A 57,671-nucleotide genomic window follows, 5' to 3' on the forward strand; every position below is an offset into this window, starting at 1 on the left:
CGCTGCGGCAGGCGTGTTGGCGAGGGCGGCCGACGGAACGGCAGCGACGAGGCTGCCGGCGACGATGGCAGCGGCGATGGCGACTTTTTTCAGCATGGTCTTCTCTGCAAGCGGGGACCCGGACTGTCGGGCAGGGTCGCCACTTTAATCGCCAGTCTTAGATTCAAGAAGTGGCATCCAATGATTTGCTTATGAATTGCAGTCATTTATCGCGAGCTGGCAGCCGCATGCCGCCGGCTCGCACCGATCATCGAGCTTTCGAGCGAGCCCTCACTTGAGGATGAAGCCGCGGTTGCGCAGTGCTTCCACCAGGCGGTCGCGGCCGGAGAGCGTTTCCGGCCCGGCGATGCGCTTGGCCGAATGCACCGCCCAGGTGCCATGCACGTTCATCTTCTGCGCCTCGTAGAACTGTGCCATTGCACGGTTATAGGCCTCGATGCCCACATCCTGTCGCTCCAGCGGCGTGTAACGCTCGTGGTGCAGCACCACGGACTGCGGCGGTCGTGGCTTGATCGAGGACGGGCGTGCCGGGTCGGGCGTGCCGACGCACATGCCGAACACTGCCACCACCTTCGGCGGCAGGTCGAGCAGGGCGGCGACGTCTTCCGGCCGGTTGCGCATGCCGCCGATGTACACCGTGCCCAGGCCGAGCGATTCGGCCGCGGCCACTGCGTTCTGCGCCGCGAGCGCCGCATCGATCACACCGACGATGAACATCTCGAGGTAGTCGAGCGCGGCCGAGGGCCGCTCGGCCTGGTGCGCGATGTGCTCCAGGCGCGCGAGGTCGGCGAGCCAGACGAGTTGCAGCGGGGCGTCGCGCACATGGGCCTGGTTGCCGGCGAGTTCGGCCAGCCTGGCGCGGGTGGCGGCGTCGCGCACTGCGATCACGCTCCAGGCCTGCAGGTTGGAGGAACTGGAGGCCGACTGCGCGGCGGCGATGATGGCGGTGAGCTGATCGTCGGTGACCGGGTCGGACAGGAAGGCGCGGTCCGAACTGTGCGCGAGCAGGTGCTCGATGATCGGCGACCAGGCGCCCGGCGCAGGCAGGCTGTCGTCGCCATAACGTTCGCGGAGGAGTTGCTGGGCGTGGGACATGGAAGCTCCATCGACATACAGGATTTGCAGGGGGTGAAGCATAACCGTCCCGGCCCCCGCGGCGCACACCGGGGCCGGGAATCCTCGCCTTCGAATTACTGGTGCATTGGGTTGGCATCGCGGCTACAATGCCGGCCGTGGCGGGTCTCCCCGCATTGCAGCGCGGTGAACCTGGTCAGGGCCGGAAGGCAGCAGCCACAGCCGTTCCCTGCAAGTGCCGGGGGTCGGGCTCGCCACCCCGATCACAGACGAAGGGCGCTCGAGGTGGGCGCCCTTCGTCTTTCCTGTTTCCGCGAGTGCGCTATTCCGGGCGCCGATAGCCGCCCGACACGCCGCTCGGCGACAGCACGATCTGCCACAACTGATTGCTGCGCGCGCGAAAGGTGCCCGCGCAGGCGAGCAGGTAATAGCGCCACATGCGGTAGAAGCGTTGGCCATGGCGTTCGGCGAATTGCGGCCAGGCGGCTTCGAAGCGTGCATGCCAGGCCATCAGCGTGCGGTCGTAGTCAGCGCCGAAGTTGTGTACGTCCTCGACGATGAAGCCGTCTTCCGCGGCGTCGGCGATCTGGCCGAGCGCGGGCAGGTCGCCGTTGGGGAAGATGTAGCGGTCTATCCACGGGTCGGTGGGCGTGCGGCGCACGTTCTTGCCGATGGTGTGCAGCAGGAACAGGCCCTCCTCCTTCAGGCTGCGCCTGGCCATCTCGAAGAAGGCGACGTGGTTCTTGGCGCCGACATGCTCGAACATGCCGACCGAGGCGATGCGGTCGAAGCGTTCGCTGCCGCCGCGATTGAACTGGCGGTAATCCTGCAGCCGGAAGCTCACCGGCAGGCCGCTGCAGCGCGCCTGGCCGAACTCGGCCTGCTCGCGCGAGATGGTGAGGCCGACGCATTCGACGCCGTAATGTTCCGCGGCGTATCGCATCAGGCTGCCCCAGCCGCAGCCGATGTCGAGCAGGCGCATGCCGGGCTCCAGGCCCAGCTTGCGGCAGACCAGGTCAAGTTTGGCGCGCTGGGCGTCGGCCAGGTTGTCAGCCCGGGCCCAGTAACCGCAGGTATAGGCCATGCTGGAGTCGAGCATGGCCTCGAAGAAGTCGTTGCCGAGGTCGTAATGCACCTCGCCGACCTGCCAGGTGCGGCGCAGGTTCTGCAGGTTGAACAGGCGCGCACGCAGTCCATGCACCATCAGCGCGGCGGTGCCGACTTTCTCATCGAGCCTGGCCATCAGCACGCGGGCGATGAATTGGTCGACCCGGTCGCAATCCCACCAGCCTTCCATGTAGCTCTCGCCCAGGCCCAGACTGCCGCGTGCGAGGATGCGCTCGGCCGCCTGCGGGTGATGCATGCGCATGTCCCACGGGCGGTCGCCGCCGACCTCGATGCCGGCCTCGGCCAGCAGGGCGGTGATCGCGTCGACGGCCGCGTCTCGAAGGCCCAGGCGCCGCCGCAACCGGCTGCGGGGAGCGCGATGAGGCTGCGGCGCGCGATCATCGGTGCGGTGGTGGATGGTGTTGCGCGCACTTTCCATATCGGATTCCTTGCGACTCGGGGCGCCTCAAGCGATGAAGCGGGTGCCCCGCCTCAAAGGCTCTGGGCGTAGTCGGCGCACACAGCGCAGAGCAAATCCACGACTTGCGCGAGGAACTGGTCGAAAGCGATGCCGTTCATGTCAAGTCCTCCTTCAACGGTGGCCGGCGTTCCGGCTTTTGTAGGATAGTCAGCGAACTCCGGGGTGCCCAATCGGTTGAGGGCATGGGGCGGATTGCGTGCCTGTATCGGAGGCATGGGCGCGCTGCGATCACCTCGAGGATGTGCGGAGCCCTCTGCTAGAATCGGCCGCCATGAGCTATCAGGTCCTTGCGCGCAAATGGCGTCCGAAGTCCTTCGGCACGCTGGTCGGTCAGGAGCACGTCGTGCGCGCGCTCACGCACGCGCTCGCCACCGGACGCTTGCACCACGCCTGGCTGTTCACCGGCACGCGCGGCGTCGGCAAGACCACCATCAGCCGCATTCTGGCCAAGGCGCTCAACTGCGAGACCGGGATCACACCGGAGCCGTGTGGCCAGTGCGAAGCGTGTCGCGCCATCGATGCCGACCGCTTCCCTGACTACGTCGAGATGGACGCTGCCTCCAACCGCGGCGTGGAAGACATGGCGGCGCTGCTCGACAAGGCCGTGTATGCGCCTGTGCAGGGGCGCTACAAGGTGTACATGATCGACGAAGTGCACATGCTCACCGGGCATGCCTTCAACGCCATGCTGAAGACGCTCGAGGAGCCGCCCGAGCATGTCAAGTTCATCCTCGCCACCACCGATCCGCAGAAGATTCCCGTCACGGTGCTGTCGCGCTGCCTGCAGTTCAACCTCAAGCAGATGCCGCAGGGGCATATCGTCGACCACCTGACCCGTATCCTGCAGGCGGAGGAGGTGCCCTTCGAGCCGGGTGCGCTGCGCCATCTGGCCAAGGCCGCGGCCGGCTCCATGCGCGATGCGCTGTCGCTCCTCGATCAGGCGATCGCGCACGGCGCGGGCAAGGTCGAGGAGGAGCAGGTCACGCACATGCTGGGCACGGTGGGCGACGATCATCTCCATGCGGTCCTTGACGCGCTTGCGACCGGCGACCTGCCGGCGATGCTGGCAGCGGCGGACGGCATGGAGGCGCGCAGCTTGTCCTTCGACGCAGCGCTGCAGACCCTGGCGACACTGCTGCATCGCATCGCCCTGGTGCAGTTTGCACCTGCCGCGATCGGCGATGAGGTCGAGCGGGCACGCCTCCAGCAACACGCCGGGCAGTTCGACGCTGAATACCTGCAACTGGCGTATCAGATCGCCATCCATGGCCGTGACGAACTGGCGCTTGCGCCGGACGACTACACCGGCTTCACCATGACCTTGCTGCGCCTGCATGCGTTCCGGCCGGAGCAGCCGCCGGCCCTGGGCAGTGCGGGCCTGGCGGATCACGGTGGCGGCGGCCGTGCGACGAGACTGCCCGCCGGCGCCGCGTCATCGGCTGGCGCGGCTGAAAACGCACCGTCGCGCCGCGATCCTGCCGCGCCGGCGGCGCAACGCGAGCCAGCGCCGGTGCGGCCAGCGCCAGTGGCTCCGCAGCCCGTCCGGGCGGCACCGCCTTCCGCGGTGGCGGACGCTGTGAAAATCCCGGAACCCGTTGTGCCCGCCGTTACTGCCGCTCCCCCTGCGGGCCCCGTAGCAGCGCCGGCGCGCGACATTCCGCCGTGGGAGGATCTGCCGCCCGAAGCCTTCGCCGCCAGTGCGCAAGACACCGGCACGCAGGGCCCGCCGCCGTGGCACGAGGACGACATGCCGGCGGCCCCTGCGGCGCAGCTTGCGACTGTGGCGCCATCGCCGGCCGCAGCAAGCACTGTCACGGCCGAGGCTGAAACGCCGGTGCCCTCGCGCGAAGATGCGGCCGTCTCGACCGCAGGCACCGAAGGGGGCCGGGATGCGTCGGCGTACGGCGACGTCGCCGCGCTGATGGCAGCGGCCGACTGGCGCGGCGTGATCCGTGCGCTCGGGCTGGGCGGCATGATCCGCGAACTGGCGCAGCATTGCGAATGGCTGGGCTTCGACGAAGGCGGCGTGAGGCTGCGCCTGTCGCACACTCATCGCCATCTGCTGGACATGAATCGCAACGCGGTCGAGCGCATTCAGGAACAACTCGGCGCCGCGCTCGGCCGCCCGCTGAAGATCGTCGTTGCGCTCGGCGAAATCGCCGGCGAGACGCCGGCCCAGCGCGATGAGGCAGAGCGCCGGGGGCGGCACGCCGAGGCCGTCGCCGCGCTCGAGAGCGATCCCTTCGTGCGCGAACTCATCGAGCGTTTCGACGCCACGCTGGTCGAAGCGTCGGTACGACCCATCTGACCGCCGCGCCGGTGCGCGGCGCCGACCCCTACCCATCCACCAATCCATCCAAACTCCGAGGAGCGTCACCATGATGAAAGGCGGCCTTGCCGGGCTGATGAAGCAGGCCCAGCAGATGCAGGAAAACATGAAGAAGATGCAGGACCAGCTCGCGACCGTCGAGGTCGAGGGCCAGTCCGGCGCGGGCATGGTCAAGGTGCTGATGACCTGCAAGTACGACGTGCGCCGGGTGTCCATCGACGAGTCGGTCATGGACGACAAGGAAATGCTCGAGGATCTGGTCGCTGCCGCGGTCAACGACGCAGTCCGCAAGGTCGAGTCGACGACCCAGGAGAAGATGTCCGGCTTCACCGCGGGCCTGAACCTGCCACCCGGCATGAAGCTGCCGTTCTGAGCCTGTCGCCAGCATGACGCCATCGAGCCTCGACGAACTCATCGAGGCGCTGCGCTGCCTGCCGGGCGTGGGGCCGAAGTCGGCGCAGCGCATGGCCTATCATCTGCTGCAGCGTGACCAGCGCGGCGCGGGCCGCCTCGCCCGCGCCCTGTCGCATGCGCTCGAGGTGCTGCGTCACTGCGAGCGCTGCAATACCTTCACCGAAAGCGAGATCTGTGAGCGCTGCGCCAATCCCCGGCGCGATGCCTCGCTGCTGTGCATCGTCGAGATGCCGGCCGATCTTGCGATGATCGAGCAGACCCAGTCCTACAACGGGCTCTACTACGTGCTGATGGGGCGACTGTCGCCGCTCGACGGTGTCGGCCCGCGCGAGTTGAAGCTCGACAAGCTCATCGCGCGGGCGAGCGATCCCGCTGTCGCCGAGGTCATCCTCGCCACCAACTTCACCAACGAAGGCGAGGCCACCGCGCACACCATCGCCACGCTGCTGTCGGCCCGAGGCGTCAAGGTCAGCCGCCTGTCTCGCGGCGTGCCGGTAGGGGGGGAACTGGAGCACACGGACACCGGCACGATCGCCCAGGCGCTGGTCGAGCGCAGATCCCTCTGATCGATGCTGTGCTGCAGCATACCTGATCCATCCCGGGGCTTGCGCAACTGCGAATAATTCGCGCAAAGCCTTGTCCCGTATGGAACTGCGGCTCGCGCGCTTTCTCTGCTGCAGCGAATCGGATATACTCTTCCAGTTTTTTGTATCCGGGTCTTTCGTTTTCCTTTTTGGGAAGAGGGTCATGAGCGTTGATCAAGAAGTGGACAGCGGCCGCCGCACTCTGTTGCTGGCGACGTCGGCTGCGGGCGGCGTTGCCGCCGTGGCGACGGCGGTTCCGTTCGTCGCCAGCCTGACGCCATCGGAGCGTGCCAAGGCAGCCGGCGCGCCGGTCGAGGCGGATATCGGGAAGCTCGCGCCGGGCGAGATGATGACTGTGGAATGGCGCGGCAAGCCGGTCTGGATCCTGCGTCGCACGCCCGAGATGCTGGCCTCGCTGGACAAGACCGAGGACAAGGTCAGCGATCCGGCTTCGAACAAGCCGATGCAGCCCGAGTACGCGAAGAACAAGTACCGCTCGATCAAACCCGAGTATCTGGTGGCGGTGGGCATCTGCACCCACCTCGGCTGTTCGCCTTCGGACAAGTTCAAGGTCGGTGCCGAAAGCGGCATGGGGGCGGACTGGCCTGGTGGCTTCCTGTGCCCGTGCCATGGCTCTCAGTTCGACCTCGCCGGCCGCGTCTACAAGAGCATGCCGGCGCCGGACAACCTTGAGATTCCCCCGCACAAATATCTCGCGGACTCCACCATCCTCGTCGGTGACGACGGAAAGGCATAAGCGATGACGACCAAATCTCAGGCTGTGCTGAACTGGATCGACGAGCGCTTCCCGCTCACGTCGTCCATCAAGGGTCACCTGACCGAGTACTACGCGCCGAAGAACTTCAATTTCTGGTATTTCTTCGGCTCGCTGGCGCTGATGGTGCTGGTGATCCAGATCGTGACCGGCATCTTCCTGGTCATGCACTACAAACCCGATGCCTCGCTGAACGCGGCCGGTGTGCCGGTGGCTTTCGCCAGCGTCGAGTACATCATGCGCGACGTGCCTGGCGGCTGGATCATCCGCTACCTGCACTCGACGGGCGCCTCGGCGTTCTTCATCGTCGTGTATCTGCACATGTTCCGTGGCCTGCTCTACGGCTCGTATCGCAAGCCGCGCGAGCTGATCTGGGTCTTCGGCACGCTGATCTTCCTCGCGCTGATGGCGGAAGCCTTCATGGGCTATCTGCTGCCGTGGGGGCAGATGTCTTACTGGGGCGCGCAGGTGATCGTTAACCTGTTCTCCGCGATCCCGGTCATCGGTCCGGACCTGTCGCTGGTGATCCGCGGCGACTACGTCGTGTCCGACGCCACGCTGAACCGCTTCTTCTCCTTCCACGTCATCGCCGTGCCGCTGGTGCTGATCGGCCTCGTCGCTGCGCACATCATTGCGCTGCACGAAGTCGGCTCCAACAACCCGGACGGCATCGAGATCAAGAAGAAGAAGGATTCGACCGGCAAGCCGCTCGACGGAATCCCCTTCCATCCGTACTACACGGTGAAGGACATCGTCGGTGTCGTGGTCTTCCTGTTCGTCTTCAGCGCGGTGGTGTTCTTCGCGCCGGAAGGCGGCGGCTACTTCCTCGAGTTCAACAACTTCATCCCGGCCGACCCGCTGAAGACGCCGCCGCACATTGCGCCGGTGTGGTACTTCACGCCCTTCTACTCGATCCTGCGCGCGGTGACCTATCCGCTGTTCGGGCTGGATGCGAAATTCTGGGGCGTGGTCGCGATGGGCGCATCGGTGGTGATCATCGCCTTCCTGCCGTGGCTGGACCGCAGTCCGGTGAAGTCGATCCGCTATAAGGGGCCGATCTTCAAGGTGGTGCTGACGATCTTCGTCATCTGCTTCTTCATCCTGGGTTACCTGGGTGTGCTGCCGCCGACCCCGGGCCGTACGCTGGTGTCGCAGATCTGCTCGGTGCTGTACTTCGCGTTCTTCCTGCTGATGCCCTGGTACAGCCAGCTCGACAAGTGCAAACCGGAACCGGAAAGGGTGAATTTCAAATGAAATCGCGTCTCATGAGTTTCATCAAGCGCGCAGCCGCGGTCGCCCTGTTCGCGCCCGTGCTGGCGATGGCCGCGGGGGCCGAGCTGCACCTCGACAAGGCGCCGGTCAGCAAGGATCCGGCGGTGCTGCAGCATGGCGCCAAGCTCTTCGTGAATTACTGTCTGAACTGCCATGGTGCGTCCTACGTGCGCTACAACCGGCTGCAGGACATCGGCCTCACCGAGCAGGCGATCCGCGACAACCTGCTGTTCACCGCTGAAAAGACGGGTGAGCTGATGAAGATCGCGATGCAGCGCGACGAGGCGAAGGTCTGGTTCGGCGCTGCGCCGCCCGACCTGAGCGTGATCGCCCGCTCCCGCGCGTCCGAGTTCGGCAGCGGCGCGGACTGGCTGTACACGTATCTGCGTCAGTTCTACCGTGACCCGGCCCGTCCGACCGGCTGGAACAACGTCGTGTTCGAGAACGTCGGCATGCCGCATGTCCTGTACGAACTGCAGGGCGAGCAGGTGGCGCATGTCACTCAGAACGCTGACGGCACCAAGCATGTCGAACTCAAGCTGGCCAAGCCCGGCAAGCTGTCGGCCGAGGAGTACGACAAGACTGTCGCCGATCTCGTGTCCTTCATCGTCTGGATGGGCGAGCCTGTCGCCGAGAAGCGCAAGTCGATCGGCACGATCGTCCTGATCTTCCTGGCAGGTCTGTTCGTGCTGTCGTATGCGCTGAAGAAGAACTACTGGAAGGACATTCATTGATTGAATGTGCGGTGACGCGTGCGGGCTTTCCGGCCTGCACCTGCCATTGACGCACTTCCATGACAGACGCACCACGCGGCACCGCGTGGTGCGCTTTTGCTTTTGTATCTCCGGAGTGGCAACACCATGATGAACCTCTATTCCGGCACGACCGACCCGTTCAGCCATCGCTGCCGGATCGTCCTGTTCGAAAAGGGTATGGATTTCGAAGTCATCGACGTCGATCTGTACAACAAGCCCGAAGACATCGCCGTCATCAACCCCTACAACCAGGTGCCGGTGCTCGTCGACCGAGATCTCGTCCTGTACGAGTCGAACATCATCAACGAGTACATCGACGAGCGCTTCCCGCATCCGCAACTGATGCCGCCCGACCCGATCATGCGTGCCCGTGCGCGGCAATTGCTGCACACCTTCGAGCAGGAGCTGTTCTCGCACATCCCCGCGCTCGAGGCGAACCAGAAAGGTGTCGACAAGACCCGTGCCCACGTGCGCGACCACCTCACCCAGCTCGCGCCCATCTTCAACAAGCAGAAGTTCATGCTGGGCGAGGAGTTCTCCATGCTCGATGTGGCGATTGCGCCGCTGCTCTGGCGCCTCGAGCACTACGGCATCGAACTCCCCAAGGCCGCTGCGCCGCTGATGAAGTACGCCGAGCGGATATTCAGCCGCCAAGGGTTCATCGACGCGCTGACGCCGTCCGAGAAGGTGATGCGTCGCTGACCCGAATCGCCTCCGGTCGGGCATGTCCTTGCCCGTCCGCGCACAAGGATCGCCATGAGCACAGTTTCAACCAAGCCCTACCTGATTCGCGCCATCTGGGAATGGTGTGTCGACCAGGGCTACACGCCCTACCTGGCGACGCTCGTCGATGCGCAGACCCGCGTTCCGCCGGGCTATGCGCGCGACGGCCAGGTCGTGCTGAACGTCGGCCCGGATGCCACTCATCAGTTGCAGATGGAAAACGACGTCATCAGCTTTCAGGCGCGTTTCAACGGCGTGCCACATTCGCTGCTGATCCCGGTCGCCAACGTCATCGCCATCTATGCCCGCGAGAACGGGCAGGGCATGGCTTTCGAGCCCGAGCAGGGTGAGGACGCCGGGCTGATGGAGGTGGCCGATGACGATCTGCCGGAGACCGCCGAGCCCCTCGACGACACCGCCGAGGGGCCCCGCGGTGAGCCCTCTGGGAAGCCGCGCGGTGGCCACCTGAAAGTCGTCAAATAAGCAAGGAGAGAGTCATGACGATCCTGCTGTGGACCAAGCAGCTCGAGAACGGGCTTGAGCGAATGGACGAGACGCACCGCGAGTTCGTCGAGCACTACAACGTCGTGGCGGAGGCGTTGAAGGGCGGAGACCGCGATGCCTTCCTCGCGGCCTATGACGCTTTCGTCGAGCACACCGAAGCCCATTTCGCCCAGGAGAACCGCTGGATGGAGGCGGTGGATTTTCCCGCCTGCCATCGCGGTGAGCATGAGCGCGTGCTTGCGGTGCTGCGCGACATCCGCAAGCGCGCGGCGAACGGCGACCTGTTCCTGGCGCGACGCCTGGTGGAAGAGCTTCCGACGTGGTTCGATGGTCACACCAACGGCATGGATGCGGCGCTCGCCTTTCACCTGCAGAGCGTCGGCTACGATGTCGAGACCGGCGAATTCAAACCCAAGGCCGATGGTGGTTCGTGCGCCGATTCGCCCGCCGGTTGCGCCTGCGCGACCCTGACGGCCAATCCCGAGCCCGCCGAGCAGAACTGAGTCCGCCGGGCCTGCTCGCCGCATGCGCGTGATCAGGCTGCGGCGCGAAATGGAAATTGCGGGGCGGGGCGCCGGCCCTGCATCAGTTCGGCCAGCGCGGCAGCGGAGCCGCAGGCGAGCGTCCAGCCCAGCGTGCCGTGACCGGTGTTGAACCACAGGTTGTCGCGGCCGCTCCTGCCGATGATGGGCAGGTTGCCGGGCGTGGCGGGTCGCAGACCCGCCCATGAACTGGCCTGCGACTCGTCGATGGCGCCGGGAAACCGCGTCTGGATCCAGTCGAGGATGGTGCGCACGCGTTCGGGGCGCACATCCGTTTCGAAACCGCCTACTTCGGCGGTGCCGGCGATGCGCAAGCGGTCGCCGAGGCGCGAGCAGACGATGCGTCGCGATTCGTCGGTCAGGCTGACTTCCGGTGCCCGCATCGGGTCCAGCACCGGAGCCGTCACCGAGTACCCCTTCACCGGATAGATCGGCAGGTGCTCACCAAGCGGCGCCACCATCCGTGGACTGAAGCTGCCCAGGCACACCACATAGGCATCGGCAGCGAACATTCCGATGCGGCCTTCGGCATCCTGGACTTCCACGCCATGGACACGACGGCCGCTCGCTGACAGGCCGGTGATCCGGGTACGGTAGTGGAACCGCACGCCGCGCTCGCGCAGGCGTTCGGCCAGCGCCTGGGTGAAGCGGAAGGCGTCGCCCGATTCGTCCCCGGGCGCGTATAGCCCGCCCGCCAGATGAGCGCATTGCGCAGCCAGCGCCGGCTCGATGGCAAGGCATTCGGCCGCATCGCAAACCTTCGCTTCGATGCCGAAGCGCGCCAGCAGCGCGGCACGTGCCGGCGCATGGCGGAATTCCTCAGCGGTGAAGAACAGGTGCAGGATGCCGCGCTCGCGGTGATCGTAGGCGATGCCGGTCTCGGCGCGCAGCGCGCGCAGCCGTTCTCCGCTGAAGGTGGCGAGTGCCGCGATCGCCTCGGTGTTGCGGCGCGAGCGCCAGGGCAGGCACTCGTGCAGGAACTGCAGCGCCCATTTCCATTGCTTGGAACTGGCACGCGGATGGAACTTCAGCGGGGCGTCCGCCTTGCCCAGCCAGCGTAGTGCGAGGAAAGGCGTCGCCGGGTTGGACCAGGGTTCCGGGTGGCTGATCGAGATCTGGCCGCCGTTGGCGAAGCTGGTCTCGCGCCCGGCCTCGGGCTGGCGGTCGACGACGCTCACTTCGAATCCGGCCTGGTGCAGATACCAGGCGGTAGTGACGCCGGCAAGGCCGGCGCCCAAAACCATGACGTGCATAAGGGAAGATGGAATCTCGAGGGGCGGCAGCGCCGGCCCATCGGGCAGCCGGTCTGGACGCAAGCCGTGATGATATACGCTGCAGACAGCCTCGCGAAGGCGGGGTTCAGGGCCATCGACGGATTGCGGCGCGTCCCGCCATCCCGCCGCGCCGCAATTCCGTGCGCGACAGGCGCGGAAGCGGGATAATCGCGGCCATCGGATTTTTCCTGCTTGTCACGGAGCGTATTCATGCGTCGAGTCACCCTCACCCAGTTCCTCATCGAGCAGCAGCGCGCAGGCCGCATGAATCCCGACCTGCGCCTGCTGCTCGAAGTCGTCGCCCGCGCGGTCAAGGCGATCGCGGTCAATGTGTCGAAAGGTGCGCTGGCCGGCGTGCTCGGCGAGGCTGGCACAGACAATGTGCAGGGCGAAGCGCAGAAGAAGCTCGACGTGATCGCCAACGAGATCCTGGTGCAGGCCAACGAATGGGGTGGCCATCTGGCGGCGATGGCCTCCGAAGAGGTCGAGACGGTGTGCCGCATTCCATTCGACTATCCGAAGGGTGGTTACCTGCTGCTGTTCGATCCGCTCGACGGCTCGTCCAACATCGACGTGAACGTCTCCGTCGGTACCATTTTCTCGGTGCTGCGCAATCCGCCGGACGAGGACGAGCCGCAGGAGCAGGATTTCCTGCAGCCGGGGAAGGAGCAGGTCGCAGCCGGCTACGCCGTTTACGGGCCGTCCACCCAACTCGTGCTGACCATCGGCAACGGCGTGCATGGCTTCACGCTGGATCGCGAGATGGGCAGCTTCATCTACACCCATCCTTTCATGACGATTCCCGCGGACACCAAGGAGTACGCGATCAACGCCTCCAATGCGCGGTTCTGGGAGGCGCCGGTCAAGCGTTACATCGATGAGCTGCTGCAGGGCAGGAGCGGCCCGCGCGGCACGGATTTCAACATGCGCTGGGTGGCTTCCATGGTGGCCGACGTGCATCGCGTGCTGACCCGCGGCGGCATCTTCATGTACCCGCTCGACGAGAAGATCCGCGACAAGGGCGGCAAGCTGCGCCTGATGTACGAGGCCAATCCCATGGCCATGCTGGTCGAGCAGGCCGGCGGCGCCGCGTCCACCGGCCGTCAGCGCATCCTCGACATCGTCCCCGCTGCCTTGCACCAGCGCGTGCCGGTGATCCTCGGCTCGAAGAACGAGGTCGAGCGCGTCGTGGCGTATCACGCCGAGCCCTGAGGCGGCGCGTCGCGCCTGCAGGCGAGGAGTGGCCAGGCATCATCGGGCGGGCATGAGCGGCCGCCGGGCGATGGTCGCGACGCTCGCGACTGCAGCCTGGCTGGCCTGCCTGCCCGCGGCAGCGCAGCAGCAGATCAGCGTCAGCCTGCAGGCACCGGAGGCCGTGCGGCCCTTGCTCGAGCGGTATGTGCGCCTCCTTGGCGCAGAGTCGGTGATGCTGCCCGAGGCCGATGGCGATCGCCTTGCCCTGGTGCGAAGGTCGCGGCGTGAGATCTCGGACCTGCTCGCCACCGAAGGCTATTTCAACCCGCAGATCCGTATCGACCGCGGCGCGGGCAAGGACTGGAAGGTCGTCATCGAGCCCGGCGCGCGCGCGACGATCAGCGAGGTCACGCTCGACTTCGAGGGCGAGATCGCGGGCGCCGGAGACGACGGTGTGCGTGCGCTGCGCGAGGGTTGGCGGCTGCCGGTGGGCGAGCCTTTCCGTCAGGCGGCCTGGGACGCGGCCAAGCAGCAACTGCTCGACACCGTCAGCGCGCACCGCTATGCGGCAGCGCACATCGTGCAGAGCCGTGCCGAAGTCGACCCCGATGCGGCCACGGCCCGGCTGTCGCTGACGCTCGACAGCGGCCCCGCCTTTTACCTTGGGGAACTGCAGGTCGAAGGCCTGGAGGCGCTGCCCGAGGACTTGGTGCGTCGCTACAGCACACTGAAGCCCGGCGCCCCTTACGATCGCGACGCCCTGCTCGCCTTCCAGAGCGGCCTGCAGAACACGCCGCACTTCGCCTCGGTGGTGGTCGACATCGATCGTGACCCGGCGCTCGCCGCTGCGGTACCGGTGCGCGTGCAGGTGGCCGAGGCCAAGCCGAAGACGCTGGGATTCGGCGGCGGTTTCTCCACCAACACCGGCTACCGTGTCGAGGCCAGCTACCGTGATGTGAATCTGCTGCGGCGCGGCTGGGAGCTCGGCACCGGCCTGCGCCTGGAGCAGCGGCGCCAGTCCTTGTATGCGGACGTCTTCCTGCCGCCCGAGGGCCAGCAGCGCGACAGCTTCGGTGCGCTGATCGACCGCAGCAATGTGGAGGGCCTGAAGATCGGATCCGAGGCCGTCGGCGTGGCGCGCAAGACCGTGCGCGGCGACATCGAGACCCAGCTCGCCCTGCGCCTGCAGCGTGAGCGGGTGCAGCCCGATGGCGCCAGGGCCAGCGAACACAACACGCTGACCGCCAACTGGACGTGGATCCGACGCGCGGTGGATGACCTGCTCGATCCGCGCAGCGGCAACGTGATGGAGTTCCAGGTCGGCGGTGGCAGCAGCATCGCGCTGTCGGACCAGAACTTCGTGCGCCTTTACGGCCGCCTCGTGCATTACCGCCCGGTCGGCGAGCGCGACGTGCTGATCCTGCGCGCCGAAGGCGGCGCCACGCTGGCGCCCAGCCGCGACGGCATTCCGCAGGACTTCCTGTTCCGCACCGGCGGCGCGCAGACGGTGCGCGGCTACGCCTACCAGAGCCTGGGGGTGCGCGAGGGCAGCGCCACGGTAGGCGGGCGCTATCTGGGGGTCATGAGCGCCGAGTATGTGCGCTGGTTCCGCCCGGATTGGGGTGCCGCAGTCTTCGTCGACGCCGGCGATGCCACCGACGACCGCCGCAACTTCGACCTGCGCACCGGCTACGGCGTCGGCGCTCGCTGGCGCAGTCCCGCCGGTCCGCTGGCCATGGACCTCGCGTGGGGGCAGCAGGAGCAGAAGCTGCGGCTGCATTTCAGCGTCGCGATCGCGTTTTGAGGGAGGCGGCCCGCGCCCCGGCCGTCACGGCGCGGCGAGGACTGGGTAGCGCAATCGGGCGCGATCCTCGACCGATCGCGGTCAAGCCCGCTCCTACGGCGCAGTTATACGGCTTTGTCATGTAGGAGCGGACCTGGCCGCGATTCGGGGCGGGAATCGCGGTCAAGCCCGCTCCCACGGAAACCTCTGGGCTCGCACGCGTCCGCGCGAGGGCGTCAGTGAGGCCGGGCGTCGATTTCGCGCGCCAGCGCCTGCAGAGAGGCCGAGATGGCCACCGGGTAAGGGCGTTCGGCTGCTGCGGGGCCGAGGTCGCGCAGCGCGGCCGGCAGGCGCGCGAGCTCGCTGGCGGCATGCGTGCGCAGCGCGGCGAGCGGTTCCGGCGGCACGAGTCGTCTCCCCCTGCGCATGACGGGGTGCAGCAGCGGCTCCCAATTGCCGTCGGGTGAGGGCTCGTCGGCAAGGGAAACGACGTCGCCCGCCAGCCGCCCCTCGCCATCCACGCTGCGCCACACCTGTTTCGCGCCCGGCCAGGTCGCCTTGCCTTCCGAGCGCTTGCGCCGCGCCTGTCCGGCATAGGCCTGCAGCTTGTAGGCAGAGTCCAGCGCCGGTGCATCAGCCGAGGTGGTGAGCTGGGTGCCGACGCCGAAGCCGTCGATCGGCGCGCCCGCTGCCAGCAGCGCGGTAATGCGGTATTCGTCCAGGTTGCCGCTGGCGAAGATGCGCACGCTCGGCAATCCACCGGCGTCGAGGATCGTGCGCACACGGCGTGCATGCTCGGCCAGGTCGCCGCTGTCGAGCCGCACCGACAGTAGGTTCACGCCGCGCGCCTTCAACGACGGCGCCAGCGCCACCACCTTGGCGGCAGCCGCCTCGGTGTCGTAGGTGTCGATCAGCAGGGTCACGTTGCCCGGCTGCGACAGCGAGAACTGCTCGAAGGCGTCGCTCTCGAGCTCGTGGGCCTCGATGTAGGAGTGCGCCATGGTGCCGAACACCGGTACGCCGTAGCGCTGCCCGGCGAGCACCGTGGCGCTGCCGGCAAAGCCCGCGAGGAAGCTGGCGCGTGCCGCCAGCAGGCCTGCCTCGCCGGCGTGGGCGCGGCGCAGGCCGAAATCGACCAGCAGGCGGTCCGGCGCCGCGAGCACGCAGCGTGCAGCCTTGGTGGCGACCAGCGAGCAATAATTGATCAGGTTGATCAGACGGCTCTCGACGAATTGCGCCTCGCCGATCGGCGCTTCGATGCGCAGCACCGGCTCGTTGCCGAAGAACATCGTGCCCTCGCGCATCGCGTGCACGTCGCCAGTGAAGCGGAAGTCGCGCAGCCCATCGAGAAAAGACGACCGGAAACGGCCGCTGCCGTGCAGCCAGTCGAGCTCGGCGGTGGTGAAGCGCAGGTTCTCGAGGTAGTCCAGCATCTGCTCGATGCCGGCCAGCATCAGGAAGCGTCGCTGCAGCGGCAGCTCGCGCACGAAGAGCTCGAACACCGCGCTGTCGTGCAGGCCTTCGTCGTGATAGGCCTGCAGCATGGTGAGCTCGTACAGGTCGGTGAGCAGCGCGGAATCGTTCATGCGCCACCCCCGACGAGCTGCTTGCTGGTGACCAGTTGGGCGCCGGCTTCGGTCATGTCGTGCTCGGCACGCGCACCGTCGCCGGGATGCACATTCACCGCGCGCATCGCGTCGCGCAGCACCACGACGTCGAAGCCTTCGCCGATCGCATCGCGCACGGTCGCGAGCACGCAGTAGTCGGTCGCCAGCCCGCCGATGAACAGGCGCCCGCAGCCCAGGCTGCGCAGCCGCTCGCCGAGGCCGGTGCGCTGGAAGGCGGAGTAGGCGTCCGCTACGGCGGTCGTCGCCTTCGAAACGATGTGGGCATGTTCGGGTACCGCCAGTCCCGGTGCGAAGGCGGCGCCGGGACTGGCAGCGATGCAGTGGGGCGGCCACGGGCCACCCTGGGCGCGGAAGGAGCAGTGGTCGGCCGGGTGCCAGTCGCGGGACAGCACGATGGGCAGGTTCACGCGCAGGAACAGTTCCATGCACCGGTTCAGCACCGGTACCACGGCATCGCCGTCGGGCACGCCGAGCGCGCCGCCGGGCAGGAAGTCGCGCTGCACATCGACCACCACGAGCGCGTCGCCGCCGCGCAAGGCGAGGCGACCGCCTTCTGGCTCAGGGCGTGTGCGACTGTGTTGAGGCATCTTGTTCTCCTTGCTGCGCGCACAAGGTGCGGCACCCGGCCCGATGCGGCTCCCCTGCCAGTGGCTGCCCGGAGCGTCACGTCATTGCAGCCGAGGCGGATTGCGCTGCGAGAGTTTTCGCCCTGGTTGCGCCATGTCGTTGCGCGGCATGGTCTACGCTGGCAAAACAGGAGTAGATTTTTACCCTGTCGGACGGATCGTTTCGTTCAGTCTAGACCCATCCGCCGCCGCTCAGAACTGCCGCATCCACCCGCAGCATCGTCATTGCGCGAGTACAGCATGGATCGACCCTCCGGCCTTCGTACCTGCCTCCACGACACGGCACAGTCATGCGTCATTGTCGACAACATGGCGCGCAAGCTGGCCGGCCTGCTGTCCGGTCGCGAGCCGGCGATCGTGGTCGGCATCCTGCGGCGCGGCGCTCCGCTGGCCGACCGCATCGTCGACTGCCTGCTGCGGCAGCACCCGGGCGTGTCTGCGCCGCTGCGGGTGGACCTGAAGGTCAAGCGCTATGCCGACGATCTGACCCTGCTGCATCCCGAGACGCAGTTGTCCGAGGACGCGGGGCAGCCGCTGCCCGCGCTCGAGGGGCGCACCCTGGTGGTGATCGACGATGTGCTCTTTACTGGGCATTCGCTGCTGCGCGTGGTCGATCACCTGGCTAGGCGGCAGCCGGCGCGCATCCTGGTTGCGGTGCTGGTCGATCGTGGCGTCGCCTGCCTGCCGGTGCATGCCGACGTGGCCGGCGTGCGCCTCGACATCGCGGCGGAAGACATCATCGAGTGCAACGTGCCACCGTATGAGCCGGATTTCCGCATCGAACTGCTGCAGCCGCGCAGCGCTGGCTGAGCGGAGGGGACGATGATCTTCGTCGATCGAATCGATGCCGCGCGCAAGCTGGCCGACGCCCTGGCGGCGTATCGCGGCGCCAGGCCGCTGGTGCTCGCCATCCCGCGCGGCGCGGTGCCGATGGGCGCGGCGCTGGCCGAGGCGCTGGAGGGCGAACTCGACGTCGTGCTGGTGCACAAGCTCAGTTCGCGCTGGAGCCCGGAATATGCGATCGGCGCCATCGACGAGAGCGGCTGGTCCTTCGTGTCCGACCCGTCCGACGCCGACGAGGCCTGGCTCAACGAGGAGAAGGCGCGCCGCCTGGCGGGCCTGCGCCAGCGCCGTGCGCAGTATTCGCCGGAGCGGCCGCCGATCGACCCGCACGGCCGGGTGGTGATCGTCGTCGACGACGGGCTCGCCACCGGCGCGACCATGATCGCCGCGCTGCATGCGGTGCGCGCGCAAGGCCCGCAGAAGCTGGTCTGCGCGGTGCCGGTCGGTGCGCCGGACAGCCTCAAGAAAGTCGAACCCTATGCCGACGAGGTCGTGTGCCTGTACGCGCCGTGGGACTTCCGCGCGGTGGGGCAGTTCTACAGCCAGTTCTGGCAGGTCGAGGACGAGGAAGTGATCGACTGCCTTCGCGCGCATCGCCGACGTGCCGCTGCGCACGCGGCCGGAGGAGGCGTGCCGCCGCCGCAATGACCGTCCCATGCGGCCGGAGCGCATGCTGAAGAGGGAGAGGAGAAAAACGACGATGACAGCCAAACAACTGCTTTTCCGCGACGATGCGCGCCACCGCATCCTGCGCGGCGTCTCGCTGCTGGCCGACGCGGTCAAGGAAACCCTGGGCCCGCGCGCCCGCACGGTGCTGCTGCGGCGGCCCTACGGTCCGCCCATCGTGATCAACTCCGGCGTCATCGTCGCACGCGAGATCGAGCTGTCGGACCCGTTCGAGAACATGGGCGTGCAGATGGTGCGCGAAGTGGCGGCGCGCACGTCCGAAGTGGCGGGCGACGGCACCACCACCGCGACGCTGCTGGCCGCCGCCATCGTGCGCGAGGGCATGAAGCACGTCGCCGCCGGCATCAACCCGATGGACCTGAAGCGCGGCGTCGACAAGGCCGTCGAGGCGCTGGTCGGCGCGCTGAAGGCGATGGCGCGACCCTGTGAGACGCGCGTCGAGATCGCCCAGGTGGCGAGCATCTCGGCGAACAACGACAACGCCATCGGCGAACTGATCGCCGAAGCCATGGAGCGCGTCGGGAAGGAAGGCGTGATCACCGTCGAGGAGGGCACGGGCCTCGCGAGCACGCTGGAAGTGGTCGAAGGCATGCAGTTCGATCGCGGTTACCTGTCGCCCTATTTCATCAACACCGAGGGCGCGCGCGTGATACTGGAGGATGCAGCCATCCTGGTGTGCGACCGCAAGATCGGCGCAGTGGCCGACCTGCTGCCGGTGCTGGAGTCGGTGGCGCGCAGCGGGCGGCCCTTGCTGCTGATCGCCGAGGAGGTCGAGGGCGAGGCGCTGGCGCTGCTGGTGGTGAACGCCGTGCGCGGCACGCTGAAGGCCTGCGCGGTGAAGGCGCCGGATTTCGGTGAACGGCGGCGCGCGATGCTCGAGGACATCGCGGTGCTGACCGGCGCGACGCTGGTGAGCGGCGAAACCGGCCTCACGCTGGAGCATGCGACCGAGGCCGAACTGGGCAGCGCGCGCCGCCTCGAGGTGGACAAGGACAGTTGCACGCTGGTCGGTGGCGGCGGCGCGCACGCACTGATCGAGGCGCGCATCGCCCGCATCCGCGCAGAGATGGATGACGCGCGCTCCGACTACGAGCGCGAGGGGCTGCAGAAACGCATCGCACGCCTGGCCGGCGGCGTGGCGGTGGTGAAGGTCGGCGGCGCCACCGAATCCGAGATGAAGGAGCGCCGTGCGCGCGTCGAGGATGCGCTGCATGCGACGCGCGCTGCGGTGGCCGAAGGCATCCTGCCCGGCGGCGGCGTGGCGCTGCTGCGTGCGCGTGGGGCGCTGGGCACGCTGCACGGCGCCAACCACGATGAGGATTGCGGCATCCAGATCGTGCTGCGCGCGGTGGAGGAGCCACTGCGTCAGCTCGTCGCCAACGGCGGCCTCGAACCCTCGGTGGTGCTCGACCGGGTGGTGGCCGGCAGCGGCGCCTTCGGCTTCAATGCCGCGACCGAGGAATACGGCGACCTGATGGCGATGGGCGTGCTCGACCCGTGCAAGGTCACGCGCAGTGCGCTGCAGAACGCCGCTTCGGTGGCGGGTTTGATCCTCACCACCGACTGCCTGGTGGCCGAACTGCCGCAGCCGGCGGGCGGCCTGCCGGGCGGCGAGGAGATGTGACGGCGGGCTTGGACCAGGGCTGAGGCGAACATGGTCACGCAGGCCGCCTGGCAGACTTTTCCTCACGAAGCCGATGTCGGCGTGCGCGGCACCGGCGAAACGCTCGCCGAGGCCTTCGCCGGTGCCGCCACTGCGATGACGGCGGCGATCTGCGATCCGGGCACGGTGGCCGCGCGCGAGGCGGTCCCCATCGAATGCTCTGCGCCCGAGACCGAGCTGCTGCTGCTCGACTGGCTCAACGCGCTGGTGTTCGAGATGGCCACGCGGCGCATGCTGTTCGCGCGCTTCGAGATCGACATTGCGCCCGAGGATGGCGGCCTGCGACTGCGCGCGACGGCCTGGGGCGAGGCGGTCGATGTCGCCCGCCACCAGCCGGCCGCCGAGGTGAAGGGCGCGTCGTTCTGCGAGCTGAAGGCCGGGCAGCAACCCGACGGCCGGTGGCTGGCGCAGTGCGTGGTCGATGTGTGACGCGCGCGTCACGACGAACGGGGACGGAAGATGGATACCTCCAGACTGAAGCGGCGCGGCCCCTGCGAGTGGGAGCTGCCGGCGAGCGGCCGCATGCGGGTGCCGGGCGTGATCTTCGCGTCGAAGGAGCTGGTGCAGGCGATGGACGACAAGGTGGCCGAGCAGGTCGCCAACGTCGCCAGCCTGCCGGGCATCGTCGATGCGTCGTACGCGATGCCGGACGCGCACTGGGGCTACGGCTTTCCGATCGGCGGCGTGGCGGCCTTCGATGCCGACGAGGGCGGCGTGGTGTCGGCGGGCGGTGTCGGCTTCGACATCTCCTGTGGCGTGCGCACGCTGCACACCGGCCTCAAGGCGGCCGATGTGGAAGGCGTCAAGAGGCAGCTTGCCGACGTGCTGTTCGCGCGCATCCCGGCCGGTGTCGGCAGCACCGGCGCGCTGCGCCTGTCGGGGCCGGAGATGGACGCGATGCTGCGCGGCGGCGCGCGCTGGGCCGTCAAGGAGGGCTACGGCAGCGAGGCCGACCTGCTGCGCATCGAGGAACACGGCTGCGTGGCCAGCGCCGATCCGAAGGCGGTGTCGGAGATGGCCAAGAAGCGACAGCGCGACGAGATGGGCACGCTGGGCTCGGGCAACCACTACCTGGAGGTGCAGGTCGTCGACCAGGTGTTCGACGCCGTGGTGGCGCAGGCCTATGGCCTGGCCGAAGGCGACGTGGTGGTGAGCATCCACTGCGGCTCGCGCGGCCTGGGGCACCAGATCGGCACCGACTTCCTGCGCGAGATGGTGGTCGCCGCTGGGCAGGCTGGCATCGTGCTGCCGGACCGCGAGCTCGCCTGCGCGCCGCTCAAGTCGGCGCTCGGCCAGCGCTACCTTGGCGCGATGCGTGCAGCGATCAACTGCGCGCTGGCCAACCGCCAGATCCTGACTCACCTCGCGCGCGAGGCCTTCGCCACAGTGCTGCCTGGCACGCGCCTGCCGCTGCTGTACGACGTGTCGCACAACACCTGCAAGGAAGAGATCCACACCTCGGCCGACGGGCGCAAACGGCGACTGTTCGTGCATCGCAAGGGCGCCACCCGCGCCTTCGGCCCCGGCCATGCCGAGCTGCCCGCCGAATACCGCCAGGCCGGCCAGCCGGTGCTGATTGGCGGCAGCATGGGCACCGCGTCGTGGATCCTCGCCGGCGCGGCCGGCACCGGGGAGCGCGCCTTCGGCTCCGCCTGCCACGGCGCCGGCCGCGCCATGAGCCGCAGCGAGGCGCTGCGCCGCTGGCACGGCAGCAACGTGGTCGACGAACTGGCGGCCAAGGGCATCATGATCCGCAGCCCGAGCTTTCGCGGCGTGGCCGAAGAGGCGCCGCTGGCCTACAAAGATGTGGGGGAAGTGGTCGACGCAGCGGACCACGCCGGCCTGGCCAGCAAGGTGGCACGGTTGCGGCCGCTGGTGTGCGTGAAGGGCTGATCTGTTTATGTAGGAGCGGGCTTGACCGCGATCTCTGCGGCGGATCGAGACCGATCGCGGTCAAGCCCGCTCCTACAAAGGCGTCGCACGGCAGCCCCCCCGCCGTAGGAGCGCGCTTGAGCGCGACCGAAAGGTCGAATCGCGGTCAAGCCCGCTCCTACGGCGGAATGGGTTACGCATCATGCAGGGGTGGGCTCAGCCTCGGCGAAGTCTTTATCGCCAAGTGACGACGACAGCGATGGTGAGGAGGAAGCGATGCAGCGCCCCGCGATCATCCGCAAGACGGCCGCCGATCTGGCGGTGCCGCCCTACCTCGTCGATTACGCGGCGACCTGCGCCGGCTTCTCGTGGGACGCGGCGCGCGCCGAGTTGGCCGGCCTGCCGGGAGGCGGCCTCAACATCGCCCATGAGGCAGTCGAGCGCCACGCGCAGGGGCCGCTACGCGATCGCACAGCCTTCCGCTTCCTCGGCGAGACCTCGGTGCGCGATGTCAGTTTCGGCGAACTGTCACGGCTCACCAGCCGCTTCGCCAGCGTGCTGCAGACCCTCGGCGTACGGCGCGGCGAGCGCATCTTCGTGCTCACCGGCCGCATCCCGGAGCTTTATGTCGCGGTGCTCGGCGGCCTGAAGGCGGGCTGCGTGGTGTCGCCGCTGTTCTCCGCCTTCGGCCCCGAGCCGATCGCCACCCGGCTCAACATCGGCGAGGGTGCGGTGCTGGTGACCACCGACGGACTCTACGAGCGCAAGGTGGCGAAGGTGCGCGACCGGCTGCCGACGCTGCGCCACGTGCTGCTGGCGAGCGAGTGGGACGAGAGGGAGCAGCGGGGCGCCGCGACCGACATCGCCGGCACCCACGATCTCGCCACGCTGATGGCGCAGGCCGCTGACCACTTCGACACGGCGGCAACGCAGGCCGAGGACCTCGCCCTGCTGCACTTCACCAGCGGCACCACCGGCACGCCCAAGGGTGCGATGCACGTGCATGGCGCGGTCGTCACCCACTGGGCCACCGGCCGCTACGCGCTCGACCTGCATGCGGGCGACGTCTTCTGGTGCACCGCCGACCCCGGCTGGGTCACCGGCACGTCCTACGGCATCATCGCGCCGCTGCTGCACGGTGTGACTTCCATCGTGGACGTGGCCGAGTTCGACGCCGAGCGCTGGTACCGCATCCTGCAGGAGCAGCAGGTCAGCGTGTGGTACACCGCGCCCACCGCGATCCGCATGCTGATGAAGGCGGGCCCCGAACTGGCGCACGGTTTCGCCTTCCCCCGGCTGCGCTTCGTCGCCAGCGTGGGCGAGCCGCTCAACCCGGAGGCGGTGTGGTGGGGCCGGGAAGTGCTGGGCAAGCCGATCCACGACAATTGGTGGCAGACTGAAACCGGCGGCATCATGATCGCCAACCTGCCGGCGCTGGACATCAAGCCCGGCTCGATGGGCAAGCCGCTACCCGGTGTCGAGGCGGCGATCGTGCGCCAGCGCGAAGGCGGCGGCGTGGAGGTGATCGACCAGCCGGACGAGGAAGGCGAGCTGGCGCTGAAGCGCGGCTGGCCGTCGATGCTGCGTGGCTACCTGAACAACGAGGAGCGCTACCGCAAGTGCTTCGCCGGCGACTGGTACCTGACCGGCGACCTGGCGAAGCGTGACGCCGACGGCTACTACTGGTTCGTCGGCCGCAGCGACGACGTGATCAAGTCCGCCGGCCACCTGATCGGCCCCTTCGAGGTCGAGAGCGCGCTGATGGAGCATCCGGCGGTGGCCGAGGCCGGCGTCATCGGCAAGCCCGACGACATGGTGGGCGAGGTGGTGAAGGCCTTCGTGTCGCTGAAGCAGGGCGTCGAGCCGTCCGAGGCGCTGCGCAAGGAGCTGCTCGGCCACGCGCGCAAGAAGCTGGGCGCGGCGGTGGCGCCCAAGGAGATCGACTTCCTGCCGGTGCTGCCGCGCACGCGCAGCGGCAAGATCATGCGCCGGCTGCTGAAGGCGCGCGAGCTCGGCCTTCCCGAAGGCGACACGTCGACGCTGGAGGCCGGAGCATGACGCGCGAGCGCAAGCCCGCGGCGGGCGTACAAGCGCCGCTGCCGTGCAAGTCGAAGCCAGCGGACGCGAAGCCCTCGCCGGTCGCAGCGCCGGCGAAGCGCATGCGGAAGGACAGGGTTGCAGTCGCGGCCGTAGCGCCCGCGACACCGCCGCTGGAACTGCGCCTGCTCGCCGACATGCTGCGCATCCGCCGCATGGAGGAGAAATGCGCCGAGCTGTATGGCGCCGGCAAGATCCGCGGCTTCCTGCACCTCTACATCGGCGAGGAGGCCTGCGCGACCGGGGCAATGCACGCGCTCGCCGCCGAAGACAACGTGGTCGCCACCTACCGCGAGCACGGTCACGCGCTGCTGCGCGGCGTGGGCATGAACGCGATCATGGCCGAAATGTTCGGCAAGGCGGCGGGCTGCTCGCGCGGGCGCGGCGGCTCGATGCACCTGTTCGACGTGCCTCGCCGCTTCTACGGCGGCAACGCCATCGTCGGTGGCGGCCTGCCGCTGGCCGTCGGCCTGGCGCTGGCGGACAGGCTGCAGGGCATGCGCCGCGTCACCGCCTGCGTGTTCGGCGAAGGCGCGATGGCCGAAGGCGCGTTCCATGAGTCGATCAACCTCGCCGCGCTGTGGCAGTTGCCGGTGCTGTTCTGCTGCGAGAACAACCTATATGCGATGGGCACGGCGCTGGCGCGCTCCGAATCGCAGACCGACCTGTGCGCCAAGGCGGCGAGCTACCGGGTCGCCACCTTCCGCGCCGACGGCATGGACGTGCGCGCGGTGTTCGACACCGTGAGCCGCGCGGCGAAACAGGTGAGGGAGGGCGGCGGCCCGGCCTTCGTCGAGCTGCAGACCTACCGTTTCCGCGCCCATTCGATGTTCGACCCCGACCTGTACCGCGACAAGGCCGAGATCGAGCAATGGAAGCAGCGCGGCCCCATCCACAGCTTCTCCGCGCAACTGAAGACCGACGGCCGGCTCACCGAAGAAGCCTTCCTCGCGCTCGATGCCGAAGCCGAGGCCGAGGTCGCTGCCGCGATCGCCTTCGCCGAGCAGGCACCGTGGGAGCCGGTGGCGGATCTGCTGAAGGACGTCCACACGCCAGCCGGCGCGGCCGAAGGAGGCGCGCGATGAGGGTCAGCTACCGCGAGGCGATGCGGCTCGCGCTGCGCGAGGCGCTGCAAAACGATGCGCGTGTGTTCCTGATGGGCGAGGACGTCGGCCGCTACGGCGGCAGCTATGCGGTGTCGAAGGGGCTGCTGGAGGAGTTCGGCCCCGAGCGCATCCGCGACACGCCACTGTCGGAACTGGGCTTCGTCGGCGCCGGCGTGGGCGCGGCGCTGGGCGGAATGCTGCCCATCGTCGAAGTCATGACGGTCAATTTCAGCCTGCTGGCGCTGGACCAGATCGTCAACAGCGCGTCCCTGCTGCGCCACATGTCCGGTGGCCAGTGCTCGGTGCCGCTGGTGCTGCGCATGGCCACCGGCGCCGGGCGGCAACTCGCCGCGCAGCATTCGCACAGCCTGGAGAACTGGTACGCCCACATCCCCGGCATCCGCGTGCTGGCGCCGGCCACCGTGGCCGATGCGCGCGGCATGCTCGCGCCGGCGCTGGCCGACCCCGACCCGGTGGTGATCTTCGAGCACGCCCAGCTCTACAACCTGGAAGACGAGCTGGCGGACAACTGGCGCTGCGACATCGCCCATGCCGCGGTGCGCCGCTCCGGCACGCAGGCGAGCGTATTCGCTTACGGCGGCTGCCTGCCCAAGGCGTTGCAGGCGGCGGACGAACTGGTGGCGGCCGGAATCGACGTCGAAGTGGTCGACCTGCGCGTGCTGCGTCCGCTGGACATCGACACCATCGCAGCATCGGTGCGCAGGACGCATCGCGCGGTGGTGGTGGACGAAGGCTGGCGCAGCGGCAGCCTGGCCGCCGAGGTGATCGCGCGCATCGTCGAGGCCTGCTTCTACGAGCTCGATGCGCCGCCCGCGCGGGTGTGCAGCGAGGAGGTGCCGATCCCGTATGCGAAGCACCTGGAGGAAGCCGCGCTGCCGCAGCCGGCGAAGATCGTCGCCGCGGTGAAGGAGCTGCTGAATGTTTGAGTTCAAGCTGCCCTCGCTGGGCGCGGACATGGACGAAGGCAAGCTGCTGGAGTGGCTCGTCCACCCCGGCGACGAGGTGAAGAAGGGCCAGGTCGTCGCCATCGTCGACACTTCCAAGGCGGCGGTGGATGTCGAGATCTGGCAGGACGGCACGGTGCATGAGCTGCTCGCCGAGCCCGGCATGAAGATGCCGGTCGGCACGGTGATGGCGACGCTGCTGGAGCCGGGCGAAGCGCCGCCGACGAAAACCGCACGCAGGAAAGTCGCGAAGGCGGTTCCATCGGCGGTTCCAGCGGGCGAGGCCCCTGTTGCGGCGGCTGCCCCGGCGCAGGCTGCCGCACCTGCCGCCGCCGGGCGGCTGCGCGTGTCGCCCGCCGCGCGCAAGCGCGCCGGAGCGCTCGGGGTGGATCTTGCCGCGCTGTCGGGCAGCGGCCCCGGCGGTGCGGTGACGCTCGATGACGTGGAACGAGCCGCGGCCACCGCGCGACCGACTGCACCGCCAACTGTGGTGGCGGTAACCCCCATCTCCGCCGCCGAGCGCCAGGCCGAGACCCGCCGCGCCATCGCCGCGGCGATGAGCCGCTCGAAGCGCGAGATTCCGCACTACTACCTGTTCGAGGCCGTGCCGATGGCCCGCGCGCAGGACTGGCTCACCGGCGCCAATGACGGACGGCCGATCACCGAGCGCCTGCTGATGGCGGTGTTGCAACTGAAGGCGGTTGCGCTGGCGCTGCGCAAATACCCCGAACTCAACGGCTTCTACCGCGATGGCCAGTTCGTGGCAGGGCAGGGCATCCACGTCGGCGTCGCCATCTCGCTGCGCCAGGGCGGCCTGATCGCCCCCGCGCTGCACGACGTCGACGAGAAGCCGCTGGATGCGCTGATGCGCGAACTCACCGACCTGGTGCGCCGCACCCGCGCCGGCTCGCTGCGCAGCTCGGAGATGAGCGACCCGACCGTCACCGTCACCAATCTGGGCGAGCAGGGCGTGGAGGCGGTGGCGGGCGTGATCTACCCGCCTCAGGTCGCCCTCGTCGGCTTCGGCCGCATCGCGCCGCGGCCCTGGGTGCGCGAGGATAGCGGCGAGCTGTGCGTGATGCCCGCCGTCACCGCCAGCCTCGCCGCCGACCACCGCGTCTCCGACGGCCACCGCGGCGCGTTGTTCCTGGCCGAACTGCGCGAACTGCTGCAGCGGCCGGAAGAACTCTGAACACCCATCCCTGACGGAACCATCCATGGACGACACCGAACTGCGCGCCATCGTCATCGCCACGCTGAAGGCCATCGCCCCCGAAGTCGAGGAGGCCGAGCTGCGCCCCGACCGCCCGCTGCGCCAGCAGGTCGACCTCGACTCGATGGACTGGCTGAACTTCCTGATCGGCCTGGCGGAAAAGTTGAAGGTGGAGATTCCGGAGGCGGACTACCGGAAGCTGGTGACGGTGAATGACCTGGTCGCCTATCTTCGAGGCAAGCTCGGCGGCTGAAGCCGGACCAGACGGCGAGGGGCGCCAGATGCCGCTCCGGGTCTATCCCAAGGTGCGCAGCGCGCGCGGATGGGAGAAACTGCCGCCTCCCAACGCAACAAGGAAAGAACCACCGTGACCGTCAATCCCGCTCCCCTCGTCACTCTCGCCAATGGCGTCAAGATGCCCCAGCTCGGGCTGGGAACCTGGCCGATGAACGATGCCGAAGCGGCCGTCACCGTCGCCGACGCGCTGCGCATCGGTTACCGCCTGATCGATACCGCCGAGAACTACGAGAACGAACGCGGCGTCGGCGAGGGTATCCGCAAGTCGGGCGTGAGCCGCGACGAGGTCTTCGTCACCACCAAGTTCAACCGCAAGTGGCACAGCGTGGAAGGCGCGCGCGCCGCCTGCCTGGCGAGCCTGGAGCGCCTCGGGCTGGACTACATCGACCTGCTGTTGATCCACTGGCCCAACCCCGACCAGGATCGCTACGTCGATGCCTATGCCGGCCTCGAGCGCCTGCTGGCCGAGGGCCTGGTGCGCGCCATTGGCACCTCCAACTTCAAGCCGGCGCACCTGCAGCGCCTGTTCGACCAGGGCATGGTGCCGCACTTGAACCAGATCCAGCTCGACCCCTACCACCGACGTGACGACCTGGTGGCGATCCACCGGGCACGCGGCATCGTGACCGAGAGCTGGCGTCCGCTGGGCGCGGGCAACGACATGCTGGCCGACCCGGTGATCGGCGGCATCGCCGAGCGCCATGGCCGCACGCCGGCACAGGTGGTGCTGCGCTGGCAGGTGCAGCAGGGCTTCGTCACCGCGCCGAAGTCGTCCAACCCGACGCGTCTGGCGCAGAACCTCGACGTGTTCGGCTTTGCGCTGAGCGACGCCGACATGGCCGCGCTCGACGGGCTCGACCGGCCCGATCCGACGATGTTCGACGCCGACAGCTTCGGCCACTGAGCGGGCTCGGCGTCATGCGGCGCCCGGAGGCGGGCGCCGTGCAGCAAGCCTTGCAAAGGCGACGATCCGCATGACCTCGATCTTCGACATTCTTGCCGAACAGCGCATCGCCGACGCCCTCCGTCGCGGCGAGTTCGACGGCCTGCCGGGGGCGGGCCGGCCATTGGTGTTCGATGACGAGCTGTTCGTGTCGCCCGAGCAGCGCATGGTCAACCATATCCTCAAGAACGCCGGCATCACGCCGACCGAGGTGACGCTGCGCCGCGAGATCGCTGCCTTGCGCAAGGAAATCGAATCTCTGCCGCAGGGCGAGCAGCGCAGTGCGCTGCGGCACAAGCTGGCGTGGTTGTTGATGCAACTGGGCGAAAAGCATTGATGCGCCGCGGAGAGAGCCCGACGGCGCAAGGCGGCGGGCCCGAACGTCTTCGCTGCGAGCTTCTGCGTCAATGTTGTTGTAATTCCCGGGCGTATGACTAAAGTTTGAGTTGATGGCTTCGTGATGAACGGGGAGGGGAATCTTGGGTCATCCGTCTCGGCTGAGGGCGCGCGGCTTGCTCGCGCCCGTGTTGCTGTCTCTTCTCGTCGTCTCCAGTCCCGCATCACCTGCCGACGCGCCCGCTCCGGCGAGGGTGTTCGACGCTGCGCTCGCACGCCAGCGCGACGCGGAGACGCTGAAGGTTCTGTCGGCCGAGGGCCGGCTGTTGTACCAGCGCGCACGCGTCAAGCTCGACGGCTACCGCTATTGCAGCATGGCGGTGGCGCAGGCCGAGCGCGGCGAGCTGCGCGACAGCATCCGCTCGGCGTCGATGGCCCTGCATGTGGGCAATGCGCAGGGCAATGAGGATCTCGTAGCGGTTTCCCAGCGCGATCTGGCCATCGCCTACAGCTATGCCGGCGATCTCGAGCATGCCGAACAGTATGCGCGCGAGGCACTCGGGCACCAGGCGAAGGATCCCCGGATTGTCGAAGGCCCTGCCTACAAGACGCTGGGCGACGTGGCGGTGCGCCGCGGCCGCATCGCCGAGGGCGTGCAGTGGTACGAGAAGGCCGCGGCGGCTGCCAGCGATCGCTTCCGGCCGCTGGTGCAGATCTCGCTTGCGAACGCCCTCGTCGCCGGTGGCGATGCCGCGCGCGCACGCGCGCTCTACGATTCGATCCAACCCCCGGAGGCCGACCTGCAGCCGCTGTACCGGCGCGGCCAGGGCAACCTGCTGCTGATCGAGGGCAAGCCGCAGCAGGCGCGTGAGGCGTTCGAGGAGGCCGCGCGGGACGCGTCGGGCGCCGATGCGGCCTACCACCGGCTGTGGGCGGTCGAGGGCATCGCCCGCAGCGAACTGGCGCTCGGCAACCGGGCGGCGGCGCGCGATCGCTTCAAGGAGGCGGCGCAACTGTCCGAGGCGATCCGCGCGCGCTTTCGCAGCGAGGAGTTCAAGACCGGGCTCTTCGGCGATATGCAGAAGATCTTCGAGCAGGCGATCCTGCTGTCGATGGAAGCGGGTGATGTCGAAGGCGCCTGGCAGTTGTCGGAGCGCAGTCGCGCCCGGGCACTGCTCGATATCGTGCGCGGGCGGGTGACGCCTGCGGGAGACGCGGAACTCAGCACCGGGGTGGTGGCGTTGAAGGAAGTCCTCGGCGCCTTGAGGCCAGGCGAAGTCCTGGTGCAGTTCCATAGCCTGGACGACCGGTTGATCGCGTGGACGGCGCGTGCGTCCGGCCTGCAGGCGGTGCAATTGCCCTTGTCGCGTGCGGCGATCGACCAGGACGTCGAGGCGATGCGGCAGTCCATCTTCGATCGCCGTCGCGACACCGTCGAGCTTGCGTCGGCGCTATACGGCAAGCTCTTCGCGCCACTCGGGGTGAAGGCAGGCGAGCGCGTGGTGATCGTGCCCCATGGCGGGCTGCATTACCTGCCCTTCCAGGCCCTGCGCAGCCCCGAGGCTTACCTGATCGAGCGCAATGCGATTGCGGTTGTCCCGTCGGCGAGCCTCGCGGTGCAGCTCGTGCGACGCACCGACACGAAAAGCGATCGGTTGATCGCCTTTGGCAATCCGGCGAACAGTGCGCGCGAGCAACTGCCCGGCGCCGAGCGTGAAGTCGAGCGCATCGGCACGCTGTATGCCGACAAGCGGGTGTATGTCGAACGTTCGGCATCGAAAGCGCGCTTCCGCGACGAGGCGGGCAACGGCCGTGTGCTGCACGTGGCGGCGCACGCCGAGGTGGATAGCGTCGATCCACTGCATTCGCGCATCCTGCTCGCCGCCGAAGGCGACGACCCCGGCTTCCTCGAGGCGCGCGAAGTGTATGGCGTGAACCTTGCCGGCGTGTCGCTCGTGACCTTGTCGGCGTGTGAGAGCGGGCTGGGGCGCATTGCCCGCGGCGACGAAATCCTGGGTTTCACACGCTCCTTCCTGACCGCGGGTGCCTCCGGCCTGGTGGCCTCCTTGTGGCCGGTGGCGGATGATTCGACCGAGCTGTTGATGACGACCTTCTACAGCCGCCTGGCCGGCGGCGCCGAGGCGATCGATGCCATGCGCGACGCACAGATGGCGGTGCTCGGCCAGCGGCGTTTCGCCCATCCCTTCTTCTGGGCGCCGTTCAACCTGATCGGCGACTGGCGCTTGCGCGCCGGTGCTTGACCCCCACCCGACGAGACCTGATACGGAGTTCCCGATTCCGATGACTGCCCCGCGCCCTGCCGCAGGCCCTTTCCTGCCCTTGCTCTCCGCGCTCTCGATGGCCATGTTTGCTGCCCTGCCTGTCGCCGCCCTGGGGCAGGCAGTGCCCGATGCTGGCGGCGCCCTGCGCGAAGCGACGCCGCCCCCGCGGGTCATTCCGCCGACCCCGGAGATCAAGGGCATGCCGGCCCCGCAGCCTGCAGCCACGACGGCGCCGGTCGGCGGCCCCAGCTTCGTGCTCAAGGGCGTGCGTTTTTCGGGCAGCACCCGATTCACCAACGACGCACTGCAGGCGCTGGTCGCGGACCGCATCGGCCAGGCGGTGACACTCGCCGATCTGGAAGCGCTTGCCGAGCGCGTGACCGAGCGCTATCGGCAGGACGGCTACCTGCTGGCCCAGGCGGTGGTGCCGGTGCAGGAGTTTGGCGATGGCATCGTCGACATGTCGGTGGTCGAAGGCACGCTGGGCAAGGTAACGCTGCAGGTGGATCCGGCCGCGCGTGTCGAACCGCAGGTGGTGGAGCGCATCCTGGCCCGCCTCGAGCCCGGCCAGCCGCTGCACGGCCCCACGCTGGAGCGGGTGATGCTGCTGTTGTCCGACCTGCCCGGCCTCGCGCCGCAGGCGGCGCTGGAGCAGGGCGACGCCGCGGGGACGACCGACCTCATCGTCACGGTGGGGCCGCGCCGCAACTGGAGCCTGATCCTGGATGCGGACAACTACGGCTCCCGCGCCAGTTCGGAATACCGGGTGGGCGCGACCGGCCGCCTGAACGGGCCGCTGCGGCTGGGCGACAACCTCGATGCGCGGGCCCAGTTCGGCGCCGGCGGGCGGCTGTCCTATGGACGCCTCAGCTATGAGCTGCCGCTCGGCGGCAACGGCACGCGGCTGGGCGCCTCCTATTCGCAGGTCGACTACAAGCTCGGGAAGGATTTCACCGAGCTCGACGCCAGCGGTCGTGCCGACGTGCTTGAGCTCAGCCTCAGCCACCCCATCATCCGCTCGCGCTCGCGGAACCTGTTCGCGCGCCTGGGCTGGCAGCGCAAGGACCTCGATGACCGCATCGGCCTCATCTCGCGGCGCGACGAAAAGTCGCTACGTACGGTCTTCGCCGGGCTTGCGTATGAGCAGCGCGACAACCTGCTCGGCGGCGGCTACACCAGCGCCGGGTTGACCGCGTTCTTCGGCGATCTCGACCTCGGCGGCATTGCTCGTGCCGAGGATCGTACCGGGCGGCGCACCGAGGGAAGCTTCCAGCACTGGAATTACGAATTGTCCCGGCTCAATCAGTTGGTCGGGCCGCTGAACCTGTTTTTCGGCATGACGGGCCAGTTCGCCGACCGCAACTTGACGAGTGCGGAGAAAGTGTCGCTGGGCGGACCGCGCGCCGTCCGCGCCTATGCGCCGGCAGAGGCGACGGTCGATGAAGGCCATGTCGCCAACCTCGAGCTGCGCTACAGCGTGACGCCCGATCTGTCGCTGCAGGGTTTCTACGACTGGGGCTGGGGCAGGTTCAATCGTAAGCCGGCGCCGGGCGAGGGAGACAACCATGTCACCCTGCGCGGTTATGGCGTGGGCGCGTTCTGGGGCACGGCCGACGGATTCGTGTTGCGCACCAGCCTCGCATGGCGCGTGACCGATCGCGGGGTCACCGATCCCGATCGGGTGCCGCGCCTGTACATGCAGGTCTCCAAGTCTTTCTGACGCCCCGTCGCGGGCAAAGCAGGGGGCATCATGAAACCTGGGTTCCAACCCTCCTCGCGTCCGGCGCGCAACGCAGTCGCGCTCGCGGTGGCGCTCGCGTTCCTGCCCGCAGTCGCCTGGGCCATGCCGACCGGTGAACAGGTGGTGGCAGGACAGGTCGCAGTGGATCGGCCCGCGGCGGACCGCATGCTGATCCGGCAGGGTACGAACGCCGCGATCGTGAACTGGAACGGTTTCTCGATCGGCGTTGGCGAGGCAGTACGGATCCAGCAGCCGGCCGCGTCGAGCGTGATGCTCAATCGTGTGATCGGCAACGATCGCAGCGACATCTTCGGCAGCCTGAGCGCCAACGGTCGTGTGTTCCTCGTCAATCCCAACGGCGTGCTGTTCGCGCCGTCGGCGACGGTGGACGTCGGCTCGCTGGTGGCGAGCACGCTCGCCATCGAAAACGCTGATTTCCTCGCTGGCAGCTATCTCTTCAGTGGCGCCGGGGGCAGCGTCGTCAATGCCGGCCGCATCAACGCCGCCGACAAGGGCACGGTGGCCCTGCTGGGCGGCGACGTGCGCAACGACGGCACCATCGTCGCGCGGCTGGGCAGCGTGATCCTCGGCGCTGGTGGGCGCATGACGCTCGATCTTTCCGGCGACGGGCTGTCGCAACTGACGATCAGCCAGGGCGCGCTCGACGCGCTGGTGGCGAATGGCGGTGCGCTCATCGCCGATGGCGGACAGGTGTTGCTCAGCGCCCAGGCGCTGGGCGAGCTCGTCGGCACGGTGGTCAATCAGGGCGGCGTGGTGCGCGCACGCAGCCTCGCCGAGCGCAATGGCCGCATCGTGCTCGACGGCGGTGAGGCGGGCGACACGATGGTCACCGGCACGGTGGACGCCAGCGGGCCCACTGCAGGCACGTCCGGCGGTGAAATCCAGGTCCTCGGCCAGCATGTCGGCGTCGCCTCGGCGGCGTCGCTTGACGCGAGCGGCCGTGCGGGGGGCGGTCGCGTGCTCGTCGGCGGCGACTACCAGGGCGCCAATCCAGCCGTGCGCAATGCGGCCGCCACGTGGTTCGGACCGCAGGCCAGTATCCGCGCGGATGCGATCGACAGCGGCAATGGCGGCACGGTGGTTGTTTGGAGCGACGGCCCGACGCGTGCCTATGGCAGCATCAGCGCGCGCGGGGGCAGCGGCGGCGGCAATGGCGGGCTGGTCGAGACCTCGGGCCATTGGCTGGATGTTGCGGGGCTCAGGGTCGATGCCAGTGCGCCGGCGGGATTGGCCGGCACCTGGTTGCTCGATCCGTATGACCTCACGATCAGCACCAGTCCTACTACGAGCACGGACAACAACACTGATTCCGCGCCCGTCTGGAACGCGTCCGACATCGGAGCCAACGTCGCAGTCGGGCAGATCGCGAACCGGTTGAATGCAGGAACCAGCGTCGAGATCACGACCGGTACGGCGGGCGGTCAGAGCGGTAACATCACGTGGTTGAGTGGAGCGAACCTGAACGTGACCAGTGCGACGCGCGTGTCGCTCTCGGTTGTCGCAAACAACGATTTGCTGGTCGAATCCGGGGTTCAGATCGTATCCAGTGCGGCGCCACTGGATGTCGATTTCTCTGCCGGTGGCGGAGTGAGGTTGGCGGGTACGCCAAGCAGCCCGATCCGCATCGCCAGTGCGGGGGGCAACGTATCGCTGACCGGTGCAGCGGGGTTCGGGGCGGGCGTGTGGCTGCAAGACGCGACCATCGATAGTGGCGCCGGATCCATCTCGCTTGTCGGGGTCCATGCCGGGAGTGGCGGAAGCGGGGACGGCGTGCGCCTCGAGTCCTCGTCGCTGGTGACAGCCAGCGGCGATGTCAGTCTCGTCGGCAGCGGAAGTACCTCGTTTGCCAGCGATCCTCCTGTGGGCGGTGTCGGTGTGCGACTGACGGCCGGCTCGTCGATCGTGACCGGGAGTGGTGCCATCGACATTATCGGCAGCGGTGGAAATGGTGGCGAGAGCGACGGCTTTGGCGTGGGTGGAGCCGGCGGCGCAGGGGTTTCGCTCGAAGATTCGTCCCTTCGGAGTACGTCGGGTGACATCGCGATCGTTGCCACGGGCGGCAGCGGCGGCCCGGGCAGCTCTTCGAGTGGTCCTGGCGCCGACGCGGGTGCAGGCGGGGCAGGACTGACGATCAGTAGTCCGTCAGAGTCCGGAGCCGAAATTCGGACTACATCCGGTCAGGTCGACTTCATCGTCACCGGCGGCGACGGCGGAGTGGGTGGCGAAGCTGGAGGGGCTGCCGGTGGTGCCGGCGGCACCGGCGGTGCTGGTTTCTGGAATGACGGTGGGACCTTGATCGCCGACGGCACGGGCTCCTTCCTGATCGTCGCCAGTGGTGGCGTGGGGGGAAGCGGGGGCGATGCCACCATCGGAGCGACTGGAGCGAGCGGCGGTAGAGGGGGCGATGGTGGTCATGGTGTGTACAACACCGGCCTGATCCAGACCGCCACGGGAGGCGTCTCCGTCATCGGATCGGGAGGGGATGGTGGCCAAGGGGGCTCAACGTCAAACACGTTCGGCAGCGGATTCGGCGGCACGGGCGGCAATGGGGTGGCTCAGCCGTTCGGGTCGATCGTCACCGCGTCGGGTGACATTGAATTGCGGGGAGCCGGTGGCTTCGGGGGGGGACGTAGCCTGTCCGGCGGTTTGGCCTCCATCGGGTCGGAGGGCTTCAACGGTACCGGCATCAATCTGGGGTCGGGCTTCGGAGATTCGCCGACCCTGGGCAGCGAGTCGGGCGACATCACTGTGTTCGGCCTAGGCCGCAGCCTTTCCGACATTCGTCCCGCCGATGGAGTGGTCCTGTTCGCGGCGACGGTGGAGACCTCGGACGGTGGCAATATCGATCTGCGTGGACGCAGCGAAGCGACGGCATTCGGTTTCATCAACGCGGGTATCCTGATCACCGACTCCGCCGTGCGGACCCGCGGCGCACCGGGTCGGATCATGATCAGCGGCGAGACGCTCACTGATTACGCCGGGGTGCAGATCACCGTCGACGAATCCGCGACCACGATCGGTGGACCCGAGACGTCGGGCAGCATCGCGATCCGTGCTCGGAACGACGGCGGCGGCGATGCGATCGAGTTCGGTAGCGATGTCGCGATCCGGACCTCAGGAGTCGTCAACCTGCGCCCGGGTGGAGTCGATGCGAGTGGTGCATTGACTGCGGCGGACGCGATGCCGATCTACGTCGCGAATCCCGCCTTCGCTGGCGAGTTTGCGCTCGGGCCCTTCGGTTTCGTGCTGAGCGATTCCGAGTTGGCGACCGTTCAGGCCGATGCCGGCATCGTCATCGGTAGCGATACGCATGTGGGTGCGATCACCTACGACCTGCCATTCACATGGACGACGAATCTGACGTTGCAGAACGAAGGAGCGGGAGCGGGCGGTATTTTCCTGGACAGCGGCATCAGCCTGCCCGGACGCAGGCTCGCGCTTGCGACGATGGGGCCACTGGTTTCGGCAGGTTCCATCGTGGCCGACGAACTACTGGTGCGAGGGGCGGCGGCGACCAACGCGTCGTTGAATGACGCGGGCAACTCGGTGAATCGACTTGCGGTCGACCCCCCCGCCAGTTTCGCCTTCACCAACGCCGGCCCGATCGTCATCGGTCCTGTTTCTGCGTTCGGGTTCTCTTCGTCGACGAACCTGGTCCAGACGCTGACGGCGTCCAATTCCACCAGTCTGGGCGATTTCTTCGTCCGCACCCTGTCCGGCTCGATCACGCTCGGCCAGAACATCACCACGCTCGATCCGGGCTCGAACATCACGCTCGTGTCGGCGACGAACTTCATCAGCGAAGGTGGTGCCCTGACGCCGGGTGCGGGCGGCACGTGGCGGATTTGGGCGGACACTTGGATCGGCGAGTTGCGCAACGGGCTCGATCCGGCGGCATTCCAGCCCAGCTTTTATGGTTGTGCGTTCGGCGCCGCAAGCTGCGCGAGCAGCGTGGTGATTCCGTCGAGCGGCAACCGATTCATCTATGCCCAGCAGCCGACCCTGAGGGTGGTGGCCGACAATCAGATTCGCCCCCTCGGCGCACCCAATCCGGATTTCAGCTACACCATCAGCGGTTTGCTTCCCGGTGACAGCCGTGCGGGCGCGCTGTCGGGGGCGCTGGGCACGACCGCCGCGCGCAATTCGCCCCCGGGCAGCTATTCGATCGACAATTCCGCGGGCGGCCTGAGTTCGCCGGTGGGTTACGCGCTGCTCGTCACGCCCGGCACCTTGCGCGTGGGAGATGCCGACACCGGCGGCGAGGAAGCCAATGTCCTGCGGCCGACCACCGAAACCACCTATCTCTACGACCGCAATCTGGGCCTGCCGGCGATGTGCGTCGCCACTGGTCCGTTGATGGGCGAGGCGGCCACGCAGGGATCGGACATCCTGTCGATCGAATGGTCTCGGGTCAGGCTGAAGCCCAATCTGTCGAACTGCGTCGATGTCGAGGAGCGCAACGGCTGCAGCGATTTTTGAAGCGATCGGGCGGCGTCGGGGGAAGGCATGAAACAGGGCGGAAGTCCCTATTGACGTTTGCCAGGAGCCGGCGCAGCCTACCCCGCTTGCATGGGGCGGGGCTTGCGGCCTGCACCGAATGATACGACGGACGCAATTCACGGGAGACGCGTCGTGATCGATGTCGAGTCACTGCTTCAGGAGACTGCCGAGCAGCCGCCCTGCGGCCCGGATCTCGAGTACGACGCCGCGTTCAGGGATCTCGAGCAGGCCGCCCAGGGCAAGCCCGAACAGCAGTTCGGCGACACTGTGGTTGCAGCCGAGGAACCTGCCTGGGCGCAGGTGCGGGAGAGTGCGCTGACGCTGCTGCAGCGCTCGAAGGACCTGCGCATCGCTGCGCTCCTCGTCCGTGCGCTGGTGCAGACCGAGGGCTTTGCCGGTTTGCTCCCGGGCCTGCGGCTCATCCTGCGGCTCCTCGAGCGCTACTGGGACACAGTGTATCCGCTGCTCGATGCCGAAGACGACAACGACCCGACGATGCGCATCAACGCGCTGGCGCCACTGGTCGATGGTGAGGCGCTGATTCGCGACCTGCGCGCTACGCGCTTCATGCAGTCCCGCCAGGACGGCCAGGTCACCGTCCGCGACATCGAGGTGGCGCTCGGCCGAATGCCCGCGCGCAAGGGTGCGGAGGCGGTTTCCCAGCGCCAGATCGATGCCATTCTGGCGAGCGTGGCGCGCGAGGACGCCGCCGCCCTCGCGCGCGTGGGCGAAACCCTGGCCGAGACGAGGGCACTCGCCAATTTGCTCAACGACAAGGTGGGGCCTGAGCGGGCGCCCGATTTCAAGCCGTTGATGGTGATCTTGTCTATGCTGAATCAGGTCGTCCGCGGCGCCGTGGGAGACGGCGCTGCGGCAGGCGACGCCACAGGTTCCGTGCCCGAAGCGGAGTCGGTTTCGGCGCCGGCTGGCGGGGCAGGGGAGAGGCCCATGAATGTCGAGATCCGCACGCGCGAGGAAGCCTTGTTGATGATCGACAAGATCATTTCCTATTTCGAGCGCAACGAACCGACGAATCCGGCTCCCCTGCTGATCAAGCGCGCGAGACGGCTGGTCAGCATGAATTTCGTGGACATCATCAAGGACATGGCGCCCGAGAGCCTCAAGCAGATCGAGTCGATCGCCGGGCCAGGGCGCGACGGTTAGCGAAGCGCGGGCAGTTCCTTCAGGCGTCGTTGCTTCAATGTGTCATCGAGTGGACGAGGAGAAAGGACGTGGTCACCAGCAGCCAGAAATTCATCGCGCGCAATCGCGCCCCGCGAGTGCAGATCGAGTATGACGTCGAGTTGTACGGCGCCGAGAAGAAGATCCAGTTGCCTTTCGTCATGGGGGTGCTGTCGGATCTGTCGGGCAAGCCTGCCGACCCATTGCCGCCGGTGGCCGAGCGCAAGTTCCTGGAAGTGGACGTCGACAACTTCGACAGCCGCATGAAGGCGATGAAACCGCGCGTCGCCTTCCAGGTGCCGAACACGCTGACGGGCGAGGGCAACCTCAGCGTCGAGATCACCTTCGAGAGCATGGACGATTTCTCTCCGGCGGCGGTGGCGAGCAAGGTGGATGCCCTGAACAAGCTGCTCGAGGCGCGACAGCAGCTTTCGAACCTGATCACCTTCATGGATGGCAAGAGCGGCGCGGAGGAACTGATCGCCAAGGTCATCCAGGATCCGGCCCTGCTGCAGTCGCTCGCGGCCGCCAGAAAGCCCGAGGAAGGCAAGGCGGAAGAGACCAAACCCCAGGAAGGCGGCGCAGCGTAATCGCCGAGCCCTACAACGTTTCAGGAGAAGGCAATGGCGGAAGTACAGCAAAGCACGCAGCTTTCCGGCGTCACGCTGGAGGGGGACGAACTCGGCGCACTGCTGCAGAAGGAATTCAAGCCCAAGACGCCCGAGGCCAGCAGCGCCGTCGAAAAGGCAGTCTTGACGCTGGCGCAACAGGCGCTGATCAATACCAAGGTCATCAGCCCGGACGTCGTCAAGTCGATCGAGGCCATCATCGCCGAGCTTGATCGCAAGCTCACCGAGCAGGTCAACGTCATCCTGCATCACCCGGATTTCCAGAAGCTCGAAGGCGCCTGGCGCGGCCTGCATTACCTGATCAACAACACCGAAACCGACGAGATGTTGAAGATCCGGGTGATGAACATCACCAAGCTGGATCTGGGCAAGACGCTGAAGAAGTTCAAGGGCACGGCGTGGGACCAGAGCCCGCTGTTCAAGAAGGTGTACGAGGAAGAGTACGGCCAGTTCGGCGGCGAGCCCTTCGGCTGCCTGGTGGGGGATTACTACTTCGACCAGAGCCCGCCCGATGTGGAACTGCTGGGCGAGATGTCGAAGGTGGCCGCCGCGGCGCATTCCCCCTTCATCGCCGGCGCCAGCCCGACGCTGATGCAGATGGATTCATGGCAGGAGCTGGCCAATCCGCGCGACCTGACGAAGATCTTCCTGACACCGGAATACGCTGCCTGGCGTTCGCTGCGCGAGTCCGACGACGCGCGCTACGTGGGCCTGGCGATGCCACGCTTCCTGTCGCGCCTGCCTTACGGCGCGAAGACCAGCCCGGTCGAGGAGTTCGACTTCGAGGAGGACACGGGCTCGGCAGACCACACGCGTTACACCTGGGCCAATGCCGCGTACGCGATGGCGGTGAACATCAACCGTTCGTTCAAGCTCTATGGCTGGTGCTCGCGCATCCGCGGCATCGAGTCGGGCGGGGCGGTCGAAGGGCTGCCGGTGCACACCTTCCCCACCGACGATGGCGGGGTGGACATGAAGTGTCCGACGGAGATCGCGATCTCCGACCGGCGCGAGGCCGAGCTGGCCAAGAACGGCTTCATGCCCATCGTGCATCGCAAGAACTCCGATTTCGCCGCCTTCATCGGTGCGCAGTCGCTGCAGAAGCCGGCGGAGTACGACGACCCGGACGCGACCGCCAATGCCAACCTGTCGGCGCGTCTGCCCTATCTGTTCGCCTGCTGCCGCTTTGCGCACTACCTGAAGTGCATCGTGCGCGACAAGATCGGCTCGTTCAAGGAGAAGGACGACATGCAGCGCTGGTTGCAGAAGTGGATCATGAACTACGTCGATGGGGACCCGGCGCATTCGTCCGAGCAGACGAAGGCGCGCAAGCCGCTGGCTGCGGCGGAGGTGCAGATCGAGGAAGTGGAAGGCAATCCGGGCTATTACACGTCCAAGTTCTTCCTGCGCCCCCATTACCAGCTCGAGGGACTGACCGTCTCGCTGCGGCTGGTTTCGAAACTGCCCTCCGCCAAGGGGGCGTGAGGTGCCAATGAGTGCCGTCGCGAGGCGGTACGGTTCGCCGCGAGGCTAGCAGCATCCCGAACGAAGGAGACGCATCATGGCTGTAGACATGTTCATCAAGATCGGCGACATCGAAGGCGAATCGACCGACGGCAAGCACGAGAAGGAAATCGACGTCCTGTCCTGGAGCTGGGGCATGAGCCAGTCGGGCACGACCCACATGGGCGGCGGCGGCGGTTCGGGCAAGGTCAGCGTGCAGGACATCTCGATCACCAAGTACGTGGACGCGGCGACGCACGCGCTGATCAAGGCCTGCTGCGACGGCACCCACTATCCCGAGGCGAAGCTCACCGTACGCAAGGCCGGCAAGGAGGCACTGGAATACATCAAGCTGACGATGAAGGAAGTCATCATCACGTCGGTGTCGACCGGCGGCAGCGGCGGCGAAGACCGTCTGACCGAAAGCATCTCGTTGAACTTCGCCGAGTTCAAGCTCGAATACACGCCGCAGAATCCGGACGGCACCGGTGGCTCGGCGAAGGAAGCGGCCTGGAACATCGCCAAGAACGAGGCCAGTTGACGCGCGCTCAGGTCGCGTTTGTCATATTGCGAGCCGGTCTGCCGGGGCGACACATGATCGCCCCGGCGGGCGCAGTGTCCAATCGTCCATCCCGCCAGCGAGGGAGCATCCAAGGTGTCCAAGTCAGACATGTTCCTGAAGGTCGAAGGCGCGCGCTCGGGCACGATCAAGGGCGAATCCCAGGACGATGCGCGCAAGGACGAGATCGACGTGCTGGGATGGTCGTGGGGCATGCAGGCGCGCACCGAGATGGGCGGCGCGGGCACCACCACCAAGGCTTCGCTGCGCGAGATGCTGGTCAGCAAGCGCGTGGATAGCGCGTCGACCCCGCTGATGTCGGCGATGCGAAACAACGATCTGATCACGAAGGCGGTCCTGACCGTTCGCAAGGCGGGCAAGGCGCCCCTGGACTACTTCACCGTGACGATGGAGAACGGCCGCATCACCTCGATCGACGTCGAATCCGTGGGCGAGGAGCAGCCGGTGCTGATCGAGCGGCTGAGCCTGTCGTTCCAGAAGATCAGCATCGAGTACGTGCCGCAAGGCGAGGACGGCATGGGCAAGGGTGCCATGCTGTTCGAGACCGAAACCCTCTGACCCCCTTCGAGCGGGAGGAAACATGAGCCTGGATGCCGAGCAGGTCCTGCGTAGCGGCGATCCCGCGGGTGCGCTCGCGGCCTTGCAGGGAATGGTGCGCGACAAGCCGGACGACACCCGCCTGCGCGTCTTCCTCTTTCAGTTGCTGTGCGTGCTGGGCCAGTGGGAGCGCGCGCAGACGCAGCTCGAATTGTGTGCGCAGATGGATCCGGCGGCGCTCGCGATGCGCGAGATGTATCGCGACGCCATCCTGTGCGAGCGGGTGCGCAGCGACGTGTTCCAGGGGATCCGCTCGCCGATGCTGTTCGGCGAGCCGGAAGGCTGGATCGCGCTGCTGATCGAATCGCTGATCCGCGCCGGGCGTGGCGAGGCCAGTGCGGCGGAGAAATTGCGCAGCGACGCGTTCGAACAGGCGCCGACGACCTCGGGCACGCTCGACGACCAGCCCTTCGACTGGATCGCCGATGCCGACATGCGGATCGGACCGGTGCTGGAGGCGATCGTCAATGGCCGCTACTACTGGATCCCCTTCTCGCGCCTGTCCCGCATCGACATCGAGGAGCCGTCCGACCTACGCGATTGGGTGTGGCTGCCGGCGCATCTGCGCTTCAGCAATGGCGGCGAGACCATCGCCCTGATCCCTTCGCGCTATCCCGGTTCGGAATCCGCCGACGATGGCCTGGTGGCGCTGGCACGCCGAACCGACTGGATCGAGGCCGCCCCCGGCGTGTTCCAGGGCAGCGGCCAACGGGTGATCGCCACCAATGCGGGCGAATACCCCTTGCTCGACATCCGCCACATCGTGCTGCATACCGACGGCGGCGACGCCACCGCGTGAGCCGCACACCATGGCCGAGCTGACGCCGATTGATCGCCTGCAACCCGCGCTGCTCGACCGGCTGACCGACGACGACCCGGCCACGCGCAGCGAGCCGCGCGAAGCCCGCGTCGTGTCGCGCCAGCGCCTGAAGCAGGCGGTACTGCGCGACCTCGCCTGGCTGCTCAATGCAACCCGCATGGCCGATGTGGCCGACTGGAGCGCGGTTCCGGCGGCGCAGCGCTCGGTCATCAACTTCGGCATGCCGGCGCTGGCTGGCGAGACCGCCTCGACGCTGGACATCACCGAGCTCGAGCGTTCGATGCGCCAGACCATCCTCGATTTCGAGCCCCGCATCGACCCGGCGACCCTCAGGGTGGAGGCGGAGACCTCGCTCAGCGCGCTGGATCATCACAACCAGATCCAGGTGCGCATTCGCGGCAATCTTTGGGCGCAGCCGGTCCCCATCGAGCTGCTACTGCGCACGGAGGTGGACCTGGAAACCGGCCAGGTCGACATCGAGGACCTCGGGCGCTGAGCGATGGACCCACGACTGCTGCGCTACTACAACCAGGAACTCCAGCACGTCCGCGAGATGGGCGCGGAGTTCGCACGCCAGTTCCCGAAGATCGCGGCCCGCCTCGGGGTGGACGGCATCGAGGTGTCCGACCCCTACGTCGAAAGGCTCCTCGAGGGCTTCGCCTTTCTCGCTGCGCGGGTACAGCTCAAGCTCGATGCCGAATTCCCGCGCTTCACCCAGCGCATGCTGGAGATCCTCTATCCGCAGTTTCTCGCGCCCACGCCGTCGATGCTGATCGCGCAATTCCGCCCGGACATGAACGATGGCAACCTCGCGAGCGGCTTCGTCATTCCGCGTGGCAGCAGCATGCGCAGCCAGCTTGGCAAGGGCGACGCGACCGCCTGCGAATTCCGCACCGCGCACGAAGTCCGGCTGCTGCCGCTGGAGGTGGCGGCGGCCAGCTATTTCTCGTATGCGCCCGATCTGCCGCTGCCGCAATTGCCCGGCGGCAGTCGCATCCGCGGCGGCTTGCGCATTCGCCTGCGCGCCGGCGCCGGACTGACGATCGCCGACCTCGACCTGGCGCGCCTGCCGCTCTACTTCGGCGGCGGCGACGAAGTGTCGATGAAGCTCTACGAACTCGCGCTCGGCGCCTGCGCCGGCATGCTGGTGCTGCCGCCGCAGCGGCCTGCGCCCTGGTATCAGTTCCTGCCGGCGACGCAGGTCCGCGCGCTGGGATTCGAGGACGACGAGGCCCTGCTGCCGGTGACCCTGCGCGGCTTCCAGGGCTACCGCCTGGTGCATGAGTACTTCGCCTTTCCGCAGCGTTTCACCTTCGTCGACCTGCACGGTCTCGGCGCGCCCGTGCGACGCTGCAGCGGCAGCGAGATCGAGATCGTGCTGCTGTTTTCCCGCGGCGATGCCGCCCTCGAGAGCGTGGTCAGCGAGGCGAACATCAGCCTGTTCTGCGCGCCTGCCATCAACCTGTTGCACAAGCGCGCCGAGCGCATCCAGGTGGGCGACGGGAGCTACGAATTCCACGTGGTGGCCGACCGCACGCGGCCGATGGATTTCGAGATCCACGACATCGAGTCGGTCACCGGCTACGGGGCCGGCGGTGTGCAGGCGCAGCGCGACTTCCTGCCCTTCTACGCGGCCTTCCATACCGAGGCGCCGGAGCATCCCGCCTACTTCACCCAGCAACGCGAGCCGCGCCTGCTGAGCCCGGAGCAGCAGCGCAAGGGCACCCGCTCGAGCTATGTCGGCAGCGAGGTGTTCATCGCGCTGGTGGATCCGGAGGAGGCGCCCTACGCAGCCGAGCTGCGCCAGTTGGCGGTCACGGCGCTGTGCACCAACCGCGACCTGCCGCTGCAGATGCCGGTCGGCGTCGGCAAGACCGATCTCACCCTCGATTCGGCCGCGCCCCTGGTCTGCATCCGCGTGCTGAAGGGCCCGTCGCGGCCGCTGTCCTCGCTGCGCCAGGGCAACGTCGCCTGGCAGTTCATCAATCACCTGTCGCTCAACTACCTGTCGCTGCTCGACAACGATGCGCGCCAAGGCGCGGCGGTGTTGCGCGAGATGCTCGAGCTCTACGCCCTGGGCGGCGACGGCGCGACGCTGCGGCAGATCGAAGGCCTGCGTTCGGTGAAGGTGCGGCCGCTGGTGCGGCGCTTTCCGCTGCCCGGTCCGGTGACCTTCGGCCGCGGGCTCGAAGTCGAGCTCGAAGTCGACGAGCTGGCCTTCCAGGGCGCGAGTCCCTTCCTTTTCGGGGCGGTGATGGAGCGCTTCCTGACCCGCTACGTGTCGATCAACTCCTTCACCGAGACGGTGCTGCGCTCCGACAGCCGCGGTGAAATCATGCGCTGGGTGCCACGATGCGGGAACCGGCCGATCGTCTAGCGTGGCTGAGCGCGCTCCAGAAGGAGCCGTATCGCCACGACTTCTATCAGACGCTGCGGCGCATGGAGTGCCTTTTCGCCGACAAGCCGCGCATAGGGCAGGCCCTGCGGCCGGCGGACGAACCCCTGCGGCTGGCGCAGGACGTGTCGATGAGCTTCGCGCCCGCGCCCATCTCCGCCTTCGAGCCGGCTGCGGACGCGCCGCCCCGCCTGGTGCAGCGGATCTTCGGCCTGCTCGGCCCCAACGGGCCGTTGCCGCTGCATCTCACCGAATACGCCCGCGAGCGCCTGCTGCACCAGGGTGACGCCACGCTGTCACGCTTTCTCGACCTGTTCCACCATCGGCTGATCGAGCTGTTCTACCGCGCCTGGGCGCAGGCACAACCGACCGCCAGCCTCGACCGCCCGGCGCAGGACCGCTTCTCGTTCCTGGTTGGTGCGCTGATCGGAATCGGCACGCCAAAGCTGCGCGAACGCGACGACGCCGGTGATTTCGCCAAGCTCTTCCACGCCGGGCTGCTGGCGCCGCAGGTGCGCAATGCCGATGGCCTGCAGGCGTTGCTGTCCGGCTATTTCCGCCTGCCGCTGCGGGTGGAGCAGTTCGTCGGCCACTGGATGCGCCTCCCCGAATCCGACCGCACGCGGCTGGGGGCGATGAACGCCGGCGCGCAACTGGGCGTCGGCGTGGTGCTGGGCGCGAGAGTCTGGGACCGCCAGCACAAGTTCCGCCTGCGCATCGGGCCGCTCGGCTTCGCACAGTACGAGGCCTTCCTGCCCGGCGGCAAGGCGCTGGCGCGGTTGGTCGCGCTCGTGCGCCAGTACCTGTGCTTCGAGCTCGACTGGGATGCACGCCTCGTCCTCAGGCACGACGAGGTGCCCGCGATGCGCCTGGGGCGCGCCGGCCGGTTGGGCTGGACCACCTGGCTGGGCCGTCCGCGCGGGCGGCGCGATGCCGACGATCTGACGTTGAACGCGGAGGAGGTGCTGGCGCGCAGCCGTGGGGCGCGCCGCACCGACGTTTCGCCCGATGCAATGCAAGGAGCGCAATCATGAGTGAAATCAGCCGCGTCGCCCTGTTCGGCAAGCTCAACCGCGTGGCGTACAAGGCGGTGGAAGGCGCGACCGTGTTCTGCAAGCTGCGCGGCAACCCCTATGTCGAGCTCGAGCACTGGGTGATGCAGATCGTGCAGACGCAGGACACCGACTGGCACCGCATCATCAAGCACTACCAGATCGATGCCTCCGTGCTGGCGAAGGACATCACCAACGCGCTCGACCGCCTGCCGCGTGGCGCGACCTCGATCACCGACCTGTCCGAGAACATCACCAACGCCATCGAGCGCGGCTGGGTGTATGGCTCGTTGATGTACGGCGACAACTCGGTGCGCACCGGCTACCTGCTGCTGGGCATGCTCAAGACCAACTACCTGCGCAATGCGCTGTTCGCGATCTCGCGCCAGTTCGAGCGGGTGAGGCCGGACGAGCTGTCCGACGCCCTGCCGCAGATCACCGCCGGCTCGCCAGAAGACAGCCTGGGCGCGGGCTCGGGATCGGAGGCCGAGCCGGGCGAGGCGAGCGGCGCGATGGCGCCTGCGCAACTCGGAAAACAGGAAGCCCTGCACAAGTTCGCCGTCGACCTCACGGAAAAGGCGCGCAAGGGCGAGATCGACCCGGTCACCGGTCGCGACGAGGAGATCCGCCAGATCGTCGACATCCTGATGCGCCGCCGACAGAACAACCCGATGATCACCGGCGAGGCCGGGGTCGGCAAGACGGCGGTGGTGGAAGGCTTCGCCATGCGGATCGTGCGCGGCGACGTGCCGCCGCAACTGAAGGCGGTGAAGCTGCTGACGCTCGACATCGGCCTGCTGCAGGCGGGCGCGAGCATGAAGGGCGAGTTCGAGCAGCGCCTGCGCCAGGTGATCGACGAGGTGCAGGCCAGCCCCAAGCCCATCATCCTGTTCATCGACGAGATCCACACCTTGGTCGGCGCGGGCGGCGCGGCCGGCACCGGCGATGCGGCCAACCTGCTCAAGCCGGCGCTCGCGCGCGGCAACCTGCGCACCATCGGCGCCACGACCTGGGCCGAATACAAGAAGTACATCGAGAAGGACCCGGCGCTGACGCGCCGCTTCCAGGTGATTCAGGTCCTGGAGCCGGACGAGGCAAAGGCCACGCTGATGCTGCGCGGCGTCGCCACCGTGCTGGAGAGGCACCATCGCGTGCAGTTGCTGGACGAGGCGATGGAGGCCGCGGTGCGGCTGTCGCACCGCTACATCCCGGCCCGGCAGTTGCCCGACAAGGCGGTGAGCCTGCTCGACACCGCCTGCGCGCGGGTGGCGGTCAGCCAGCACGCGACACCGCCCGAGGTGGAGGACTGCAAGCGGCGCATCGAGGCGCTCGACACCGAGCTCGAGATCATCGGCCGCGAGGAGCTGGTCGGCATCGACATCGGCGCGCGACGCAGCGACGCCGAGGCAAGGCACAAGGCCGAACAGGAGCGCCTGGCGGTGCTCGAGGCGCGCTGGAAGGAGGAGAAAAGCGTCGTCGACGAGATCCTCGACCTGAGGGCGAAACTGCGCGCGGGAGGCAAGGCGGTGGACCAGGCGCCGGAAGCAAGCGCCGCGCCGGCGGAGCAGGCCGCTCCGGCCAGCGCCGCGCCGGAGTCACCGGTCGCCGACAGCGATTCAACACCGAAGGCCGAAGACCCGGCCCCGCCTGCGCAGGATCGTGACACCCTGCTCGCCCGCCTGCAGGTGCTGCAGGAGCGCCTGCATGCCTTGCAGGGTGAAGCGCCGCTGATCATGCCGACGGTGGACGAGCAGTCGGTGGCCGGTGTCGTGGCGGACTGGACCGGCATTCCGGTCGGGCGCATGGTCAAGAACGAAGTGGAGGCCGTCCTGCACCTCGCCGATAGCCTGGAGAAGCGCATCATCGGCCAGCGCCATGCGCTGGAGATGATCGCGCGCCGCATCCAGACCTCGCGCGCGCACCTGGACAACCCCAACAAGCCGATCGGCGTGTTCATGCTCGCCGGCAGTTCAGGCGTGGGCAAGACCGAGACCGCGCTCGCGCTGGCCGAAGCGCTGTATGGCGGCGAGCAGAACGTCATCACCATCAACATGAGCGAGTTCCAGGAGGCGCACACCGTCTCCACGCTGAAGGGCGCGCCCCCGGGTTATGTCGGCTACGGCGAAGGCGGCGTGCTCACCGAGGCGGTGCGCCGCCGGCCGTATTCGGTGGTGTTGCTCGACGAGATGGAGAAGGCGCACCCCGACGTCCACGAGCTGTTCTTCCAGGTCTTCGACAAGGGCTGGATGGAGGACGGCGAGGGCAGGGTGATCAACTTCAAGAACACGCTGATCCTCATCACCACCAACGTCGGCACCGACACCATCATGGGCCTGTGCAAGGATCCCGAGCTGATGCCGACGCCCGAAGGCATCGCCCGGGCGCTGCGCGATCCGCTGCTGAAGGTCTTCCCGCCCGCGTTGCTCGGCCGCCTGGTGGTGATCCCCTACTACCCGCTCACCGACGAGATCGTCGGCCTGATCGCGCGCCTGCAGCTCAAGCGCATCGCCAAGCGGGTGCAGGAGAATCACAAGGTGCCCTTCATCTACGACGAGGCGGTGGTCAGGCTGATCGTAGGCCGCTGCACCGAAGTCGAGAGCGGTGCGCGCATGATCGATGCGATCCTCACCAACACGATGCTGCCTCGCATCAGCCAGGAGTTCCTCGAGCGCATCGTGGAGGGGCGGCCGGTCGATGGGGTGTGGGTGGATGTCGTCGATGATGATTTCCACTACCGCTTCGACCGGCCGGAATCAGAGCCTGTGGGGGGTACGGCATGAGCCGGGTCGCCCACCCGCAGCGCCGCGGGCAGCGCGAGCGCGCCGATCCGCCGCCGGGGTCCGCTCCGGCGGCAGCCGAGGACGGCGAGCGGATCACGCTGGAAGAGGCCGTGCTGCGGGCGCAGCAGGCGCATCGCCACGGACAGCACGACCTTGCCGAGCGCATCTACCGCGCGGTGCTCGCGCTCGACCCGCAGGACGTGAATGCACTGCATTTTCTGGGGGTGCTGCTGCATCAGCGTGGCGACAGTGGCGGTGGCGCGGCGCTCATCAGGCAGGCGCTGGCGCTGGTGCCGGACGCGCCAGGCGTGTGGAACAACCTGGGCAACGTGCTGCTGGAAATGGGGCAGATCGATGAGGCCGTCGAGGCCTATCGTCGCTGCCTGGCGCTCGCGCCCGAACTCGCCGATGCCCACAACAACCTCGGCACCATCCACCGCAGCCGTGGCGAATGGGCGCTGGCCGAGGCGGCCTACCTGCGCGCGATCGCCGCCCAGCCCGACCGGGCCGATGCCTACGACAACATGGCGGCGCTCAACCGCGCCGCGCTCGCGGTCAATCCGGCACTTGCCGATGCCTACAACAACCTCGCCAACCTGATGATGGCGCAGCGCCGCATCGGCGAAGCCGTCGCCTACGCATGCAAGGCGATCACCGTGAGCCCGGGCCACGGCTCGGCGCGCAAGCTGCTGGGCATCGCCTACTACACGCTGGGCGAGCTCGACCGCGCTGCCGCGGTGTATCGCGAGTGGCTGGCGGAGGAGCCGGACAATCCCGTCGCACTTCATCACCTCGCCGCCTGCACCGGACAGGCGATTCCCGATCGCGCCGCCGACAGCTACGTCGAGAAGACCTTCGACGACTTCGCCGCCAGCTTCGACGCCAAGCTCGAACACCTCCAGTATCGTGCGCCGCACCTGCTGGCGAACGCACTGGAGGCCGCCTGCGGCGCGCCGCGGGGCGCGCTGGACGTGCTCGACGCCGGTTGCGGCACCGGGTTGTGCGGCCCGCTGGTGCGTGCGCACGCGCGCGTCCTGAGCGGCGTGGATCTGTCCGGGCGCATGCTCGAGAGGGCGCGTCAGCGCGGCATCTACGACGACTTGCACAAGGCCGAGCTGACGCACCACCTGTCGCAGCATCGGGACCGCTGGGACGTCGTGCTGTCGGCCGACACCCTGTGCTACTTCGGCGATCTCGACGCGATGCTGGCCGCCAGCCACGCCGCGCTGCGGCCCGGCGGGCGGCTGTTATTCACCGTGGAGGCACTGGCGGGCGAGGGCGACGCGCCTTTCCACCTGCAGCCCAACGGCCGCTATGCGCATCGCCACGGTTACGTTGCCGCGGCGATGGCGCGGGCGGGGTTCGACGACATCGCCATCGACGGCCAGGTGCTGCGCAACGAGGGCGGCGAGCCCGTGCGCGGCTGGCTCGTCAGCGGGCAGCGATCGCAGCCGCGATAACCCGGAGGAACGAGCCATGCCGCGAATTCGACTCCCCGACCCCAAGGACATCGACGAGATGATCCAGGGCGTCAGCAAACGTTCGGAGATGGCCGAGCGCAAGCTCAAGACCGCGATCGGCAACGCGCTGGCGACGATGGACCCGGCCGACAAGCGGACGCTCACTGGCGATCTCAGGCTGACCGACCTCGACATCCAGAACCTGTTGCGGCGCGATCGTCTGGATGATCCGGCGCGCGACAGGCTCAAGGAAATCATCGCCAAGATGCGGGATCTGGACGAAAGCGGGCTCACCATTTACCCCGGTGCGGTGCAGAGCCACCGCGAGTTGAGCAAGACCGAGCGTACTGCGATGGCTGCGCTCGCAGCGGATGTTTCCGCCTTGATGCGCGACATCGCCAGCGGTCACCACGACCCCTATGTGAAGAACGTGTTCGGCGACGGATTCGAGGAGGAGGCGAAGAAGGTCTTCAAGGGCGCAGCCAAGGCACTCGACCGGCTGATGAAGGCCTCCGGCGGGCTGGTGGTAGATGTGATGCGCAAGAGCGACGTCTGGAGTTGCGGCGGGCTCACCAACAGCACCCGCATGGCGCTGCCGGAAAGCCTGGTGGCGGCGGCCAGCGATCGCAGCCGGAGCGGGTATGCGTTCCTGACGCTGGTGCACGAGAGCACCCACGCGTTGCCCAAAGGAGGCACCACCGACGTGCTGTACGAGCACCACGAGCGCTTCCTCAACGCCAATCCGCAGGCCAAACTCGCCACCGCCGACTATTACAAGGAAGTCGTGCGGCAGATCGCCACCGCCGCGGGGCGCGTCTTCACGCCCCAGGACGTCGATGCCCACCTCTCTACCACGCGCTCCAAGGATCTGATGCTGGCGGCCGAGGCCGCGGACAAGGTGCTGAACGGCGCCTGGGTGAGCGCCATACGGATCCACGACACCATCCACAGCATGGCGCGGGCGCCGGGCAACTTCGTGGGCTGGGAAACCTGGTTGCGCAACGCTTCGCGGCTGATGGGCACCTCAATCCATCGCGAGCCGGACATCGCCTTCACCAAGGCCGGTCTCATGCGCGGCAGGAACAGCGGGCCGCCGATCCACAGCGGCGACCTCGCGGTGATGGACAACAAGATCGCGATGCTGGCGGCGTGCAACGGCAAGGCGAAGTACGTCATCAAGGAGCCCACTGTCGCGCTGGGGCCCGAGGACTACGTCGGATACGTGCTGACCGAGGTGTTGCGGATGTTCGGCGGTGGGCTGAAGTTCAGCAAGTCGCTGGACAAGGACGTGATCGTGATCCGGTCGCTCGGCGCGCTGCATGAATCGGTCAACAGCGGAAGAAAGAACCTGCTGCTCGACGTCGGCAATGCGAAAAAGCCGGGATTGGCGCAACTGCCCGAACCGATGCGCAGCTACGATGCGCTCAAGCGCGTCTAGCACGCACATCGTCATGCTCGCTGCGCTGGCGTTTCACGAACCGATCGCCTAACAATTACGTATGAGGCGTATGAGGCACACAAGGGAGGCCGCATGCCGCGGGTAATGGAGATCACCACGCCGCTCGATCCGGATGTGTTGCTGTTCCATTCCATCGTCGTGCGTGAGGAGATGGGGCGGCTGTTCGAGTTCGACATCACCGTGCTGAGCCCGCGCAACGATATCGACCCCAACAAGCTGCTCGGCAAGAACGTCACCGTGAAGGTGGAACTCGCCGACGGCGCCATTCGCCATTTCGACGCCTATGTGACGCGTTTCGCCTTCGCCGGCGTCCATGGCCGCTATCTGCGCTACCAGATCGTCGGCCGCCCCTGGCTGTGGTTCCTGACGCGCACGGCCGATTGCCGCATCTTCCAGAACAAGAAGGTGCCGGACATCATCAAGGACATCTTCGCCAAGTACGCGATCGCTTCCTACGAGCTGGACAAGCTCACCGGCACCTACGAACCGTGGGAATACTGCGTGCAGTACCGCGAGACCGACTTCAACTTCGTCAGCCGCCTGATGGAGCAGGAGGGCATCTCCTACTTCTTCACCCATGCCGACGGCAAGCACACGCTGGTGCTGGCCGATTCGCCGAGCGCGCACGAAGCCTATCCGGGCTATGCGGAGATCCCCTTCGTCACCGGCGAGCGCGCCACCCGCATCGAGCAGGAACGCATCTCGGAATGGGGCTTCAACTGGGAGATCCAGCCCGGCGCCTATGCCATCGACGACTTCGATTTCAAGAAGCCCAGCGTCGAATTGCTGAAGCAGACCAAGCAGAAGCGCGGCTACGCCGAGGCCACGCACGAGATCTACGACTACCCCGGCGAATACGACACCCCGGCGGAGGGCGAGACCTATGTCCGCATCCGCCTGGAGGAACTGCAATCGCAGGTGCAGGTGATGCAGGGCGCGGGCAATGCCCGCGGCATCGCGGCCGGCAGCATCTTCAAGCTCACCGGCCAGCCGCGCGAAGACCAGAACCGCAAGTACCTGATCACCGCCGCCACGCTCAGCTTTGCCTACAACGACTACGAGTCCTCGGAGTCGGAAGGCGCCACCTACCGTTCCAGCTTCAGTTGCATCAACAACGATGCGCCGTTCCGCACGCCGCGCACCACGCCCAAACCCATCGTGCAGGGCCTGCAGACCGCCATCGTCGTCGGTCCGGCCGGCGACGAGATCTACACCGACCAGTACGGCCGCGTGAAGGTGCATTTCCACTGGGACCGCCACGGCGACGCGGACGAGAACGCCTCGTGCTGGATGCGCGTGTCACACCCCTGGGCGGGGAAGAATTTCGGCATGGTCGCGCTGCCGCGCATCGGCCAGGAAGTGGTGGTCGAGTTCCTCGAAGGCGACCCCGACCGCCCGCTCATCACCGGCCGCGTCTACAACGCCGAGCAGATGCCGCCTTGGGCGCTGCCCGCGAACAAGACGCAGACCGGCGTCCTCACCCGCTCCTCGCTGGGCGGCAGCGCTGCCAATGCCAACGCCATCCGCTTCGAGGACAAGAAGGGTGCCGAGCAACTGTGGATCCACGCCGAGAAGAACCAGGACATCGAGGTCGAGAACGACGAGACGCACTGGGTCGGCCACGACCGCACCAAGACCATCGACCACGACGAAACCACCCACGTCAAGCACGACCGCACCGAGACGGTGGACAACAACGAGACCATCACCATCCACGGCCAGCGCACCGAGACGGTGGACAAGGACGAGACGATCACCATCCACCAGAACCGCAAGGAGCGCGTCGACATCAACGAGACGATCTCGATCGGCGCCAACCGTACCGAGGACGTGGGTGTGAACGAGGGCATCACCATCGGCAGCAACCGTACGGTGACGGTGGGCGCGAGCGAAACCAAGACGGTCGCCCTGCAGCGCACGCACAGCGTGGGGGTGAATGAGACGATCGCCATCGGCGCGGCGCAGGAGGTGGCGATCGGCGCGTATCAGACGGTGAATGTGGGTGCGAATCAGGATGTCAGCGTGGGGGCGAATCGTTCTATCTCGTCCGGCGCGAACTTGTCGACCTCGGTCGGCGCCGACGAGTCGCGCGACGTCACCAACGGCCGCAGCACGAACATCGGCAAGGACGACTCGCTGAAGGTGGGCAAGAACCTCGTCATCGACGCCGGCGACTCGGTCACGATCAAGACCGGCAGCGCCAGCATCACGATGAAGAAAGACGGGACGATCGCCATCAAGGGCAAGGACATCAGTATTGAAGGTAGCGGGAAGATCAACGTCAAGGCTTCGAGCGATATCACCATGAAGGGCTCGAAGATTCTGCAGAACTGACATCGCGCGAGCGGTCGGAGAGGGGGTTCAAATGAGCGGTCGTGACCAGTTGGAGATGCTTCGCGTGCCCGCACCGGCACATCCAGCGGGCGTCAGCGCGACGGACGTACGCATGGACGGCGTGGTGATCGGCGAACTGATTGCTTTAACGGATCAGGGGGGGACACCGCTGGTGCTCTACCCCGGTAGCGCGGCGCTGGCTGCGCGCAGTACGGTCGATCTGCACGGGGGGCACATCGGCAGATCCGTGGTGCTCATGTTCGAGGCTGGCGACCCGCGCAGGCCGATCGTCATGGGTTTGCTCCGAGGTGGCGAATCGTGGTCGCTCGCCGAGGCGCCGGAGAATGTGGAAGTGGATGCCGATGGCGAACGAATGGTGGTCTGCGCGAAAGAGCGACTCGTCCTGCGTTGCGGCAAGGCGAGCATCACCCTCACCCGCGCTGGCAAGGTCCTGATCGAAGGGGCCTACGTGCTGAGCCGATCGTCGGGGGTTAATCGGGTCAAGGGCGGCAGCGTGCAACTGAACTGAACTTCGAAGCACGACGAAGCGCCTCATCGGTGGTGGAAGATTGATGTGGAATCTGAGCAACAGCACGCCCTACGCCGCAATCGCGACACTGGCGGCCGATCGCGACGGCCACGACCTCTGGATCACGGTTGTGAAGGCGACCTTCGACGTTGTGCCGGACGGCTCGGTCGAACGCGCTGCCGAGCAACTTCCGGTCGTCTTCGCGCCCCTGTTCGCCGGCGATCCGAGCCGCTCGAGCCTCCTTGCGGAAAGCGACATCGACTATGCCAAGGCGGGTGTCGATGTCCTGGTCCAAGGTACTGTCCATGCCCCCCAAGGGAAACCCGCCCAAGAAGTTCTGGTCGGGCTCGATGTCGATGGCAGGCGCAAGATCTTGCGTGTGCACGGTGAGCGCCAGTGGATACGGCGAGCCGGTATCGTAGGGCTCTCCGAGGCGCAACTATTTACAGAGATGCCTTTGACCTATGAATTTGCGTTTGGCGGCTTCGATCCAGTCGATGAGAACGACCATGATGAGCGCAACCCGGCGGGTCGCGGCTACGCAAAAAAGTCGTCGCGGCTGGTAGACCGGCCGGCGCCGCGAATCGAGTATGTCGATAACCGTGCCGACGGCCCACAGCCGAGACCGGCCGGTTTCGGGCCCGTCGCGCGCCACTGGCTGCCGCGACGAACATTGGCAGGTACCTACGACGACAAGTGGAAGGAAGAGCGCTTGCCTCTGCTGCCAACGGACTTCGACGAACGTTTTTTTCTGGCTGCACCCGAAGACCAGCAATTTACTCGGCTGCCACAACAGGCGCTGGTCCGCGTAGCCGGAATGTCTGCCGATGGGAGCCAACTGACTTTTCGTATTCCCCGCATCGCTCTTGCCCTCAATATCCAGATTGGCAACCGCGAGGTCAATCGACGCCCGAGTCTTCGCACGGTCCTCGTTCTTCCCGATTCACGCAGGGTGGTCGTGACATATGCCGACGCAATGCCTTGCTCCGGCGAGAAGTTCAGCATCGTCGATACGGAAGTGGTCGAAAAGAGGTTTATTCAGTAGCCATGGCGCAGCCCGCACGTACCTCGGGGTCAGCCCTCGGCATAAGCGTCATCGGCGCTGGTGCCCGAACCTCTCTCGGCGGCGACTTGGCGAGTTCCGCTGCGGCGGCGAGAGCGGGCATTGCGAATTTTTCCGACCATCCCTTCATGATCGACGTGACCGGGCGGCCGATGGTGGTTGCACGGGACGGTGGCCTTGCAGTTGAGCTTGAAGCCGAAGAGCGAATGGCGCAACTTGCCGTGGTGGCGGCCGTCGATGCCTTCGCCGGCGTTCTGCCTGCCGAGGACGGACGCCGAATTCCATTGAGGCTCTTTCTCGCTTTACCGGAGGCGGACAGGGTTTCCAGTCTCTGGCGGTCCTCGCGGCTTTCCAAAGCGGTCGAGGACGCGCTTGCGGACCGCGCCGAGGTCGTCGCAGTGCAGTGCTTCACACTCGGGCATGTTGCGGGGATTGGTGCCGTTCATGCTGCACAACGTGCAATCAGCGAAGGCTTTGTCGGTTGCTGCCTCATATTGGGCGTCGATAGTTGGCTCGACCCCGTCAGCCTGGAATGGCTCGATGAAAAAGGGCTGCTTCACTCGTCCGCGCGACTCTTCGGCTTCGTGCCCGGCGAAGCCGCTGCGGGGCTGCTCATCGGCTCGCCGCAAATGGTCGGACGCACGATGCCGAGCGCGGTGCTTCAGGGGGGCAACCTGTCGGCCGAGGAGAACCTCTTACCCGAGACTCCTCGGTTGGGGCTGGCGTTGACGAAAGTGGCGCGGAATGCGCTGCGTTCGCTCGATGACGGTGACGGGTTTGCCGAGGCGGTCTTTACCGACCTCAACGGTCTTCCTGAGCGGGCTGATGAGGTTGGTTACACGATGGTGCGCGTGAACGAGCGATTGAGGTCCGGCGGTCGGATGATCACGCCTGCGGAATGGTTTGGCGACGTTGGCGCGGCAACGGTTCCGTTGATGGCGGCTCTTGCCGTCGCAGCGGCTGAAAAGGGATACAGCCCGGAGCGGATCACCCTGTTGCTGATTCAGTCGTTGGGCGCAGAACGGGGAGCCTTGCTGATTTCCTTGTGGAATGGAGGGACTGCATCATGCCGGTAACCGTCAGAGCGGACAAATTTTCAATTTCGCACACCGGTGCGAATGGCATCGCCGCGGCGACGGTGCCGGACGTCTGCAAGACACCTTCGCCCGGCGGGCCCATTCCCATTCCTTACCCCAACATCGCGATGTCGTCCTCGCTGTCAGACGGCACGACGACGGTGAAGGCCGACGGTAATCCCTGCGCCCACAAACCGTCGAAATATGCCCGCAGCAATGGCGATGAGCCGGGTACGGTGGGTGGCGTCAAGTCGAGTGTCAATATGGGCGAGGCGACTTGGCTAACCTACTCCTTTACAGTCAAACTGGAAGGTGAGGGAGCCTGCCGCCTTACCGACAAGATGTACAACAACAAGCAAAACACGGTTTGCCTTTGAGGAGTGCGCTAGTGCCCAATATGGAAATCGCCGTGATGCCATCGACGCCGGTGGCGATCATAGCTTGTGCGATCCACTGCTGCGACAACAAGGTTTATACGGTGACGGAGCATCCACCGCTGAGCCCGTGCACCTCCCTCGGGAAGAAGAAAGATACGTGCGTGCGCAGGAACGTAAAAAAGGCGTTGGCCAAGAACAAGATCA

Annotated in this window: 50 protein-coding genes and 1 other RNA gene (2 of these 51 only partly in view); 45 read left to right on the plus strand and 6 right to left on the minus strand. The window is 67.2% G+C overall.

Annotated features, from left to right (window positions below; genetic code table 11):
* Both GH664_RS02855 and GH664_RS02860 read right to left on the minus strand, forming a co-directional pair.
* Positions 1–96: the 5' end (the start) of a sulfurtransferase gene (locus GH664_RS02855; RefSeq protein ID WP_153166633.1), read on the minus strand. It extends 882 nt beyond the left edge of the window; only the first 96 of its 978 coding nucleotides appear in the window; it begins with the start codon at positions 94–96; its stop codon lies off the left edge, out of view.
* Between the two features lie 174 nt (positions 97–270).
* Positions 271–1,095, minus strand: a complete 825-nt coding sequence (locus GH664_RS02860) for a nitroreductase family protein (protein ID WP_153166634.1) — start codon at positions 1,093–1,095, stop codon at positions 271–273.
* A gap of 139 nt (positions 1,096–1,234) precedes the next feature.
* Here GH664_RS02860 and ffs point away from each other — a divergent pair.
* Positions 1,235–1,333, plus strand: an RNA gene (gene ffs, locus GH664_RS02865) — signal recognition particle sRNA small type.
* A gap of 63 nt (positions 1,334–1,396) precedes the next feature.
* Here ffs and cfa read toward each other — a convergent pair.
* Positions 1,397–2,620, minus strand: coding sequence for a cyclopropane fatty acyl phospholipid synthase (gene cfa, locus GH664_RS02870; RefSeq protein ID WP_153166635.1), 1,224 nt, complete (start codon positions 2,618–2,620; stop codon positions 1,397–1,399).
* A 313-nt stretch (positions 2,621–2,933) separates the two neighbouring features.
* Between cfa and dnaX the strand changes: the two genes are divergently transcribed.
* The 9 genes from dnaX to GH664_RS02915 all read left to right on the plus strand — a co-directional run bounded on the left by dnaX (position 2,934) and on the right by GH664_RS02915 (position 10,521).
* Positions 2,934–4,970 carry a DNA polymerase III subunit gamma/tau gene (gene dnaX, locus GH664_RS02875; RefSeq protein ID WP_153166636.1) on the plus strand — a complete coding sequence of 679 codons (2,037 nt, stop codon included), beginning with the start codon at positions 2,934–2,936 and terminating at the stop codon, positions 4,968–4,970.
* Between the two features lie 70 nt (positions 4,971–5,040).
* Positions 5,041–5,364 (plus strand): YbaB/EbfC family nucleoid-associated protein, encoded by a 324-nt coding sequence (locus tag GH664_RS02880; RefSeq protein ID WP_153166637.1) that lies wholly within the window; start codon positions 5,041–5,043, stop codon positions 5,362–5,364.
* Positions 5,365–5,377: 13 nt separating this feature from the next.
* Positions 5,378–5,971: a recombination mediator RecR gene (recR, locus tag GH664_RS02885; RefSeq protein ID WP_153166638.1), complete on the plus strand. Its 594-nt coding sequence runs from the start codon at positions 5,378–5,380 to the stop codon at positions 5,969–5,971.
* A gap of 181 nt (positions 5,972–6,152) precedes the next feature.
* Complete coding sequence (gene petA, locus GH664_RS02890; RefSeq protein WP_153166639.1) at positions 6,153–6,746, plus strand: ubiquinol-cytochrome c reductase iron-sulfur subunit; 594 nt, start codon at positions 6,153–6,155, stop codon at positions 6,744–6,746.
* A 3-nt stretch (positions 6,747–6,749) separates the two neighbouring features.
* Positions 6,750–8,018, plus strand: a complete 1,269-nt coding sequence (locus GH664_RS02895) for a cytochrome bc complex cytochrome b subunit (protein ID WP_153166640.1) — start codon at positions 6,750–6,752, stop codon at positions 8,016–8,018.
* The gene (locus GH664_RS02900; protein WP_153166641.1) at positions 8,015–8,770 is read left to right on the plus strand and encodes a cytochrome c1; all 756 of its coding nucleotides are present in this window, start codon (positions 8,015–8,017) and stop codon (positions 8,768–8,770) included. The genes GH664_RS02895 and GH664_RS02900 overlap by 4 nt, the downstream gene beginning before the upstream one ends.
* 126 nt (positions 8,771–8,896) lie before the next feature.
* Positions 8,897–9,493 (plus strand): glutathione S-transferase N-terminal domain-containing protein, encoded by a 597-nt coding sequence (locus tag GH664_RS02905; protein WP_153166642.1) that lies wholly within the window; start codon positions 8,897–8,899, stop codon positions 9,491–9,493.
* Between the two features lie 54 nt (positions 9,494–9,547).
* Positions 9,548–9,997 (plus strand): ClpXP protease specificity-enhancing factor, encoded by a 450-nt coding sequence (locus tag GH664_RS02910; protein ID WP_153166643.1) that lies wholly within the window; start codon positions 9,548–9,550, stop codon positions 9,995–9,997.
* Positions 9,998–10,011: 14 nt separating this feature from the next.
* Positions 10,012–10,521, plus strand: a complete 510-nt coding sequence (locus tag GH664_RS02915) for a hemerythrin domain-containing protein (protein ID WP_153166644.1) — start codon at positions 10,012–10,014, stop codon at positions 10,519–10,521.
* Between the two features lie 32 nt (positions 10,522–10,553).
* Here GH664_RS02915 and GH664_RS02920 read toward each other — a convergent pair whose 3' ends face one another.
* Complete coding sequence (locus tag GH664_RS02920; protein ID WP_153166645.1) at positions 10,554–11,813, minus strand: D-amino acid dehydrogenase; 1,260 nt, start codon at positions 11,811–11,813, stop codon at positions 10,554–10,556.
* Positions 11,814–12,044: 231 nt separating this feature from the next.
* On the opposite strand from GH664_RS02920, the gene GH664_RS02925 reads away from it, so the two are divergent.
* Together GH664_RS02925 and GH664_RS02930 are read left to right on the plus strand one after the other, a co-directional pair.
* Positions 12,045–13,046, plus strand: a complete 1,002-nt coding sequence (locus GH664_RS02925; protein WP_153166646.1) for a class 1 fructose-bisphosphatase — start codon at positions 12,045–12,047, stop codon at positions 13,044–13,046.
* Between the two features lie 52 nt (positions 13,047–13,098).
* A complete protein-coding gene (locus GH664_RS02930; RefSeq protein ID WP_153166647.1) occupies positions 13,099–14,832 on the plus strand; it encodes an autotransporter assembly complex family protein in 1,734 nt (577 codons plus the stop codon).
* A gap of 215 nt (positions 14,833–15,047) precedes the next feature.
* On the opposite strand, the gene GH664_RS02935 is transcribed toward GH664_RS02930, so the two are convergent.
* Positions 15,048–16,397 carry a nicotinate phosphoribosyltransferase gene (locus GH664_RS02935; protein ID WP_153166648.1) on the minus strand — a complete coding sequence of 450 codons (1,350 nt, stop codon included), beginning with the start codon at positions 16,395–16,397 and terminating at the stop codon, positions 15,048–15,050.
* Complete coding sequence (locus GH664_RS02940; RefSeq protein ID WP_153166649.1) at positions 16,394–17,026, minus strand: isochorismatase family protein; 633 nt, start codon at positions 17,024–17,026, stop codon at positions 16,394–16,396. The genes GH664_RS02935 and GH664_RS02940 overlap by 4 nt, the downstream gene beginning before the upstream one ends.
* A gap of 279 nt (positions 17,027–17,305) precedes the next feature.
* On the opposite strand from GH664_RS02940, the gene GH664_RS02945 reads away from it, so the two are divergent.
* The 33 genes from GH664_RS02945 to GH664_RS03105 all read left to right on the plus strand — a co-directional run.
* Complete coding sequence (locus GH664_RS02945; RefSeq protein WP_153166650.1) at positions 17,306–17,875, plus strand: phosphoribosyltransferase family protein; 570 nt, start codon at positions 17,306–17,308, stop codon at positions 17,873–17,875.
* Between the two features lie 12 nt (positions 17,876–17,887).
* Entirely contained in the window at positions 17,888–18,556 is a 669-nt protein-coding gene (locus GH664_RS02950; RefSeq protein ID WP_153166651.1) for a phosphoribosyltransferase, read from the plus strand.
* A gap of 52 nt (positions 18,557–18,608) precedes the next feature.
* Positions 18,609–20,219, plus strand: coding sequence for a chaperonin GroEL (groL, locus tag GH664_RS02955; protein ID WP_153166652.1), 1,611 nt, complete (start codon positions 18,609–18,611; stop codon positions 20,217–20,219).
* Positions 20,220–20,249: 30 nt separating this feature from the next.
* Positions 20,250–20,687: an archease gene (locus GH664_RS02960; RefSeq protein ID WP_153166653.1), complete on the plus strand. Its 438-nt coding sequence runs from the start codon at positions 20,250–20,252 to the stop codon at positions 20,685–20,687.
* 30 nt (positions 20,688–20,717) lie between these two features.
* On the plus strand, positions 20,718–22,151 hold the full coding sequence (locus GH664_RS02965) for an RtcB family protein (protein WP_153166654.1): 1,434 nt from the start codon (positions 20,718–20,720) through the stop codon (positions 22,149–22,151).
* A 255-nt stretch (positions 22,152–22,406) separates the two neighbouring features.
* Positions 22,407–24,188 (plus strand): acetate--CoA ligase, encoded by a 1,782-nt coding sequence (gene acsA, locus GH664_RS02970; RefSeq protein ID WP_153166655.1) that lies wholly within the window; start codon positions 22,407–22,409, stop codon positions 24,186–24,188.
* On the plus strand, positions 24,185–25,312 hold the full coding sequence (pdhA, locus tag GH664_RS02975; RefSeq protein ID WP_228111353.1) for a pyruvate dehydrogenase (acetyl-transferring) E1 component subunit alpha: 1,128 nt from the start codon (positions 24,185–24,187) through the stop codon (positions 25,310–25,312). The genes acsA and pdhA overlap by 4 nt, the downstream gene beginning before the upstream one ends.
* Positions 25,309–26,280, plus strand: coding sequence for an alpha-ketoacid dehydrogenase subunit beta (locus tag GH664_RS02980; protein WP_153166656.1), 972 nt, complete (start codon positions 25,309–25,311; stop codon positions 26,278–26,280). Before pdhA ends, GH664_RS02980 begins: the two co-directional genes overlap by 4 nt.
* Positions 26,273–27,490 carry a dihydrolipoamide acetyltransferase family protein gene (locus GH664_RS02985; protein WP_153166657.1) on the plus strand — a complete coding sequence of 406 codons (1,218 nt, stop codon included), beginning with the start codon at positions 26,273–26,275 and terminating at the stop codon, positions 27,488–27,490. Before GH664_RS02980 ends, GH664_RS02985 begins: the two co-directional genes overlap by 8 nt.
* A 25-nt stretch (positions 27,491–27,515) precedes the next feature.
* Positions 27,516–27,764 (plus strand): acyl carrier protein, encoded by a 249-nt coding sequence (locus tag GH664_RS02990; RefSeq protein ID WP_153166658.1) that lies wholly within the window; start codon positions 27,516–27,518, stop codon positions 27,762–27,764.
* A gap of 114 nt (positions 27,765–27,878) precedes the next feature.
* Complete coding sequence (locus GH664_RS02995) at positions 27,879–28,712, plus strand: aldo/keto reductase (protein WP_228111354.1); 834 nt, start codon at positions 27,879–27,881, stop codon at positions 28,710–28,712.
* Positions 28,713–28,782: 70 nt separating this feature from the next.
* Positions 28,783–29,088: a DUF1992 domain-containing protein gene (locus GH664_RS03000; protein WP_153166660.1), complete on the plus strand. Its 306-nt coding sequence runs from the start codon at positions 28,783–28,785 to the stop codon at positions 29,086–29,088.
* 142 nt (positions 29,089–29,230) lie between these two features.
* Positions 29,231–31,348, plus strand: coding sequence for a CHAT domain-containing protein (locus GH664_RS03005; protein ID WP_153166661.1), 2,118 nt, complete (start codon positions 29,231–29,233; stop codon positions 31,346–31,348).
* Positions 31,349–31,388: 40 nt separating this feature from the next.
* Positions 31,389–33,089 (plus strand): ShlB/FhaC/HecB family hemolysin secretion/activation protein, encoded by a 1,701-nt coding sequence (locus tag GH664_RS03010; RefSeq protein WP_153166662.1) that lies wholly within the window; start codon positions 31,389–31,391, stop codon positions 33,087–33,089.
* A 30-nt stretch (positions 33,090–33,119) separates the two neighbouring features.
* Positions 33,120–37,610: a filamentous hemagglutinin N-terminal domain-containing protein gene (locus tag GH664_RS03015; protein WP_153166663.1), complete on the plus strand. Its 4,491-nt coding sequence runs from the start codon at positions 33,120–33,122 to the stop codon at positions 37,608–37,610.
* A 153-nt stretch (positions 37,611–37,763) separates the two neighbouring features.
* Entirely contained in the window at positions 37,764–38,795 is a 1,032-nt protein-coding gene (gene tssA, locus GH664_RS03020) for a type VI secretion system protein TssA (RefSeq protein WP_194270309.1), read from the plus strand.
* A 68-nt stretch (positions 38,796–38,863) separates the two neighbouring features.
* Positions 38,864–39,403 carry a type VI secretion system contractile sheath small subunit gene (gene tssB, locus GH664_RS03025; protein WP_153166665.1) on the plus strand — a complete coding sequence of 180 codons (540 nt, stop codon included), beginning with the start codon at positions 38,864–38,866 and terminating at the stop codon, positions 39,401–39,403.
* 33 nt (positions 39,404–39,436) lie between these two features.
* The gene (gene tssC, locus GH664_RS03030) at positions 39,437–40,927 is read left to right on the plus strand and encodes a type VI secretion system contractile sheath large subunit (protein ID WP_153166666.1); all 1,491 of its coding nucleotides are present in this window, start codon (positions 39,437–39,439) and stop codon (positions 40,925–40,927) included.
* A gap of 76 nt (positions 40,928–41,003) precedes the next feature.
* On the plus strand, positions 41,004–41,486 hold the full coding sequence (locus tag GH664_RS03035; protein WP_153166667.1) for a type VI secretion system tube protein Hcp: 483 nt from the start codon (positions 41,004–41,006) through the stop codon (positions 41,484–41,486).
* 114 nt (positions 41,487–41,600) lie between these two features.
* Complete coding sequence (locus tag GH664_RS03040) at positions 41,601–42,083, plus strand: type VI secretion system tube protein Hcp (RefSeq protein ID WP_153166668.1); 483 nt, start codon at positions 41,601–41,603, stop codon at positions 42,081–42,083.
* A 22-nt stretch (positions 42,084–42,105) separates the two neighbouring features.
* Positions 42,106–42,921 carry a type VI secretion system accessory protein TagJ gene (locus GH664_RS03045; protein WP_153166669.1) on the plus strand — a complete coding sequence of 272 codons (816 nt, stop codon included), beginning with the start codon at positions 42,106–42,108 and terminating at the stop codon, positions 42,919–42,921.
* Between the two features lie 10 nt (positions 42,922–42,931).
* Positions 42,932–43,438, plus strand: a complete 507-nt coding sequence (tssE, locus tag GH664_RS03050; protein WP_153166670.1) for a type VI secretion system baseplate subunit TssE — start codon at positions 42,932–42,934, stop codon at positions 43,436–43,438.
* 3 nt (positions 43,439–43,441) lie between these two features.
* A complete protein-coding gene (gene tssF, locus GH664_RS03055; RefSeq protein WP_153166671.1) occupies positions 43,442–45,319 on the plus strand; it encodes a type VI secretion system baseplate subunit TssF in 1,878 nt (625 codons plus the stop codon).
* Positions 45,295–46,371 carry a type VI secretion system baseplate subunit TssG gene (tssG, locus tag GH664_RS03060; protein WP_153166672.1) on the plus strand — a complete coding sequence of 359 codons (1,077 nt, stop codon included), beginning with the start codon at positions 45,295–45,297 and terminating at the stop codon, positions 46,369–46,371. Before tssF ends, tssG begins: the two co-directional genes overlap by 25 nt.
* Complete coding sequence (gene tssH, locus GH664_RS03065) at positions 46,368–49,169, plus strand: type VI secretion system ATPase TssH (protein WP_153166673.1); 2,802 nt, start codon at positions 46,368–46,370, stop codon at positions 49,167–49,169. Before tssG ends, tssH begins: the two co-directional genes overlap by 4 nt.
* Positions 49,166–50,629, plus strand: a complete 1,464-nt coding sequence (locus GH664_RS03070; RefSeq protein WP_153166674.1) for a tetratricopeptide repeat protein — start codon at positions 49,166–49,168, stop codon at positions 50,627–50,629. The genes tssH and GH664_RS03070 overlap by 4 nt, the downstream gene beginning before the upstream one ends.
* 16 nt (positions 50,630–50,645) lie before the next feature.
* Entirely contained in the window at positions 50,646–52,067 is a 1,422-nt protein-coding gene (locus GH664_RS03075; RefSeq protein ID WP_153166675.1) for a hypothetical protein, read from the plus strand.
* 93 nt (positions 52,068–52,160) lie between these two features.
* Entirely contained in the window at positions 52,161–54,422 is a 2,262-nt protein-coding gene (locus GH664_RS03080; RefSeq protein WP_153166676.1) for a type VI secretion system Vgr family protein, read from the plus strand.
* A gap of 31 nt (positions 54,423–54,453) precedes the next feature.
* Positions 54,454–54,951, plus strand: a complete 498-nt coding sequence (locus GH664_RS03085) for a DUF6484 domain-containing protein (protein WP_228111355.1) — start codon at positions 54,454–54,456, stop codon at positions 54,949–54,951.
* 43 nt (positions 54,952–54,994) lie between these two features.
* Entirely contained in the window at positions 54,995–55,996 is a 1,002-nt protein-coding gene (locus GH664_RS03090) for a DUF2169 domain-containing protein (RefSeq protein WP_153166677.1), read from the plus strand.
* Between the two features lie 146 nt (positions 55,997–56,142).
* The gene (locus GH664_RS03095) at positions 56,143–57,090 is read left to right on the plus strand and encodes a hypothetical protein (RefSeq protein ID WP_153166678.1); all 948 of its coding nucleotides are present in this window, start codon (positions 56,143–56,145) and stop codon (positions 57,088–57,090) included.
* Positions 57,081–57,467, plus strand: a complete 387-nt coding sequence (locus GH664_RS03100; RefSeq protein ID WP_153166679.1) for a DUF4150 domain-containing protein — start codon at positions 57,081–57,083, stop codon at positions 57,465–57,467. The genes GH664_RS03095 and GH664_RS03100 overlap by 10 nt, the downstream gene beginning before the upstream one ends.
* An 11-nt stretch (positions 57,468–57,478) precedes the next feature.
* Positions 57,479–57,671, plus strand: partial view of a hypothetical protein gene (locus tag GH664_RS03105; RefSeq protein WP_228111356.1) — the 5' end (the start) only. It continues 329 nt past the right edge of the window; the window shows 193 of its 522 coding nt (coding positions 1–193); it begins with the start codon at positions 57,479–57,481; its stop codon lies off the right edge, out of view.

The sequence above is a fragment of the Thauera sp. 2A1 genome, from assembly GCF_009469595.2.
Taxonomy (GTDB): Bacteria; Pseudomonadota; Gammaproteobacteria; order Burkholderiales; family Rhodocyclaceae; genus Thauera.

Excerpts from the sequence above, each read along its gene's own strand:
- GH664_RS02860 (WP_153166634.1), bottom strand. The coding sequence starts at position 1,095 with ATGTCCCACGCCCAGCAACTCCTCCGCGAACGTTATGGCGACGACAGC.
- cfa (WP_153166635.1), bottom strand. The coding sequence starts at position 2,620 with ATGGAAAGTGCGCGCAACACCATCCACCACCGCACCGATGATCGCGCG.
- dnaX (WP_153166636.1), top strand. The coding sequence starts at position 2,934 with ATGAGCTATCAGGTCCTTGCGCGCAAATGGCGTCCGAAGTCCTTCGGC.
- GH664_RS02880 (WP_153166637.1), top strand. The coding sequence starts at position 5,041 with ATGATGAAAGGCGGCCTTGCCGGGCTGATGAAGCAGGCCCAGCAGATG.
- recR (WP_153166638.1), top strand. The coding sequence starts at position 5,378 with ATGACGCCATCGAGCCTCGACGAACTCATCGAGGCGCTGCGCTGCCTG.
- petA (WP_153166639.1), top strand. The coding sequence starts at position 6,153 with ATGAGCGTTGATCAAGAAGTGGACAGCGGCCGCCGCACTCTGTTGCTG.
- GH664_RS02895 (WP_153166640.1), top strand. The coding sequence starts at position 6,750 with ATGACGACCAAATCTCAGGCTGTGCTGAACTGGATCGACGAGCGCTTC.
- GH664_RS02900 (WP_153166641.1), top strand. The coding sequence starts at position 8,015 with ATGAAATCGCGTCTCATGAGTTTCATCAAGCGCGCAGCCGCGGTCGCC.
- GH664_RS02905 (WP_153166642.1), top strand. The coding sequence starts at position 8,897 with ATGATGAACCTCTATTCCGGCACGACCGACCCGTTCAGCCATCGCTGC.
- GH664_RS02910 (WP_153166643.1), top strand. The coding sequence starts at position 9,548 with ATGAGCACAGTTTCAACCAAGCCCTACCTGATTCGCGCCATCTGGGAA.
- GH664_RS02915 (WP_153166644.1), top strand. The coding sequence starts at position 10,012 with ATGACGATCCTGCTGTGGACCAAGCAGCTCGAGAACGGGCTTGAGCGA.
- GH664_RS02920 (WP_153166645.1), bottom strand. The coding sequence starts at position 11,813 with ATGCACGTCATGGTTTTGGGCGCCGGCCTTGCCGGCGTCACTACCGCC.
- GH664_RS02925 (WP_153166646.1), top strand. The coding sequence starts at position 12,045 with ATGCGTCGAGTCACCCTCACCCAGTTCCTCATCGAGCAGCAGCGCGCA.
- GH664_RS02930 (WP_153166647.1), top strand. The coding sequence starts at position 13,099 with ATGAGCGGCCGCCGGGCGATGGTCGCGACGCTCGCGACTGCAGCCTGG.
- GH664_RS02935 (WP_153166648.1), bottom strand. The coding sequence starts at position 16,397 with ATGAACGATTCCGCGCTGCTCACCGACCTGTACGAGCTCACCATGCTG.
- GH664_RS02940 (WP_153166649.1), bottom strand. The coding sequence starts at position 17,026 with ATGCCTCAACACAGTCGCACACGCCCTGAGCCAGAAGGCGGTCGCCTC.
- GH664_RS02945 (WP_153166650.1), top strand. The coding sequence starts at position 17,306 with ATGGATCGACCCTCCGGCCTTCGTACCTGCCTCCACGACACGGCACAG.
- GH664_RS02950 (WP_153166651.1), top strand. The coding sequence starts at position 17,888 with ATGATCTTCGTCGATCGAATCGATGCCGCGCGCAAGCTGGCCGACGCC.
- groL (WP_153166652.1), top strand. The coding sequence starts at position 18,609 with ATGACAGCCAAACAACTGCTTTTCCGCGACGATGCGCGCCACCGCATC.
- GH664_RS02960 (WP_153166653.1), top strand. The coding sequence starts at position 20,250 with ATGGTCACGCAGGCCGCCTGGCAGACTTTTCCTCACGAAGCCGATGTC.
- GH664_RS02965 (WP_153166654.1), top strand. The coding sequence starts at position 20,718 with ATGGATACCTCCAGACTGAAGCGGCGCGGCCCCTGCGAGTGGGAGCTG.
- acsA (WP_153166655.1), top strand. The coding sequence starts at position 22,407 with ATGCAGCGCCCCGCGATCATCCGCAAGACGGCCGCCGATCTGGCGGTG.
- pdhA (WP_228111353.1), top strand. The coding sequence starts at position 24,185 with ATGACGCGCGAGCGCAAGCCCGCGGCGGGCGTACAAGCGCCGCTGCCG.
- GH664_RS02980 (WP_153166656.1), top strand. The coding sequence starts at position 25,309 with ATGAGGGTCAGCTACCGCGAGGCGATGCGGCTCGCGCTGCGCGAGGCG.
- GH664_RS02985 (WP_153166657.1), top strand. The coding sequence starts at position 26,273 with ATGTTTGAGTTCAAGCTGCCCTCGCTGGGCGCGGACATGGACGAAGGC.
- GH664_RS02990 (WP_153166658.1), top strand. The coding sequence starts at position 27,516 with ATGGACGACACCGAACTGCGCGCCATCGTCATCGCCACGCTGAAGGCC.
- GH664_RS03000 (WP_153166660.1), top strand. The coding sequence starts at position 28,783 with ATGACCTCGATCTTCGACATTCTTGCCGAACAGCGCATCGCCGACGCC.
- GH664_RS03010 (WP_153166662.1), top strand. The coding sequence starts at position 31,389 with ATGACTGCCCCGCGCCCTGCCGCAGGCCCTTTCCTGCCCTTGCTCTCC.
- GH664_RS03015 (WP_153166663.1), top strand. The coding sequence starts at position 33,120 with ATGAAACCTGGGTTCCAACCCTCCTCGCGTCCGGCGCGCAACGCAGTC.
- tssC (WP_153166666.1), top strand. The coding sequence starts at position 39,437 with ATGGCGGAAGTACAGCAAAGCACGCAGCTTTCCGGCGTCACGCTGGAG.
- GH664_RS03035 (WP_153166667.1), top strand. The coding sequence starts at position 41,004 with ATGGCTGTAGACATGTTCATCAAGATCGGCGACATCGAAGGCGAATCG.
- GH664_RS03045 (WP_153166669.1), top strand. The coding sequence starts at position 42,106 with ATGAGCCTGGATGCCGAGCAGGTCCTGCGTAGCGGCGATCCCGCGGGT.
- tssE (WP_153166670.1), top strand. The coding sequence starts at position 42,932 with ATGGCCGAGCTGACGCCGATTGATCGCCTGCAACCCGCGCTGCTCGAC.
- tssF (WP_153166671.1), top strand. The coding sequence starts at position 43,442 with ATGGACCCACGACTGCTGCGCTACTACAACCAGGAACTCCAGCACGTC.
- tssG (WP_153166672.1), top strand. The coding sequence starts at position 45,295 with ATGCGGGAACCGGCCGATCGTCTAGCGTGGCTGAGCGCGCTCCAGAAG.
- tssH (WP_153166673.1), top strand. The coding sequence starts at position 46,368 with ATGAGTGAAATCAGCCGCGTCGCCCTGTTCGGCAAGCTCAACCGCGTG.
- GH664_RS03070 (WP_153166674.1), top strand. The coding sequence starts at position 49,166 with ATGAGCCGGGTCGCCCACCCGCAGCGCCGCGGGCAGCGCGAGCGCGCC.
- GH664_RS03075 (WP_153166675.1), top strand. The coding sequence starts at position 50,646 with ATGCCGCGAATTCGACTCCCCGACCCCAAGGACATCGACGAGATGATC.
- GH664_RS03080 (WP_153166676.1), top strand. The coding sequence starts at position 52,161 with ATGCCGCGGGTAATGGAGATCACCACGCCGCTCGATCCGGATGTGTTG.
- GH664_RS03085 (WP_228111355.1), top strand. The coding sequence starts at position 54,454 with ATGAGCGGTCGTGACCAGTTGGAGATGCTTCGCGTGCCCGCACCGGCA.
- GH664_RS03090 (WP_153166677.1), top strand. The coding sequence starts at position 54,995 with ATGTGGAATCTGAGCAACAGCACGCCCTACGCCGCAATCGCGACACTG.
- GH664_RS03095 (WP_153166678.1), top strand. The coding sequence starts at position 56,143 with ATGATCGACGTGACCGGGCGGCCGATGGTGGTTGCACGGGACGGTGGC.
- GH664_RS03100 (WP_153166679.1), top strand. The coding sequence starts at position 57,081 with ATGCCGGTAACCGTCAGAGCGGACAAATTTTCAATTTCGCACACCGGT.